At 67.9% G+C, this 56,210-nt stretch carries 53 protein-coding genes and 1 tRNA gene (2 of these 54 cut by a window edge); 16 read left to right on the top strand and 38 right to left on the bottom strand.

Annotation, left to right across the window (positions count from 1 at the left end; all coding sequences use genetic code 11):
• From I9P22_RS00810 to I9P22_RS00725, 18 genes are all read right to left on the bottom strand, one after another.
• Window position 1: a 1-nt sliver of an ABC transporter ATP-binding protein gene (locus I9P22_RS00810; protein WP_199257523.1), read on the bottom strand. Its footprint begins 1,001 nt before the window's first position; only 1 of the gene's 1,002 nt is visible here; its start codon straddles the left edge of the window (only 1 of its three bases is visible, at window position 1); its stop codon lies off the left edge, out of view.
• A 3-nt stretch (window positions 2-4) separates the two neighbouring features.
• A complete protein-coding gene (locus tag I9P22_RS00805) occupies window positions 5-838 on the bottom strand; it encodes a carbohydrate ABC transporter permease (protein ID WP_199257522.1) in 834 nt (277 codons plus the stop codon).
• A complete protein-coding gene (locus tag I9P22_RS00800) occupies window positions 835-1,797 on the bottom strand; it encodes a carbohydrate ABC transporter permease (RefSeq protein WP_199257521.1) in 963 nt (320 codons plus the stop codon). The genes I9P22_RS00805 and I9P22_RS00800 overlap by 4 nt, the downstream gene beginning before the upstream one ends.
• Before the next feature lie 85 nt (window positions 1,798-1,882).
• Window positions 1,883-3,160 (bottom strand): ABC transporter substrate-binding protein, encoded by a 1,278-nt coding sequence (locus I9P22_RS00795; protein ID WP_199257520.1) that lies wholly within the window; start codon window positions 3,158-3,160, stop codon window positions 1,883-1,885.
• Window positions 3,161-3,603: 443 nt separating this feature from the next.
• On the bottom strand, window positions 3,604-4,224 hold the full coding sequence (locus I9P22_RS00790; RefSeq protein ID WP_199257519.1) for an SCO family protein: 621 nt from the start codon (window positions 4,222-4,224) through the stop codon (window positions 3,604-3,606).
• A complete protein-coding gene (locus I9P22_RS00785; protein WP_199257518.1) occupies window positions 4,211-5,197 on the bottom strand; it encodes a copper chaperone PCu(A)C in 987 nt (328 codons plus the stop codon). The genes I9P22_RS00790 and I9P22_RS00785 overlap by 14 nt, the downstream gene beginning before the upstream one ends.
• Before the next feature lie 66 nt (window positions 5,198-5,263).
• Window positions 5,264-5,671 (bottom strand): DUF2946 family protein, encoded by a 408-nt coding sequence (locus tag I9P22_RS00780; RefSeq protein WP_199257517.1) that lies wholly within the window; start codon window positions 5,669-5,671, stop codon window positions 5,264-5,266.
• 99 nt (window positions 5,672-5,770) lie between these two features.
• Complete coding sequence (locus I9P22_RS00775; RefSeq protein ID WP_199257516.1) at window positions 5,771-7,063, bottom strand: ABC transporter permease; 1,293 nt, start codon at window positions 7,061-7,063, stop codon at window positions 5,771-5,773.
• Entirely contained in the window at window positions 7,060-7,716 is a 657-nt protein-coding gene (locus tag I9P22_RS00770; RefSeq protein ID WP_199257515.1) for an ABC transporter ATP-binding protein, read from the bottom strand. The genes I9P22_RS00775 and I9P22_RS00770 overlap by 4 nt, the downstream gene beginning before the upstream one ends.
• Window positions 7,716-8,141: a hypothetical protein gene (locus I9P22_RS00765; protein ID WP_199257514.1), complete on the bottom strand. Its 426-nt coding sequence runs from the start codon at window positions 8,139-8,141 to the stop codon at window positions 7,716-7,718. Before I9P22_RS00765 ends, I9P22_RS00770 begins: the two co-directional genes overlap by 1 nt.
• Window positions 8,142-8,195: 54 nt before the next feature.
• The gene (locus I9P22_RS00760) at window positions 8,196-9,707 is read right to left on the bottom strand and encodes an alkaline phosphatase (RefSeq protein WP_199257513.1); all 1,512 of its coding nucleotides are present in this window, start codon (window positions 9,705-9,707) and stop codon (window positions 8,196-8,198) included.
• A 105-nt stretch (window positions 9,708-9,812) separates the two neighbouring features.
• Window positions 9,813-12,416 (bottom strand): nitrate reductase, encoded by a 2,604-nt coding sequence (locus I9P22_RS00755; protein WP_199257512.1) that lies wholly within the window; start codon window positions 12,414-12,416, stop codon window positions 9,813-9,815.
• Window positions 12,417-12,424: 8 nt separating this feature from the next.
• On the bottom strand, window positions 12,425-13,267 hold the full coding sequence (locus tag I9P22_RS00750) for a formate/nitrite transporter family protein (protein ID WP_199257511.1): 843 nt from the start codon (window positions 13,265-13,267) through the stop codon (window positions 12,425-12,427).
• A 12-nt stretch (window positions 13,268-13,279) separates the two neighbouring features.
• Window positions 13,280-13,615 carry a nitrite reductase small subunit NirD gene (nirD, locus tag I9P22_RS00745; RefSeq protein ID WP_199257510.1) on the bottom strand — a complete coding sequence of 112 codons (336 nt, stop codon included), beginning with the start codon at window positions 13,613-13,615 and terminating at the stop codon, window positions 13,280-13,282.
• A complete protein-coding gene (gene nirB / locus I9P22_RS00740) occupies window positions 13,612-16,044 on the bottom strand; it encodes a nitrite reductase large subunit NirB (RefSeq protein ID WP_199257509.1) in 2,433 nt (810 codons plus the stop codon). Before nirB ends, nirD begins: the two co-directional genes overlap by 4 nt.
• A gap of 15 nt (window positions 16,045-16,059) precedes the next feature.
• Window positions 16,060-17,268: an MFS transporter gene (locus I9P22_RS00735; RefSeq protein ID WP_199257508.1), complete on the bottom strand. Its 1,209-nt coding sequence runs from the start codon at window positions 17,266-17,268 to the stop codon at window positions 16,060-16,062.
• Window positions 17,269-17,550: 282 nt separating this feature from the next.
• Window positions 17,551-18,723, bottom strand: a complete 1,173-nt coding sequence (locus I9P22_RS00730; protein WP_199257507.1) for a CmpA/NrtA family ABC transporter substrate-binding protein — start codon at window positions 18,721-18,723, stop codon at window positions 17,551-17,553.
• On the bottom strand, window positions 18,714-19,304 hold the full coding sequence (locus I9P22_RS00725) for an ANTAR domain-containing response regulator (RefSeq protein ID WP_028713869.1): 591 nt from the start codon (window positions 19,302-19,304) through the stop codon (window positions 18,714-18,716). The genes I9P22_RS00730 and I9P22_RS00725 overlap by 10 nt, the downstream gene beginning before the upstream one ends.
• 228 nt (window positions 19,305-19,532) lie before the next feature.
• On the opposite strand from I9P22_RS00725, the gene I9P22_RS00720 reads away from it, so the two are divergent.
• Both I9P22_RS00720 and pdxY read left to right on the top strand, forming a co-directional pair.
• The gene (locus I9P22_RS00720) at window positions 19,533-20,285 is read left to right on the top strand and encodes an MOSC domain-containing protein (protein WP_199257506.1); all 753 of its coding nucleotides are present in this window, start codon (window positions 19,533-19,535) and stop codon (window positions 20,283-20,285) included.
• Window positions 20,282-21,118 (top strand): pyridoxal kinase, encoded by an 837-nt coding sequence (gene pdxY / locus I9P22_RS00715; protein ID WP_199257505.1) that lies wholly within the window; start codon window positions 20,282-20,284, stop codon window positions 21,116-21,118. The genes I9P22_RS00720 and pdxY overlap by 4 nt, the downstream gene beginning before the upstream one ends.
• Window positions 21,119-21,341: 223 nt before the next feature.
• Here pdxY and I9P22_RS24430 read toward each other — a convergent pair whose 3' ends face one another.
• Window positions 21,342-22,145: an AraC family transcriptional regulator gene (locus I9P22_RS24430; RefSeq protein ID WP_233253109.1), complete on the bottom strand. Its 804-nt coding sequence runs from the start codon at window positions 22,143-22,145 to the stop codon at window positions 21,342-21,344.
• 107 nt (window positions 22,146-22,252) lie between these two features.
• Between I9P22_RS24430 and I9P22_RS00705 the strand changes: the two genes are divergently transcribed.
• From I9P22_RS00705 to I9P22_RS25000, 3 genes are all read left to right on the top strand, one after another.
• The gene (locus I9P22_RS00705; RefSeq protein WP_199257504.1) at window positions 22,253-23,464 is read left to right on the top strand and encodes an MFS transporter; all 1,212 of its coding nucleotides are present in this window, start codon (window positions 22,253-22,255) and stop codon (window positions 23,462-23,464) included.
• Window positions 23,465-23,852: 388 nt separating this feature from the next.
• Window positions 23,853-24,239: a helix-turn-helix domain-containing protein gene (locus I9P22_RS25005; RefSeq protein WP_408635135.1), complete on the top strand. Its 387-nt coding sequence runs from the start codon at window positions 23,853-23,855 to the stop codon at window positions 24,237-24,239.
• Window positions 24,209-24,811: an IS630 family transposase gene (locus tag I9P22_RS25000; RefSeq protein WP_408635138.1), complete on the top strand. Its 603-nt coding sequence runs from the start codon at window positions 24,209-24,211 to the stop codon at window positions 24,809-24,811. The genes I9P22_RS25005 and I9P22_RS25000 overlap by 31 nt, the downstream gene beginning before the upstream one ends.
• Before the next feature lie 12 nt (window positions 24,812-24,823).
• On the opposite strand, the gene ureG is transcribed toward I9P22_RS25000, so the two are convergent.
• Genes ureG through I9P22_RS00660 form a run of 8 tightly spaced genes read right to left on the bottom strand, consistent with a single transcriptional unit; the run spans window position 24,824 to window position 30,257 of the window.
• On the bottom strand, window positions 24,824-25,450 hold the full coding sequence (ureG, locus tag I9P22_RS00695; RefSeq protein ID WP_199257502.1) for an urease accessory protein UreG: 627 nt from the start codon (window positions 25,448-25,450) through the stop codon (window positions 24,824-24,826).
• Entirely contained in the window at window positions 25,447-26,073 is a 627-nt protein-coding gene (locus tag I9P22_RS00690) for an urease accessory protein UreF (RefSeq protein WP_199257570.1), read from the bottom strand. The genes ureG and I9P22_RS00690 overlap by 4 nt, the downstream gene beginning before the upstream one ends.
• On the bottom strand, window positions 26,066-26,575 hold the full coding sequence (locus tag I9P22_RS00685) for an urease accessory protein UreE (RefSeq protein WP_199257501.1): 510 nt from the start codon (window positions 26,573-26,575) through the stop codon (window positions 26,066-26,068). Before I9P22_RS00685 ends, I9P22_RS00690 begins: the two co-directional genes overlap by 8 nt.
• 2 nt (window positions 26,576-26,577) lie before the next feature.
• On the bottom strand, window positions 26,578-28,269 hold the full coding sequence (ureC, locus tag I9P22_RS00680; protein ID WP_199257500.1) for an urease subunit alpha: 1,692 nt from the start codon (window positions 28,267-28,269) through the stop codon (window positions 26,578-26,580).
• Window positions 28,269-28,574 (bottom strand): urease subunit beta, encoded by a 306-nt coding sequence (locus I9P22_RS00675; protein ID WP_199257499.1) that lies wholly within the window; start codon window positions 28,572-28,574, stop codon window positions 28,269-28,271. The genes ureC and I9P22_RS00675 overlap by 1 nt, the downstream gene beginning before the upstream one ends.
• 1 nt (window position 28,575) lies before the next feature.
• Window positions 28,576-29,142, bottom strand: a complete 567-nt coding sequence (locus I9P22_RS00670; RefSeq protein ID WP_199257498.1) for a HupE/UreJ family protein — start codon at window positions 29,140-29,142, stop codon at window positions 28,576-28,578.
• Window positions 29,143-29,152: 10 nt separating this feature from the next.
• Window positions 29,153-29,455, bottom strand: coding sequence for an urease subunit gamma (locus tag I9P22_RS00665; RefSeq protein ID WP_199257497.1), 303 nt, complete (start codon window positions 29,453-29,455; stop codon window positions 29,153-29,155).
• Between the two features lie 7 nt (window positions 29,456-29,462).
• Window positions 29,463-30,257, bottom strand: coding sequence for an urease accessory protein UreD (locus I9P22_RS00660; protein WP_199257496.1), 795 nt, complete (start codon window positions 30,255-30,257; stop codon window positions 29,463-29,465).
• A gap of 583 nt (window positions 30,258-30,840) precedes the next feature.
• On the opposite strand from I9P22_RS00660, the gene I9P22_RS00655 reads away from it, so the two are divergent.
• From I9P22_RS00655 to gdhA, 3 genes are all read left to right on the top strand, one after another.
• A complete protein-coding gene (locus tag I9P22_RS00655) occupies window positions 30,841-32,061 on the top strand; it encodes a Hint domain-containing protein (protein WP_233253108.1) in 1,221 nt (406 codons plus the stop codon).
• A gap of 690 nt (window positions 32,062-32,751) precedes the next feature.
• A complete protein-coding gene (gene ccrA, locus I9P22_RS00650) occupies window positions 32,752-34,041 on the top strand; it encodes a crotonyl-CoA carboxylase/reductase (RefSeq protein ID WP_199257495.1) in 1,290 nt (429 codons plus the stop codon).
• Window positions 34,042-34,305: 264 nt separating this feature from the next.
• Window positions 34,306-35,667: an NADP-specific glutamate dehydrogenase gene (gene gdhA / locus I9P22_RS00645; protein ID WP_199257494.1), complete on the top strand. Its 1,362-nt coding sequence runs from the start codon at window positions 34,306-34,308 to the stop codon at window positions 35,665-35,667.
• A gap of 118 nt (window positions 35,668-35,785) precedes the next feature.
• On the opposite strand, the gene I9P22_RS00640 is transcribed toward gdhA, so the two are convergent.
• On the bottom strand, window positions 35,786-36,238 hold the full coding sequence (locus I9P22_RS00640) for a type II toxin-antitoxin system RatA family toxin (RefSeq protein ID WP_199257493.1): 453 nt from the start codon (window positions 36,236-36,238) through the stop codon (window positions 35,786-35,788).
• Window positions 36,239-36,290: 52 nt separating this feature from the next.
• On the opposite strand from I9P22_RS00640, the gene I9P22_RS00635 reads away from it, so the two are divergent.
• Window positions 36,291-36,479 (top strand): hypothetical protein, encoded by a 189-nt coding sequence (locus I9P22_RS00635; protein ID WP_199257492.1) that lies wholly within the window; start codon window positions 36,291-36,293, stop codon window positions 36,477-36,479.
• A gap of 102 nt (window positions 36,480-36,581) precedes the next feature.
• On the opposite strand, the gene ypfJ is transcribed toward I9P22_RS00635, so the two are convergent.
• A complete protein-coding gene (gene ypfJ / locus I9P22_RS00630; protein ID WP_199257491.1) occupies window positions 36,582-37,433 on the bottom strand; it encodes a KPN_02809 family neutral zinc metallopeptidase in 852 nt (283 codons plus the stop codon).
• Window positions 37,434-37,574: 141 nt separating this feature from the next.
• Between ypfJ and I9P22_RS00625 the strand changes: the two genes are divergently transcribed.
• The 4 genes from I9P22_RS00625 to I9P22_RS00610 all read left to right on the top strand — a co-directional run bounded on the left by I9P22_RS00625 (window position 37,575) and on the right by I9P22_RS00610 (window position 42,725).
• Complete coding sequence (locus I9P22_RS00625; protein WP_199257490.1) at window positions 37,575-38,171, top strand: DedA family protein; 597 nt, start codon at window positions 37,575-37,577, stop codon at window positions 38,169-38,171.
• A gap of 53 nt (window positions 38,172-38,224) precedes the next feature.
• Window positions 38,225-38,719, top strand: coding sequence for a disulfide bond formation protein B (locus tag I9P22_RS00620; RefSeq protein WP_199257489.1), 495 nt, complete (start codon window positions 38,225-38,227; stop codon window positions 38,717-38,719).
• A 94-nt stretch (window positions 38,720-38,813) separates the two neighbouring features.
• Complete coding sequence (gene gyrA / locus I9P22_RS00615) at window positions 38,814-41,558, top strand: DNA gyrase subunit A (protein ID WP_199257488.1); 2,745 nt, start codon at window positions 38,814-38,816, stop codon at window positions 41,556-41,558.
• Window positions 41,559-41,654: 96 nt separating this feature from the next.
• Complete coding sequence (locus tag I9P22_RS00610; RefSeq protein ID WP_199257487.1) at window positions 41,655-42,725, top strand: AI-2E family transporter; 1,071 nt, start codon at window positions 41,655-41,657, stop codon at window positions 42,723-42,725.
• Between the two features lie 34 nt (window positions 42,726-42,759).
• Here the strand turns inward: I9P22_RS00610 and I9P22_RS00605 are convergent, their stop codons facing one another.
• Genes I9P22_RS00605 through I9P22_RS00595 form a run of 3 tightly spaced genes read right to left on the bottom strand, consistent with a single transcriptional unit; the run spans window position 42,760 to window position 47,411 of the window.
• Window positions 42,760-45,231, bottom strand: a complete 2,472-nt coding sequence (locus tag I9P22_RS00605) for a DUF3772 domain-containing protein (RefSeq protein WP_233253107.1) — start codon at window positions 45,229-45,231, stop codon at window positions 42,760-42,762.
• Between the two features lie 8 nt (window positions 45,232-45,239).
• The gene (locus tag I9P22_RS00600) at window positions 45,240-46,271 is read right to left on the bottom strand and encodes a cysteine synthase A (protein WP_199257486.1); all 1,032 of its coding nucleotides are present in this window, start codon (window positions 46,269-46,271) and stop codon (window positions 45,240-45,242) included.
• A 33-nt stretch (window positions 46,272-46,304) separates the two neighbouring features.
• Complete coding sequence (locus tag I9P22_RS00595; protein ID WP_199257485.1) at window positions 46,305-47,411, bottom strand: NUDIX domain-containing protein; 1,107 nt, start codon at window positions 47,409-47,411, stop codon at window positions 46,305-46,307.
• Window positions 47,412-47,548: 137 nt separating this feature from the next.
• Between I9P22_RS00595 and I9P22_RS00590 the strand changes: the two genes are divergently transcribed.
• The 3 genes from I9P22_RS00590 to I9P22_RS00580 all read left to right on the top strand — a co-directional run bounded on the left by I9P22_RS00590 (window position 47,549) and on the right by I9P22_RS00580 (window position 49,717).
• A tRNA-Ser gene (locus tag I9P22_RS00590) sits at window positions 47,549-47,638 on the top strand.
• 381 nt (window positions 47,639-48,019) lie between these two features.
• Window positions 48,020-48,778 (top strand): DUF5131 family protein, encoded by a 759-nt coding sequence (locus tag I9P22_RS00585; RefSeq protein ID WP_037206238.1) that lies wholly within the window; start codon window positions 48,020-48,022, stop codon window positions 48,776-48,778.
• 27 nt (window positions 48,779-48,805) lie between these two features.
• Window positions 48,806-49,717 (top strand): three-Cys-motif partner protein TcmP, encoded by a 912-nt coding sequence (locus I9P22_RS00580; RefSeq protein WP_177208255.1) that lies wholly within the window; start codon window positions 48,806-48,808, stop codon window positions 49,715-49,717.
• A gap of 20 nt (window positions 49,718-49,737) precedes the next feature.
• Here the strand turns inward: I9P22_RS00580 and I9P22_RS00575 are convergent, their stop codons facing one another.
• From I9P22_RS00575 to I9P22_RS00550, 6 genes are all read right to left on the bottom strand, one after another.
• Window positions 49,738-50,313: a hypothetical protein gene (locus I9P22_RS00575; RefSeq protein WP_199257484.1), complete on the bottom strand. Its 576-nt coding sequence runs from the start codon at window positions 50,311-50,313 to the stop codon at window positions 49,738-49,740.
• A gap of 2 nt (window positions 50,314-50,315) precedes the next feature.
• Window positions 50,316-51,473 (bottom strand): restriction endonuclease subunit S, encoded by a 1,158-nt coding sequence (locus I9P22_RS00570; protein ID WP_199257483.1) that lies wholly within the window; start codon window positions 51,471-51,473, stop codon window positions 50,316-50,318.
• Window positions 51,473-53,038: a class I SAM-dependent DNA methyltransferase gene (locus I9P22_RS00565; protein WP_199257482.1), complete on the bottom strand. Its 1,566-nt coding sequence runs from the start codon at window positions 53,036-53,038 to the stop codon at window positions 51,473-51,475. Before I9P22_RS00565 ends, I9P22_RS00570 begins: the two co-directional genes overlap by 1 nt.
• 17 nt (window positions 53,039-53,055) lie before the next feature.
• A complete protein-coding gene (gene hsdR / locus I9P22_RS00560) occupies window positions 53,056-55,434 on the bottom strand; it encodes an EcoAI/FtnUII family type I restriction enzme subunit R (protein WP_199257481.1) in 2,379 nt (792 codons plus the stop codon).
• Window positions 55,435-55,591: 157 nt separating this feature from the next.
• Entirely contained in the window at window positions 55,592-55,987 is a 396-nt protein-coding gene (locus I9P22_RS00555; RefSeq protein WP_199257480.1) for a hypothetical protein, read from the bottom strand.
• Window positions 55,984-56,210: the end of a recombinase family protein gene (locus tag I9P22_RS00550; protein WP_199257479.1), read on the bottom strand. It continues 1,099 nt past the right edge of the window; the window shows 227 of its 1,326 coding nt (coding positions 1,100-1,326); the start codon falls outside the window, past its right edge; it ends in the stop codon at window positions 55,984-55,986. Before I9P22_RS00550 ends, I9P22_RS00555 begins: the two co-directional genes overlap by 4 nt.

Raw genomic sequence — 56,210 nt, 5'->3', positions numbered from 1 at the left:
TGGTTCAACCTTTCACGCCGCCGGCGGTCAGGCCCGCCACGATCTTGCGCTGGAAAATGAGGACGAGGACGATCAGCGGCACCGTCACGATGACCGAGGCGGCCATGATCGGGCCCCAGGGGATCTCCTGCTCGGAGGCGCCCGACAGCAGGCCGATGGCCACCGGCACGGTGCGCATGCTTTCGGTGCTGGTGAAGGTCAGCGCGAACAGGAACTCGTTCCAGGCGCCGATGAAGGCCAGAAGCCCGGTGGTCACCATCGCCGGCCACAGAAGCGGCAGAAAGACCCGGGTGATGATGATCCAGGGGCTGGCGCCGTCGACGATGGCCGCCTCCTCGATCTCGACCGGCAGGTCGCGCATGAAGGTGGTCAGCACCCAGACGGTGAAGGGCAGCGTGAAGATCGTATAGGACAGGATCATCGCCCAATGGGTGTTGAAGATGCCCAGGAAGCGCACCAGCTCGAACAGCCCGGCCAGCACCGCGATCTGCGGGAACATCGACACGGCCAGGATGGTCATCAGCAACAGCCCCCGCCCCCGGAACCGCACCCGCGCCAGCGCATATGAGGCGGTGACGCCCAGGAACAGCGACAGCCCCACCGTGGCCGTGGCGATGAGCAGCGAGTTGCCGATGGAATAGAGGAAGTTCTTCGACCCCAGCACCGCCTGGTAATTGCGCAGATCGAAGCCCGCGGGCAGGTAGTTCACCCGGAACAGCGCCGTCCCCGAGGCGAAGCTGGTCACGACGGCATAGTAGAAGGGAAAGACCGAAAAGACGACGATCACCGCGACCAGCGCATAAAAGGCGATCCGCTTCAGCAGCTTGTGACGGGTCATTTCGAGCCCTCCCCGCCCAGGTCCACGCGGCCGAGCCAGATATAGGCGCTGACGAAGACGGCAATGATCGCGAAGAGCAGCGTCGATTGCGCCGCGCCATAGGCGAACTTGTCGAAGTCGATCATGTTCTCGCGGCTGATGACCGACATGGTCTTGGTCGCGGCGGAATTCGGCGTCAGCACATAGATCAGGTCGAAGATGCGCAGCGCGTCCAGCATGCGGAAGATCACCGCCACCATCAGCGCCGGCTTGATCAGCGGCAGGGTGACGCGGAAGAACACCCTGACCGGATGGACGCCGTCGATCCGCGCCGCCTCGTAGATGTCGCGCGGCACCATCTGCAAGCCGGCCAGGATCAGCAGCGCCATAAAGGGCGTGGTCTTCCAGATATCGACGATCAGCACGGCGGTCATCGCGGTCTCGGTGCTGGCGGTCCAGGCGATCTTCTCGCCGATCAGCCCCAGCCGCAGCAGGATGTCGTTCAGGATCCCGAACTGGTCGTTCAGCATCCAGGCCCACATCTTGGCCGAGACGATGGTCGGGATCGCCCAGGGGATCAGGATGGCGGCGCGCACCAGGGCGCGGCCCCTGAACTCGGCATTCAGCACCAGCGCGACGATCAGGCCCAGCACCGTCTCGAACCCGACCGAGATCAGCGAGAAGCGGACGGTGTTCCAGACCGCGTTCCACCAGGCCGGATCGACCAATGTGCCGCGCCAGACCACCCGGCCCGAGGACAGCGTGCGCATCGACAGGTAATTGTCGAAGCCGATCCACTCGCCGCCATAGAGGTTCGACAGCGTGGTGTTGGTCAGCGAGAACCAGATGGTGCGCGCCAGCGGCCAGGCGGCGACGCAGAGCAGCGCAAACAGCATTGGGGCCAGGAACCAGAAGGCCGCCCTTTGCCGACGCTGCCGCAGGCTCGGACCGCCGGCGCGGCCCGCGATGGGGTCAGTCATGGGGAAAACTCCTCGTCGGGCCGCGATGGCCGGTCGGGAAGGACCAGTCTGGGCCGGCGAAACCCGCCGGCCCGCGCAAGGCGGCCTACCAGCCCGAGCCTTGCAGATCGGTCAGGTCCAGTTCCAGAAGCTCCAGGTTCTCGGCCGCGGTGCCGTTGCCCGACAGCGTGTCATGCACGGCCGACCAGAATTTCGACGAAACCTCGTTATACTTGCTCCTGGTCGGCCCCGAAGGGCGCGGCACGGCATTGGCGAAGACCTCTTTCCAGCGCGGGATCAGCGGCACCGCCTCGGCGATCTCGGGGTCGTCGTAAAGCGCCACCACGGTCGGCAGGTTGCCGTCCAGCAGCGCCCGGCGCTTCTGCGCCTCGGCCGAGGCGAGATAGAGCGCCAGGTCGATCGCCGCCTCCTGCTTGGTCGAGAATTTCGACACCGCGACGTTCCAGCCGCCCAGGGTGGCGGCCGAGCCGACCTCGGCGGTGCCGGCGGGCAGCGGCGCCACGTCGAACTTGCCCTTGACGGCGCTGTCCTCGCCGGCGCTCAGCGCGAAGGCATAGGGCCAGTTGCGCATGAAGACGGCATTGCCGGTCTGCCAGACGCCGCGTGCTTCCTCCTCCTTGTGGGCCAGCACACCGCGCGGGCTGATGGTGCCGATCCAGCTGGCCGCCAGCTCCAGCGCCGCCACCGCCTGCGGGTTGTTGATCGAAACGGTGCCGTCCGGCTCGACGATCTGGCCGCCGCCAAAGGATTTCACCCATTCCAGCGCGTTGCAGGTCAGGCCTTCATAGGCATTGCCCTGCCAGACGAAGCCCCACAGGTCGCCCTGCCCGGCGGTCCGCTCGCCCTCCTGGATCAGCTTCGCGGTCTCGGTCAGCTCGGCCCAGGTCTTCGGCACGTCCCTGCCGTATTTCTCCAGCAGGTCCTTGCGGTAGTAAAGCGCCGGCGCGTCGGTATAAAGCGGCAGCGCCACCAGCTTGCCCTCGGTGGTCTGGCTTTCGATGACCGAGGGGAAATGCTCGCCAACGATGTCCTTGGCCGCCTGGGACAGGTCGACGAAATATTCCGAAAGCTGCGGCGCCCAGATCACGTCGGTCTGATACAGGTCCACGTCCTCGGTCCCCGCCGCCAGCCACAGCCGGTATTGCGCGAACTGGTCCGAGCTGGATTGCGGCATCGGCACCAGGGTCACGGTATGGCCGGTGCGCTCCTCCCAGGGCTTCACCAGCTCCTTGAAATGCTCGGCCTGCTTGCCGACCCCGCCCGCGACATAGAAAAGCTCGTCGGCCATGGCGGGCAAGGCGACGGCGCCCAGAAGCGCGGCCAATGCCACCGGACGCAGCGCGTCCCGACTGAAAATCCCCATCAAATCCTCCCCCTTCTCAAGGCGCCTCCCAGCGCCGCTTGCGGTCCCGGCGCCTTTCCGGCGCTTGCCGAAGTCGATCCGAAACCTTTCGGGAAGTCCTAGCGCATTCGCCGATTCCGGTCAAGAATTCCGGTGGATGGCGGCATCGGGCGGGCGGCGGCCTGCCGGGAGCGGCAGAAAACCATGCGTTTCCCAAGGGAAGGCGCGCAGCAGAGCCGAAGCGGGTCGCCCCATGCCCGGCCTCGCCGATGTCATGCGCTAACATTCATGCGCCCGCTTGGTGGCAAAGCCGGAGCGCGCGGCGCGAATCATCCGGCGCCGCCGGGAATCGGCCGGCGCCGGAGGATTCCAAAACATTTCGGATGGCCGATTCCGGGCATGCCCCCTAACCCCGGCCCGAAACGGAAACGGCGCCGGCCGGGCCCGGCCGGCGCCGCCGGGGTTCAGCTTGCCAGCAGCCGCCGCAGGCTGGCCATGGCGCGCTCGGGGTCTTCCTGGTAGCCGATCAGCCCAGCATACTCGCCATTGCTGTCGAACAGCAACATGGTCGAGGAATGGTCCATGCTGTATTCGCCACCCTCTTGCGGCACCTTGCGGGCATAGATGCGGAAGGCCTTCACCGCCTTGGCGACCTCTTCGGGCGTGCCCGAGACGCCGACCACCCCCGGCACCCACGAGACATAGTCGCGCAGCGCATCGACCGTGTCGCGCTCGGGGTCGACGGTGACGAAGAACACCCGCAGCTTGCCGGCATCCGCGCCCAGATCCTCCTGCCAGCCGGCGATGTCGCCCAGCGTGGTCGGGCAGACATCGGGGCAATGGGTGAAGCCGAAGAACACCGCCGAGGGCTGGCCCTTCAGCGTCGCTTCGGTGAACTCGGTGCCGTCGGTGGCGACCAGCCGGTAATCGCCGCGGCCCAGCGAGGCGGTGCCGGCATCGGCGACCTCGGCCAGGCGCGGGGCGCCGAACTTCATCCAGCCGACCGCCGCCAGCGCGACCACGACCAACGCCCAGAGCGCATAGCGCAGGGGGCGCAGCGGCGAGCCCTGCTTAATGTCCGCCATGTCCACCATCCTTTCCACCATGCCTGCCGGCATTCATCGGCCCGATCGCCATCGGCACCTCGACTTCACCCGCCTTCTCGAATTGCAGCGTGACGCTGACGGTCTCGCCCTCGACCAGCGGCTGCTTCAGATCCATGAACATCAGGTGATAGCCCCCGGGCTTCAGTTCAACCGTCGCCCCGGCCGGGATCGGCAGCCCGTCGGGCAGCTGGCGCATCTTCATGACATCGCCCTCCATCGCCATCTCGTGGATCTCGGCCCGACCGGCGAAATCGACGCTGGCCGAGACCAGCCGGTCATCCGCACCGGCATTGGCGATGGTCAGGAAGCCGCCCGCCACCGGCGCGCCGGGCGGCGTGGCGCGGGTGAAGGCCCCGCCGAGCGTCAGATCGCCCAGCGTGACCGGCGCGGCCTTGCCGGCCGGGGCGGCGGCGCCATGGCCGTGGCCGTGGCCATGCTCGGCCTTGCCCGCGACGACGGTCACGCCCGGGGCGGGGTTCGGCGTCTCCTTGTTGCCGGTGACGTCGATCCATTTCTCCTTGCTCTCCGCGCATTCCTGCACGGTCGAGAAATACAGCACCGTGCCCGGCGTCACATCGGCGCCGATCGTGCCGCGGATGACGAATTCGTCATACCAGTCGTCCTGCAGATCGCCGCCGGACCAGATCACCTCGCGCGTGCCCTCGGTCATCGGGGTGCCGTGATTGTCGAAGGGCTGGGCATAGGGGCCCTTCACCGTTTCCAGCGTCCAGCCGGCCTTGGGCATGGGCTTGGCATTGTAGAAACCCTCGGGCAGCTGCACGCGCAGAGTGTTGGTCGCCTGGCCGTCGCAGCCATGGCCGATGCGGATCACCGCGCGATAGGCGGCGCCGGCGGGCGCTTCGGACTGTTCCAGCGTGGCATGGGCAAGGGCAGGCGCGGCGGCCAGGGCCAGCGCCGAGGCGCAAAGCGCGCCAAAGACAGGATTCTTCATGATCGTTCTCGTCTGAATAGGGACGTGAACCGCCGGCCCGTGGCCGCGCGGATCGGAAAGCTCGGATCAGGCGAGTGGCGGCGGTCCCCGCGCCGAGGGCGCCAGCATCTCGGCGCGATGCAGATGGCCGGGCAGGTCCAGCACCCGCGCCAGGCCTAGCGCCTGCAGCAGCGGTGCCGGCGCCGCGGCGATGTCGGTGCCGAGAAGCGGCTGGCCGTGCGGCGCCCAGTCGCAGGGGCGATGGTCGCCATGCGGGGCCTTGCCAACCGGGGACAGGCTGCCATCGGCGGCCATGATCATCTCGACCACGCCGTCGCCGGCGCAGAGCACCACGGTCACGCCGCCCTGGGCATCCCGCGCCAGCATGGTGCCCGGCACGATCAGTGACAGCAGCAGGAAGGGCAGCACGGCCAGCCAGCCGATCAGCCGGCGGCCGCTTCCCCTTGCCTGCTGTCGTCCGGCCAGCGCGCCCATGCCTTCATCCGCGAGATTGCGGCCGCAGGGGTGGCAGAAATCCGCGCGCAGGGAAAGGGACAATGTGCCGCAGCCCGGCATTCGGCCGGGCCTTTGCGTTCAGCGCAGCCCCTCGACCACCGGCTGGCGATAGACCCGCCAGGCCGGCAACAGCGCCAGCAGGAAGCCGGCCAGGACCAGCAGGCCGGCCATGGCCAGCTCGGACCAGCCCAGCGTGGCGGCGAAGGCCACGCCCGTCTCGCGCGAGATCAGGGCCGAGACCAGCTGCGAGGCCGCCCAGCCCAGCGGCAGGCCGGCCAGCGCCCCGCCCAGCACCATGACCGCGACATAAAGCCAGACCGACAGGAAGACATAGCGCCGCGGCGCCCCCAGCGCCCGCAGCACGGCGAAGCTGCGCCGCTGCAGGTCCAGCACCGCCAGGATGCCGGCCAGGATCGCGGCCACGATCAGCACCTGCGCGGCCAGGGTCAGGCCCAGCATGACCCGGGTGGCATCGCCCATCACCGCGTAAAGCTCGATCAGCGTCTCGGCCGGGAAGAAGGCGGTCGAGGCCTCGGTCCGGTAGCGCGCCCGCAACCCGTAGGCGTCGGCGACGCTGGCGGGCTTCATCACGATGGCCGGCAGGCCCGGCATCAGCTCGGCCTGCCAGGGCGGGCCGATGCGCTCGTCGCCCGGCGGATGGCCGGTACCCATGACATGCGCCGACCAGATATATTCCACCGGCACCACCACGGCGCGATCCCAGGGCGTGCCGGTCGGCCGCATCCGGCCGGTGATCACCACATCCTCGTGGTGATGGCCGTCTTCGTGATGGCCGTCTTCGGCCGCATGGTCGTGGCCGTGGTCGTGGTGGTGCTCGTGCTCATGCGCCTCGGCCGCGTGGTCGGCATCGAGCCCGGCCGCCACGTCGTCGGCATGGCCGTGGCGGATCGCAAGGGCCGCGCCGATCTCGCCCTCGACCAGCGCGCCGACCACGGCCTCGTCGATGCGCGCGAAGCCGCGGCCCTCGGCCAGGCCGCCGCTCAGATGGGCGACGAAATCCGCGGTGGTGCCGATCACCGGGCTGTCGCCATGGCTGTCGCCAAAGGCCAGCGGCGCGGCGAATTCCGCGTCCCGGTCGCTCAGCACCCGATGCGCCAGCGGACCGGGCAGCAGCTCGACCTGGGTCGGGCGCAGGAACACGGCGGACATCAGCAGGTCGGTCTGGCTGCCCGGCGCCGCCACGATCAGGTCGAAGCGGTCGGCGGCGCGGGCCGAGCCCTGGCGCAGCGCCCGCTCCTGCGCGCTGACGGCGATGCCCAGGGCGGCGGCCAGCGCCACCAGCGCCGCGAACAGCCGGATGGTGCGCGGGTTGCGGGCCAGCAACGCCCGGACGAAGGGGACGGGGTTCATGCGAAGACCTCGATCCGGCCATGTTCCAGATGCAGGCGGCGCCCGGCCAGCGCGATCAGGTCGGGATCGTGGCTGGCGGCGATGACGCAGCGCCCCTCGGCCGCCAGCGCCTGCAGCGCCTCGGCCACCCCCCGCCCGGCCGCGGCGTCCAGGCTGGCCGTCGGCTCGTCGGCAAAGACCACCGCCGGGTCCAGCAGCAGGGCGCGGGCCAGCGCGGTGCGCTGCCGTTCGCCCCGCGACAGCAGGGCGACGCGGCGGCGGTCGGGCACGCCGAAACGCCGCAACAGCTCGGCCCCCCGCCCGGCATGGCGCCGGGCCGAGAAGGCGGCGAAGCGCGCCGGCATCAGCACGTTCTGCAGGGGCGAAAGCTCGGGCAGCAGGTGGAAATCCTGAAAGACGAAGCCGGCATTGCCGCGCCGCCAGCGGTCGCGGGCGCGCTCGGGCAGCCGCGCCAGGTCCACCCCGTCCCAGACCACCGCCCCCGCCTGCGGCCGGATCAGCCCCGAGAGCAGGTAGAGCAGCGTGGTCTTGCCCGAGCCGGAGGGGCCGGTCAGAACCGTCAACCGGCCCGGCTCCAGCTCCAGCGCCTCCAGCGCCACCACCGGCCCGGCAGCGAAGGCATGGCGCAGGCCGCGCACCGAAAGCCGCGCCATCACAGCTTCTCGTAGCGGGTGCCGCGCAGGCGCAGGAAGCTGATGAAGCCGGTCTCGGGATCGGTCTGAAAGCCGGTCTCGAAGATGCCCGTCGCCCGGATCAGGTCGGTATAGCGCACCGGGCGCACCGGATGGTCGGTCAGCGCCAGCACGATGTCGTCGGGCCATTGCGCCTCGGTCTCGCAGAACGGGCAGGTGGACATGGGCAGCTTGGTCAGCACGAAGAAGTCGATCTCGGGCTTCAGCGGCGGCGCCATGTAGCCGATCATCGTCACCTCCTGCCCGGCCAGCGCGGCAGCGCGCGGCGTCAGCTGGCGGCCGCGGACGTAAAGGTCGCGGAACTTCAGCGCCTCGGGCGCGGCCAGCGCGCCGCGGGGCAGAAGCGGCATCAGCAGCGAGGCGGTCAGCAGGGCGCGGCGGTTCATGGCATCATCCGTCGGAAGGGATGCGCCGCCGGCTGACCCGGCGGCGCCCGTGGATCACTTCGCCGCCTGGCTGGTGGCCAGCGCGGCCCGGCTGGCCAGGCCGGTCGCATGTTCCATGACGTGATAGATCAGGTTCTGCTCGACCACGCCGTGGAACAGATGCGCCCAGGGGCCTTGCGCGAAGATCGCCACATCGTCGCCGGCATGGGTCTCGCTTTCGCCCAGCGGCACCAGCGCCTGCTGCAGGAAGTCGAGATCGGTGGTGTCGACGCCGGTCAGGTCGGCGCGCGGCTCGTCCAGGCGGGCGCCGGGGCCGTTCATGTAGCCCAGCGTCGTATAGGGCTTGCCGTCGTCGCCCTGCCCCGCGATGCCCAGGATCGGGTTGTTGCGCGCCGGATAGCCGGCGATCGAGAAGACATGGCTGTGGTCGGCGGTCAGGATGATCAGCGTCTCGGCCGGGTCGACCTTGCCGTAGACCGCCTTCACCGCCTCGGCCACCGCGACCGTGTCGGTCAGCGCGCGGGCGGCATTGCCGGCGTGATGGGCGTGGTCGACGCGACCACCCTCGATCATCAGCACATAGCCGTTCTCGTTCTTCGAGAGCATGTCGATGGCCTTGACCGACATCTCGGCCAGCGAGGGCTCGCCGCCGGCATCCTTCTCGCGATCCGCCTCGTACTGCATGTGGCTCGCGTTGAAGAGGCCCAGGAGCTTGCCGGTGCCGGCCGGATCGACCGCGTCGAATTCCTGCTTGTTCCAGACATAGGCGCCGTCGTTGTGGCGCGCCTTCCACTCGGCGATCAGGTCGCGGTCCTTGCGCGCGCCGGTCCTGGTCTCATCCTCGGGGTCCTGCTGGCTTTCCAGCATGAAATTGCCGCGGCCGCCGCCCAGGACGACCTCGAACCCGTCGCCCGCCGGCCAATCCACCAGCTGCGCGGCGATGTCCTTGCAGCCGTTCCGCACCGCTTCCTCGGGCAGGTCCTTGTCGGCCTCCCAGTCGCGGCCCGCGACCTTGGCATAGGTGGCGGCGGGCGTCGCATGGGTGATGCGCGCAGTTGAGATGATGCCGGTCGAAAGGCCCGCGGTCTCGGCCAGCTCGAACAGCGTCGTGACCTCGGCGCCCTTCTGGCTGGCGCAATCCTCGACCTTGACCTGCTGCGTCACGCCGATGGTGCCGTTCAGGGACTTCACGCCCGAGACGATGGCCGTCGCGGTCGGCGCCGAATCGGCCACCTGGCTGTCATGGGTATAGGTCTTGGACAGCGCCGTGTAGGGCAGCAGTTCCTCGAAGGAAAGCACGTTCGATTCCCCGTCCACGCCGCGGCTCTGGCCCTCGTAGATACGCGCGGCGGTGATGGTCGGCACCGACAGCCCGTCCACCACGAACAGCACGACGTTCTTGGCCCGGCCGACATTCGGCTGGTCGGCGATCTTCCGGGCCAGCTCGGCCTTGGCGGCGGTGAAATAGGAATCCTCGGCCTGCAGCACATTGTCCTGCGCGACGGCGGCCGTGGCCAGCACCAGAAGCGATGCGCCTGCCATCAGCGAGCGGAGTTGGAATTTCATGGGTCCCCCGGGGGTTTCTCGGTCCTTGCGCCGGGCGGCGCGACGCCCCGCCTAAACCCCCCGGGTAACGCTTTCGTGGCAGAGCCGTGATATCTTCGTGACAGTCTACTCGGCCGCAGCCCGGCAGGCGGTGCCGGCATCCAGCAGCGCCCGGATCTCGGGGCGGCACGAGCCGCAATTCGTGCCCGCCCGCAGCGCCTGCCCCACCGCCTCGACCGAGGTCAGGCGCCGGCTGGCGATGGCCTGCACGATGCTGTTCACGCCGATGCCGAAACAGGCGCAGACCAGCGCGCCCTCGTCCGGGCGGTCGGCGCCGGGACGGCCGGCCAGCGCGCCCGCGCCCTCCTCTCCCAGCAGCGCCGCGACATGGCTGCGCGACAGGCCCACCGGCCCGGGCGCCACGAACAGCGCCGCCTGCAGCCGGCCCTCGCGCAGGAAGGCCAGCCGAACCTGTCCGCGGGCGCGGTCGAGCAGCGCCAGCGGCTCGCCTGACAGGCCGAACAGCGCGCGGGCATGGGCGGTCCAGTCCTGCGGCACCTCCAGCCCGGCCAGTTCGGCCTGCTCTCCCCTTGGCAGCGTGGCCCGCGCCCAATAGGCGCAATCCGGCCTGATCCGGCCGGCCGAGACGGCAAAGCCGAACCAGCGCGCGGCAAAGGGCCGGATCGCCACCGCCGCCGATTTCAGCGCCGGCTGGCCCGAGACCGGATCGACAGCACCCGGAACCAGCGCATCGACCCGACCCGAGGGCGCGGTCTCGCCCGTCCAGTGCATCGGCGCGAAGGGATGGCCCGGCGCCACCCGGTCGCTGACCAGCACCCGCAGCACCGCGCGGCCATGCGGGCTTTCGACCTCGGCCAGGCTGGCGGGGGCCAGGCCCAGCCGGGCCGCGTCGCTTGGGTGCAGCTCCAGGAAGGGCTCGGCCAGGTGGCGGGACAGGCGCGGCGACAGGCCGGTGCGGGTCATGCTGTGCCAATGGTCGCGCACCCGGCCGGTGTTCAGCCGGAACGGATGATCCCCGCCGACCGGCTGCGGCGCGCGCGGCGTGACCGCGACCATCCGCCCCCGGCCCGAGGGCGTATGAAACCGCCCGTCGCCAAAGAACCGCCCGCCCTGCCTGGCCGCCGAATGCGGCCACAGGAAGGGTTGCAGCGCGTCATATTCCGCCGCGGTGATGCCGGCATGGGCCGAGATGTCGAAATCGCTGCCCAGACCGCCTGCGACGCCGGACAGCGCCGCGTGTTCGGCAAAGACCTCGGCCGGGCTGGTCCAGCCGAAAGCCTGGGCCCAGCCCATGCGGCGCCCGACCTCGGCCAGGATGCGCCAGTCGTCGCGCGCCTGCCCGGCGGGGGCCAGCGTCCGGCGCTGGCGGCTGATGCGGCGCTCGGAATTCGTCACCGTGCCGTCCTTTTCGCCCCAGCCGGTCGCCGGCAGGGCCACATGCGCCAGCCGCGTGGTGTCGGTCCGTGCCATGATGTCCGAGACCACGACGAAATCGCAGCCGGCGATGGCGCGGGCGACGCGATCGGCCTCAGGCATGGTGACGGCGGGGTTGGTGCAGATGATCCACAGCGCCTTGATCCGGCCGTCCTCGACGGCGCGGAACATGTCCACGGCCTTCAGCCCCGGCCGCTCGGCCATGCGCGGCGCGTTCCAGAAGGCGCGCACTGCCGCGCGATGCGCGGGGTTCTCGATCTCCAGGTGGCAGGCCAGCATGTTGGCCAGCCCGCCGACCTCGCGCCCGCCCATGGCGTTGGGCTGGCCGGTGACGCTGAACGGGCCCATGCCGGGCCGGCCGATGCGGCCGCTGGCCAGGTGGCAGTTCAGGATCGCATTCACCTTGTCTGTGCCGCTGTCGGACTGGTTCACGCCCTGCGACCAGACCGTCACCACCTTGTCGCTGTGCAGCCAGTGGTCGAGGAACTGCCTGATCTGGCTGTGCGCCAGCCCGGTGGCCGAGGGCAGCGTCTGGCGCGCAGCAGCCATGGCATCCTCGATTCCTTCCAGGTTATCGGCGCAATTCTCTGATCTCCTCCCGATTTCCGCCAGAAGCAGGTTGAACAGCGCCGCATCCGAACCCGGCGCCAGCGGCAGGTGCAGGTCGGCGATGTCGCAGCTTGCGGTGCGGCGCGGATCGACCACCACGACCCGCGTGCCCCGCGCCTCGCGCGCCGCGGCCAGCCGCTGGTAAAGCACCGGATGGCACCAGGCCAGGTTCGAGCCGACCAGCACCACGGTATCGGCCAGCTCCAGATCCTCGTAGAGCCCCGGTACCGTGTCGGTGCCGAAGGCCCGCCGGTGCCCCGCCACCGCCGAAGCCATGCAGAGCCGCGAATTGGTGTCGATGTTGCCCGAACCGATGAAGCCCTTCATCAGCTTGTTGGCGACATAGTAATCCTCGGTCAGCAGCTGCCCCGAGACATAGAAGCCGACCGAATCCGGCCCGTGCTCGGCGATGGTTTCGGAAAACCGGCGCGCGACCAGGTCCAGCGCCTCGTCCCAGCCGGCCTCGCGGCCATGGATGCGCGGGGCAAGCAGCCGGCCGGCATGGGCGACCGTCTCGCCAAGCGCCGCGCCCTTGACGCAAAGCCGGCCCCGGTTTGCCGGATGATCGGGGTCGCCCGCGATGCCCAGCCCGCCCCTGCCGTCGGGCGTCGCCAGCACGCCGCAACCCACGCCGCAATAGGGACAGGTGGTGCGGATGGTCTGCATGGCGACGCTCATTCGGCGGCGACCGGGACGGGCTCGGCGGCCTCGGGCTCGCGCCGGGGCGAGGTCTTGTGATGCGTGGCATAGATCATCGCGCCGACAAAGGTCAGGCCGCCGACCAGGTTGCCCAGCACGGTCGGGATCTCGTTCCAGAGCAGGTAATCGGCGATGGTGAACTGGCCGCCCAGCAAAAGGCCCGCCGGGAACAGGAACATGTTCACGATGGAATGCTCGAACCCCATGTAGAAGAACACCAGGATCGGCATCCACATGGCGATGACCTTGCCCGAGACGCTGGTGGACATCATCGCCGCCACCACCCCGGTCGAGACCATCCAGTTGCACATGACCGCGCGGATGAACAGCGTCAGCATCCCCGCCGCGCCATGCGCGGCATAGCCAAGCGTCCGTCCCTCGCCGATATGGCCGATCTTTTCGCCGACGGCGTTCGGGGCCTCGGAAAAGCCGAAGGTGACGATGATCGCCATGAAGACCGCGACGGTGAAGGCGCCGGCGAAATTGCCGGCAAACACCAGGCCCCAGTTGCGCAGCATGCCCTGGACCGTCACCCCCGGGCGCCGGTCGATCAACGCCAGCGGCACCAGCGTGAACACGCCCGTCAGCAGGTCGAAGCCCAGCAGGTAGAGCATGCAGAAGCCGACCGGGAACAGCAGCGCGCCGAGCAGCGGCTCGCCGGTGTTCACGGTGACGGTGACGGCAAAGGCGGCGGCCAGCGCCAGGATCGCCCCGGCCATATAGGCGCGGATCAGCGTGTCCTTGGTGGACATGAAGACCTTGGCCTCGCCGGCATCGATCATCTTCTTCGCGAAATCGGCAGGATTGACATAGGACATGATGCAGCTCCTTCAGGCAGCGTTCGAGCGGGAGACGAGTTCGGCGCCGATCAGGATCCGGCCCCGGTCGACGCGCACGGGCCAGGTGCGGACCTGGCCCTGGTCGGCGCCCTGCGCGGACCCCGAATTCATGTCGAAGACCCAGTTGTGCAGCGGGCAGGTGACGCGATCGCCATGCACGATGCCCTCGGACAGCGGGCCGCCCTTGTGCGGGCAGCGGTCGTCCAGGGCAAAGACCCGGTCGTCCAGGGTGCGGAACACCGCGACGCAGCCCTGCGCGGTGCGGATCACCCGCGCGCCCTGGCGGGGGATGTCCTCGAGGGCTCCGATATCGACAAAGATGGTCATTCCGCGGCCTCCAGGGTCAGATCGGCAAGGGGCGCCCAGCGGGGCGTTTCGGTGGTGGTGGAATGTTCGGCCCAGGGATCCTTGCGATAGACCGACTGGCTGATCTCGAAGCGTTCGACCAGCGCCCGACGGGTGGGCAGGTCGCCGATCTGCGCCTTGACCCAGTCGAGCCCGACCTTGGCCACCCATTTGTAGGGCCGGTCCAGATAGCGCGCGTTCTCGCGGTAAAGCTGGACGAAGGCGGTGATGATCTCGACCGCCTCGTCCTCGGACGGGGTCGAGGCCAGGGGTTCTGTCTCCTTCACCTCCATCCCGGCGGCGCCGGCGACGCTGATCTGGTAGCCGCTGTCGACGCAGATCACGCCCACGTCCTTGCAGGTCGCCTCGGCGCAGTTCCTGGGGCAGCCCGAGACGCCCAGCTTGACCTTGTGCGGTGTCCACGACCCCCAGAGCAGCTTTTCCAGCCGGATGCCGAGGCCCGTGGAATCCTGGGTGCCGAAGCGGCAGAACTCGCTGCCGACGCAGGTCTTCACCGTGCGCAGCCCCTTGGAATAGGCATGGCCCGAGACCAGCCCGGCGGCGTTCAGGTCGGCCCACATATGCGGCAGATCCTCTTTCTTCACGCCCAGCAGGTCGATGCGCTGGCCGCCTGTGACCTTGACCATGGGCACGGCGTATTTCTCGGCCGCGTCGGCGATGGCGCGCAGCTCGGCCGGCGTGGTGACGCCGCCCCACATGCGCGGCACCACCGAATAGGTGCCGTCCTTCTGGATGTTGGCGTGGTTCCTTTCGTTCACGAAACGCGACTGGCGGTCGTCCTGGTATTCCAGCGGGTATTCGGCCAGCAGGTAATAGTTCAGCGCCGGACGGCAGGAATGGCAGCCGCCGACGCTCTTCCAGCCCAGCTCCTGCATGACCGCCGGGATCGACTTCAGCCCCATCGACTTGATGAGCCGCCGCACGTCCTCGTGGCTGTGGTCGGTGCATTTGCACATGCCGGCGGGCGCGGGCGCGACGAAACCGTCGCCCAGGGTCAGCTTCATCACCTGCTCGACCAGCCCGGTGCAGGTGCCGCAGGATCCCGAGGCCTTGGTGCAGGCGCGCACCGCGTCGAGCGTGGTTGCGCCATTCAGCACCGCCTCGGTGATGGTGCCCTTGCAGACGCCGTTGCAGCCGCAGATCTCCGCTTCAGGCGGCAAGGCTGCAACGGCCGCCATAGGGTCCAGCGCGGCCCCCCCCTGGAAGGCCGGGCCGAAGATCAGCGTGTCGCGCATCTCGCTGATGTCGGTTTCGTCCTTCATCAGCCCGTAGAACCAGTTGCCATCGGCGGTGTCGCCATACATGACCACGCCGACGATGCGGTCGTTTTCCAGCACCAGCCGCTTGTAGATGCCGCGACCCGGATCGCGGAACACGATGTCCTCGCGCCCCTCGCCTTCGGCGAAATCGCCGGCGCTGAACAGGTCGCAGCCGGTCACCTTCAGCTTGGTGGCGGTCTGGACCGGGCGGAATTCGGCCTCCTCGCCCAGCAGCGTCCGGGCCAGCACCTTGGCCTGGTCGTAAAGCGGCGCGACAAGGCCGAAGACCTGGCCGCGATGCTCGACGCATTCGCCAAGCGCGAAGATATGCGGGTCCGAGGTGCGCAGGGCGTCGTCGACGACGATGCCGCGCTCGACCTCCAGATGCGCGTCATTGGCCAGCCGCACCTCGGGGCGGATGCCGACGGCCATGCAGACCAGGTCGGCGGGATGGACGGTCCCGTCCTCCAGTAGCACCGCCTCGGCGCGGTCATGGCCCAGGATCGCCTTGGTCGCGCCCTTGCAATGCACCTTGATGCCGCGCCGCTCAAGGTCGCGCTGCAGCAGGTAGCCGGCGGCGGGGTCCAGCTGCCGCTCCATCAGGTGGCCCATCAGATGGACGACGGTGACGCGGGCGCCGCGCGCCGCCATGCCGGCCGCGGCCTCGAGGCCCAGAAGCCCGCCGCCGATCACCACCGCGTCCTTGCCGGCGATCCCGGCCTCGATCATGGCGTTGGTGTCCTCGAGGTCGCGATAGGTCACCACGCCCGGCAGGTCGCTGCCCGGCACCGGGATGATGAAGGGCGCCGAGCCGGTGGCAATGACCAGCGCGTCATAGGGCGCGCCTCCCGAATTGGAATAGACGGCACGGTTGGCGCGGTCGATCCGCACCACCGGCTCGCCGAAGCGGCAATCGACGCCATGCGCGGCATACCAGTCCGCGTCATGGGTGACGATCTGCTCATAGGTCTTTTCGCCCGACAGGACCGGCGACAGCATCAGCCGGTTGTAGTTGCCGCGCGGCTCGGCGTTGAACAGGGTGACATGCCATGCGCCGGGCGCGGCCTCGAACAGCTGCTCCAGCAGGCGGCCCGAGGCCATGCCGGCGCCGATGACGACGAGTTTCTTCATCGCGGGACTCCTTTCTCAGGCGGCTTGCAGGGGGGCGCGGCCCATCTGGCGGATCGAGGCGTGCATCCAGAGCGCGCAGGCCCCGACCAGCAGGAACAGCGCCATGAAGCAGCTGGACCACAGTCCGGTCTGGTCGCGCAGCCAGCCGAAGAGCAGCGGCAGCACGAAGCCGCCCAGGCCGCCGATCATGCCGACCAGCCCGCCGACGGCGCCGACATGGCCGGGGTAATAGCTGGGGATGTGCTTGTAGACGGCGGCCTTGCCCAGGCTCATGACGAAGCCCAGGACGAAGATCACCGCCAGGAAGACCGGCACCGGCACGCCCGAGGGGATCGACAGGATCGCCGTCGCGACCAGCGAGACGAGGAAGGTCGCATACATCACCGCCCGCGCGCCGATCCGGTCCGACAGCACCCCGCCCCAGGCGCGGAAGATCGAGCCGGGGATGGAATAGGCGGCGCCGATCATGCCGGCGGTGGCGATGCCGAAGCCGTAGACCTCGGTCAGGTAATGCGGCAGCCACAGCGCCAGGGCGACGAAGCCGCCGAAGCTGAAGAAATAATAGGCCGAGAAGCGCCAGACCCGCATCTGGCCCAGCGGCGCGAGCTCGGCGCGCAGCGACGTCTTGCGGCCTTGCCCGGCTGCGGTGACTGGATCCTCCTTGCTGAAGACCCAGAACAGCACCGCGGTCAGCGCCAGCGCGCCGGCCCAGATCTGCGCCGTCGCCTGCCAGCCCAGGGCCAGCATGACGAAGGGCGCGGCAAACTTGGTCACGGCGGCACCCACATTGCCGGTGCCGAAGATGCCCAGCGCCGTGCCCTGCCGCCCCTCGGCATAGAAGCGCGAGACATAGGCGACACCCACGGCAAAGGAGCCGCCGGCCAGCCCGACGCCCAGCGCCGCCAGCAGCATCTGCGGCCAGGTGCTGGCCCAGGACAACAGGAAGGTCGCGCCGGCGGCGGCCAGCATGGTCAGCGTATAGACGCGCCGCCCGCCCAGCCGGTCGGTCAGCACGCCCAAGGCGATGCGCACCAGCGAGCCGGTCAGGATCGGCAGGCCGATCAGCAGGCCGAACTGGGTCTCGGTCAGGGAAAGCTGTTCGCGGATCTGCAGGCCGATGATCGAGAAGATGGTCCAGACCGCGAAGCAGATGGTGAAGGCGAAGGTCGAGAGGCCCAGAGCGCGGCTGGCCTCAGAGGGCGGAACGGGGGAAACGGCGGGCATGGTGGCTCCGATGCGTTGCTGATGGCGAAGGCTGTCGGAAAGCGCGGCCGGGCGGCGGAAGGCCGCAGCGGATTTGCGCTTTCGGGGAAGGATCGCCGCGCCCTTGCGGGAATCCGTGCCGCATCATTGCGAGCGGGCCGGTGGCGCGCCGTTGCGCCGGGCCATGGGATCAGACTGGGTCAGGACACGGGCCGGAGCAAGCCTTGATGCGGCATCGCAGCATCCGCGGCCGCCTGCGCCCGAAAGCCGGGCAGCCCCGCGCCCGGCCTGCCCGCAAAACGCTCAGCCGGCGAAGGGCGGCTCGAAGACGGTGCCGTCGAAGAAGGCATCGGCGCGCAGAATCATCTGGCCCTTTTCCGCCGCGACCTCGCGGTCCTCGGCCAGCGCGCCTTCCAGCCGCGCCGAGGCGCCGGGCAAGGCCGCCCCCGCCTCGCGCAGGTGCTGGCGGTAAAGATCGGTGCGGAAATGCGCCATCGCCTTTTGCATCGCCGGCGCCGGGTCCAGCCCGTGGCGCAGGGCGATGCGCTGCGCAAAGAAGGCGGCAAGGCTTTTCCAGGGGAAATTCGCCGCCCCGGCATGGAAGGCGATGAAGCCCGGCACATGGCGGATCTCGCCCGAGGGCGTGACCTGCAGCCGCCCGGTCAGCCCACGCTCGGCCAGTTCGGCCGGCAGGTCCAGATATTCGCGCCGCGACAGGATCTCGGCGGCGGTGTCGCGGTTCTCGGGCTCGTCGAGCCAGCGCCCGGCGCGCCAGATGGCCCGCATCAGCGCGCCGGTCAGCTGCGGCTCGGCTTCGGTGAGGTCGCGGCGCAGCACCAGCCCCTTTTCCGGCGGCGAGGCCCAGATCGCCGTGCCGGGCAAGAGCAGCGCGGCAAGGCCGCGATCCACCGCGCTCGACGCCCAGGGCTCGCCGACGCAGAAGGCATCAACCTCGCCCGCGGCCATGGATTCGGCCATCAGCGGCGGCGGCACGGTGACGACCTCCAGAACCGGGTCGAAGCCGCAGGCGCCCAGCCAGTGGCGGATCAGTTCCAGTTGGGTCGAGAAATGGAAGGGCACGCCCACCCGCAACCGGCCGGGCGCGGCGCGTTGCAGCGCACGGGCGGCCTTGCGGGCATCGCGGAAATCGAAATCATGGCCCTGCTCGCGCATGCTGGCGGCAAGGGCAGCGCTGACCGCGACCGCCTGCCCGCCCTGCGACAGGAACATCACCAGGTCCAGCTCCGGCAGCGCCGGCCCCAGCCCCAGCGCCTGCGCGACCGGCATCGGCACCAGCATATGCGCCGCCTCGATCAGCCCGGCCCCCAGCATGTCGCGGGCCTGTGCCCAGGCGCCCAGGCGCAGCAGCCGGAACTCCAGCCCCTCCTCGGCGGCAAAGCCCAGCTCGCGCGCCACGATCAGCGGTGCTGCGTCGATCAGCGGCACATAGCCCAGGCGCAGGGGCGTCAGCGGCATGACAGCAACCCCGCGGCAAGGACCAACTGCTGCGCGATCTCGGCCACGCGCTTGCCCTGGTCCATCGCCGTCTTGCGCAGCAGCGCATAGGCGGCCTCCTCGTCGATGCCGCGCGCCTTCATCAGCACGGCCTTGGCGCGGTCGATCACCTTGCGCTCCTCCAGCGCCGCGCGGGTGGCGGCCAGTTCGGCGCGCATGCGCTGGAACATGTGAAAGCGCGCGACGGCCGCGTCCAGCACCGGCTTGATGCGGTCCGGCCGCAGCCCGTCCACGACATAGGCCGAGATCCCTGCCTCGACCGCCGCCCGGGTCAGGTGCTCGTCCGAGCGGTCCACGAACATCGCCACCGGCCGCTCGGTGGGGCCCGAGGCCAGCGCCAGCTCCTCGAGCACGTCGCGCGAGGGGTTGGCCAGGTCGATCAGCACGATGTCGGGCCGGCACTCGGCGATATGGCGCGCAAGGCCGGTTTCCTCGGAGATGATGCGGATGTCGTGGTCGCCGATCTCGCGCAGCCCGTCCACGATCGGGGCGGCGCGTTCCGGGTCGGGTTCGATGACGACGATCGAAAGGCGCTTGTCCATCTGCTTCCTGCTCTCTCCCCTTCCAGCAGGTGCCAGCGGGGTCGGGTGCCGGCAACGCATCCCGCGCCTGCCGCGCCGCACAGCCGCGATCTGCACAACGCGCGGGCAGATGCGCGGCGCGGCGCGCGGGAAACGGGCAGAGCATCGATGCGGCCAGGTGAGCCTTGGCCCCTTGAGCCTGCCGGTTCCCCGGCTAATCTGTCCGCATCCAGGCAAGCCGGGGGAACCATGGCCCAGATCATCCTGCTGACGGGCAAGGCGGCACCGCTGCCGGGCAGCGACCAGAAAAGCGGCATCGACAAGCGCCCGGCGGACCGGCCGCTGGCGCTTGGGCCCGAGGGGTTCGAGGGCGACGAACAGGCCGACCGCCGCGTGCATGGCGGGCCGGAAAAGGCCGTGCATCATTATCCCTTCGATCATTACCCGGCCTGGCGCGCGGAACTTGGGCGGCCGCGCCCGGCCGAAGCACCGGGGGTTTCACACCCCCGGCCCCCCGTGGAGTATTTGAGGAACGAAGAAATCGAGGCGCTTCTGGAGACGCCCGGCGCCTTTGGCGAGAACATCTCGACCGATGGGCTGACCGAGGCGGATGTGGCGGTTGGCGACATCTTCCGGCTCGGCTCGGCCCTGGTGCAGGTCTCGCAGGGCCGGCAGCCCTGCTGGAAGCTGAACCGCCGCTTCGGCGTCGGGGACATGGCACGGCGCGTGCAGCAAAGCGGCCGCACCGGCTGGTATTACCGCGTCCTGCAGCCCGGCATCGTCGCCCCCGGCGACCGGCTGGAGCGGATCGACCGCGTGGCGCCCGACTGGACATTGCGCCGGCTCTGGCATGCGCTCTACGTGGACCGGCTGAACCTGGGCGAGCTGCAGGGCATCGCCGCGCTGGACGTGCTGGCCGAGGGCTGGCGGCGCTATGCCGTGCGCCGGCTGGAGAGCGGCCGGGTCGAGGACTGGTCCAGGCGGCTGGAGGGCGGTGCATGACCCGCCCGCTGGTGATCTCGATCCAGAGCCAGGTGGTCATGGGCCATGTCGGCAATTCGGCGGCGGTGTTCCCGATTCTGGCGGCGGGGCTGGAGGTGGCGCCGGTCCCGACGGTGATCTTTTCCAACACCCCGGATTATCCCAGCCTGCGCGGCCGGCCACTGCCCGGCGATTTCTTCGCCGACCTGTTGCAGGGCCTCTGGGACCGCGGCCTGCCCGAGCGCGCGGATTTCCTGCTGACCGGCTATATCGGCTCGGTCGAGGTGGCGCGGCTGACCGCCGATTTCGTCGCCCGCGCCAAGGCGGCAAACCCGCGCCTGCGCTATTATTGCGATCCGGTGCTGGGCGACGAGCAGCCGGGCCTCTACGTGCCCCGTGAGATCGCCAACACCTTCCGCGACCGGCTGCTGCCCATGGCCGACATCGCCTCGCCCAACCCGTTCGAGGTCGCCTGGCTGACCGGCCAGCCCATCGCCGAGCTGGCCGACATCCACCGCGCCGCGCGAGGGCTGCGCATGGCGCCCGAGGCCCAGCTGATCGTCACCGGCTGCCGGCTGCGCGAGACCGCGCCCGGCTTGCTGGAAAGCGTGATCCTGGGGCCGCAGGGGCTGACGCGCCATCCGACGCCGCATCTGCCGGTGGCGCTGGCCGGGACCGGAGACCTGCTCGCCGGGCTGATCACCGCGGCGCTGGGGCAAGGCCGCAGCCTGGCGCAGGCGGTCGAATTCGCGCAGATCCAGACCTCGCGGGCGCTGTCGCGCGCGGCGGAGCTGGGAACGAAAGAGGTGGTGCTGTCCGACCCCGCGTTCCGCGCCGCCCTGCTGGACTGCTGACCGCGCCGGCTTCTTCATTGCCCCAATACCCGAGGGGGCAGGTTCGACAGCGCCTTGGGCATGCGGCCGAGGGGCATGGGCTGCCCGTCGCGGCCCGATCCGGGCGATCTGGGCGATCCGGGCGATCCGGAAGCGAGCCGATCCAGGGGCGGCGCAGGACGGGCCCGGCAATCCGGCGCAGATACTTGCGCGTCACCTAGGGACATGCGCTCCTGCCCGGCGATCATGGCTCGGCGGCCTGCATCAGCTCGGCGAAATAGCGCGCCGGCGGCTTTCCGAATGCCTTCTTGAACATGGTGATGAATGCAGTGACCGAGTCATAACCCAGCTGCTCGGCGACATGCTGCACCGTCTGCCCGGAAGACAGCGCGCGCATGGCCACGATCAGGTGCAGCTGCTGGCGCCAGCGCCCGAAGGTCAGGCCGGTTTCCCGCAGGACCAACCGGGCCAGCGAGCGCTCGCTCATCGCGACCAGCCTGGCCCAGTCGGCAAGCGTCCTTCGGTCCGCGGGATCGTCCGAGAGCAGCGCCGCGATCTTGCGCAACCGCGGCTCGTCCGATGTCGGCAGGCACATCTGCGCGACCGGCATTTCGGCAAGCTCCTCCAGAAGCACCGCAGCCTTGCGTGCCGCCGGGCTGTCCGGCGGGTATTCGGACGGCTGGTCGGCCATGTGCAGCACCAGTTCCCGCAGCAATGGCGTGATCGAAAGCGTGCAGCACCGCTCGGGAAGGCGCGCGGCCTCCGGCTGGACAAAGAGATAGCAGATGCGCGCATTCGCGGTGGCGCGGACGCTGTGCGGCATTTGCCCCGGGATCCACACGGCGCATCGCGGCGGGACCATCCAGAGCGCCTTGGGCACCTCGCAGGTCACGCCACCCCGAAGCGCCAGGACCAGCTGCCCCTGGCGATGCCGATGGACCGGAACCTCGCTTCTGTGCGCGGCGATATCCACGCGCATGCCGACCACCGGGCCGCGGATCCTGGTCTCGTCGAAATTCTTCAGCGCCGGTTCCAGCGACATGGCCATGGCATGCATTTTGGCAGGATTCAGAGATAAATTGTCATTTTATCTGAATTCAGCCGGAGGCCCAAGCGGTAACCTGCCGCCTGTCTGCTTTTCCCTTGGAGGTATGAATGACCAATCGCGATGCAGCCGTGACGGTTGCCCGGCCGGCCTTGCTGATGGCGGGGCTTCTGTCGATCGCCGCCAACCTGCGCGCGCCGATCACCGGCGTTGCCCCGGTTCTGGAAACATTGCAGTCGGCGCTGGCGCTTTCGCCGGCCCAGGCGGGCCTCCTGACCACGCTGCCGCTGCTGGCATTCGGGATCATCTCGCCGTTCGCCGCGCTCTTCGCGAGGGAATACGGCCTGGAGCGTTCGCTGTTCGGGGCGCTGCTGCTGATCGGCGCCGCGGTGGTCCTGCGCTCTGCCGGCCCGGCATGGGCCCTGTATCTGGGCACGGGCTTCATCGGTGCCGGCATCGCGGTGGGCAATGTGCTGCTTCCCAGCCTGGTCAAGCGCGACTTCCCGGCCAGGGTGCCCGCGATCATGGGCGTCTGCGCGATCGCCATGGGCGGCGCGGCCGCGCTGGCCTCGGCGAGCGCCGTGCCGCTGGGCCATGCGCTGGGATGGCGATGGGCACTTGGTGCCACGCTGGTCTTTCCCCTGCTCGCCGCGCTGGTCTGGAGCAGCCAGCTGGGCGGCCATACCGGACCGGCCAGGGACACCGCGGCGCCGCCACATGGCGGCCGGGTGTGGCGGTCCGCCCTGGCATGGCAGGTGACCCTGTTCATGGGCATCAATTCGCTGGTCTATTATGTGCTGGTCGCCTGGCTGCCATCCATCCTGACCTCCGCCGGGATTTCCCCGGCGCTTGCCGGTTCGCTTCACGGGATCATGCAGTTCGCCTCGGCGGTGCCCGGGCTGTTGCTCGGTCCCGTCGTCGGCCGGATGCGGGACCAGAGGCTGGTCGCGGCCACCATGGGCGGGCTGATGGCCGTGGCGCTGTTCGGCTTCGCCATGGCCCCGGGCGCGGCCTCTCTCTGGGCGTTCTGCTTTGGCCTGGGCTCGGGCGGCGGCGTGTTGCTGGCGCTGATGTTCATGGGCCTGCGCGCGAGCAGCGCCCACCAGGCCGCGGCGCTGTCCGGCATGGCCCAATGTGTCGGCTATTGCCTGGCAGCCTGCGGCCCGACGCTCGCGGGAAAGCTGCACGACCTTGCCGGCAGCTGGATCCCGGTGCTGCATGTCGGCATGGTCCTCTCGATTGTGATGATGGTCCTCGGCGTGCTGGCCGGTCGCGCGCGAACGATCGGGACCGATCAGCCGCCAGCGCAGAGGCTGCCATGAGGCGATCGCCTGGCAATTCGGGCCAGGCCAGCCATTTCAGGCCGTTGCAGACCTTGTGGCATCCAGGAAGGAATCGCGGCATCTGCGCAGGGCGTCTTTGCCCCCGAGTCCTTCCCCGCAATCCTGTTGAGCCCGCCCTGCAGAGTGAAGCCGAGGCTTGGACCGAGCCATGCGCGTCGGCACGATCATGGTCTGGTCGCGCAAGCCCGTGGCAGCGCCTGGCTGCTCAGCCCCGGCAGCTGGCGGATCGGATCCACGATAAATCTGCCTGGCTTTCCGGCGCCGCAACCGCCGCCGCCCGCCCTCCTAAAGCGGTGCGCCCGAAACTTGAATCGGGGGATTCCTGTCGGCGGTTTTTCGTGATTCCATTCCTTTGGGAGGATGGATCATGTCAGCACCATTGCCATCGGCGCTTCGGGTTCGGTTTCAACGCTACATTGAGGAGGGTCTGAGCGGACGAGCGGCAGCGGCGCGCCTGAAGCTGTCGCCGGCGACGGGCGCGCGATGGGCGCGTTTGGTTCGGACCATCGGCGATGCGGGCGCGGCACCACAAGGTCGCCCCAGGGGCCATGGAAAGCTGGCGCCGCATCGCGGCTTTTTCGAGGAGCTGCTGAAACAGGATGCCGACATGACCCTGCTCGAATTGGGGCGGGCGCTTGAGGATGCGACCGGCATCTGTGCCCATTCGGCCTCGATCGGGCGCTTTCTGCGCAAGCTGGGCTATCGCTACAAGAAAAATCATTGGTGGCCTCCGAGCGGTGTTGCGCGCGCGTAAAGCAACTGCGTTCGGACTGGTTCCGGCAGCGCATGCCCGCGATGCGCGAGCACCCTGAGCGGATTGTGTTCATTGACGAAACCTCGGTTAAGACCAATCTCACCCGCTTGCGAGGGCGGGCGCTGCACGGGCAACGATTGATCACCGACGCGCCGTTTGGAAGCTGGAGCACCCAGACGTTCATCGCGGGCCTGACGGCTGATGCACTGATCGCGCCTTGGATCATCAAAGGGGCGATGGATGGAAACGCTTTCGCTGCCTATATCCGTGAGGTGCTGGCCCCGGAACAGTCGCCACGCACCGTCGTCATCCTGGACAATCTCGCCACCCATCGCAATGCCGAGGCGACACGGGCAATCCGACAGGCAGGTTGTTGGTTTCTCTACCTGCCGCCATATTCGCCTGACCTGAACCCGATAGAAATGGCATTTGCAAAGCTCAAGGCGCATCTCAGAAGCATCGGAGCGCGCAGCTTTATCCAAGTCTTCGACGCCATCGGAAGGGTCTGCGACATGTTCGACCCAACCGAATGCTGGAACTACTTCAAGGCTGCCGGATATGTCGCAGGTTAAAAGCTCAAAGCTTTAGCGGGGCGGCGCGCCCAACCCGCCCAGCCTGCGGATCTCGGCCACCACCTCGGCCACGCCTTCGCCGGTCCGCAGCGAGCAGAAGCGCACCGGGCGCTCGCCCCTCTGCCGGGCCGCGTCGCGGGCCATGCGGGCGCGGTCGCAGCCGACGGCATCGGCAATGTCGATCTTGTTGACGACCAGAAGGTCCGAGCGCGTGACCCCCGGCCCGCCCTTGCGCGGAATGTCGTCGCCCATGCCGCAGTCGATCTGATAGACCGTCAGGTCCGCCAGCTCCGGCGAGAAGGTGGCCGAAAGGTTGTCGCCCCCCGATTCGATCAGGATCACGTCGAGATCGGGAAAGGCCGCGGTCAGTTCCTCGACCGCCGCAAGGTTGATCGAGCAATCCTCGCGGATGGCGGTATGCGGGCAGCCGCCGGTCTCGACGCCGCGGATGCGCCCAAGCGGCAGGGCCTGCACGCGCATCAGGTATTCGGCATCCTCGCGCGTATAGATGTCGTTGGTGATCGCCGCGACGGAAAGGTCTTGCGACAATGCCCGGCACAGGGCCTCGGTCAGGCGGGTCTTGCCCGCGCCGACCGGGCCGCCGATGCCGATGCGAAGCGGGCCGTTCGGGCTGGTCATGTGCGATAGATCCTCGGCTGCAGGGTTTCGTGGCGGATCGCCGCCAGGTCGCTGCGAAAGGCGCAGCCGCCCAGGTCGTCCAGCGTGGCGGCCTGGGCCTCGGCCGCGACCTCGCGGATCAGCGGCATCAGCGCCGCCAGGATGCACTGGCCCCGGGTCGGGCCGATGGGGATGGATTTCACGCAGGCGGTGACCAGGTTCGAGGCGAAGGCCTGCAGGAACAGCACCAGCACCTCTGCCAGCGGCAGGCCCGCGCGGGCGGCGGCCATGCCGATGGCGACGGGATAGGGGACGGCGGGCAGCGCTTCCTCGACGGCCGAGGCGGTGCGGGCGAAGCTCGCCCCCTGCTCGGCGGTCTCGCGGCGGCGCTCGGCACAGCCCGACAGCGCCAGCGCCAGCTCGGCCACATCCTCGCCCCGCCAGGCATGGGCCAGCAGGATGGCGTCGTTGCGGCCGGCGCCGTGGCGCAGGATTTCGGCAATCCAGCCCTGCACCTCGTCGGGCCCGGTCAGCCAGCCCTCGGCGATGGCCTGCTCGATCCCGTGCGAATAGGCGAAGCCACCCACCGGCCATGCGGGCGAGAGCCAGGCGAAGAGCCGCTGCAGCCCGGCAAGGTCAGCCATGGGAATGCCCGTGCCCATGGTCGTGCGGATGCCCATGCTGATGGTCGTGCCGATGACCGTGCCGATGACCGTGCGCGTGGCCCATGACCTGCGCCGGGCCATAGGCGCCGCCTTCGGGGATGAAGGGCCGCCGCGCCTCGGTCACGGTGGCGCCCAGGCCCTCCAGCATGGCGCGCAACACGTGATCGGCGCGGATCACCAGGTGGAAGGGCGCGATCTGGCAGGGCGTGTGGCGGTTGCCGATATGCCAGGCCAGGCGCGGCAGGTCGCCGGTGACGATCAGCACCGGCTCCTCGGCGGCGGCGACCTCGACCGGGCCGGCCTCGGTTTCCAGCGCGTCGCCATGATTCAGCACGGTGGCTTTGGGCAGGTCCACCAGCAGATCGGCGCCAAGGGCCGTGCGCAGCAATTTGCGGCGCAGGAAGCGCGCGTCGTAATCCAGTTCGACCCGGTCGATGGAGGCGCTCGCAAGCGGGGGGTGAAGGACGGATGTGGCTTTCATCATCAGAACAGGAAATAGCGTTGCGCCATCGGCAGGCTCTCGGCGGGCTGGCAGGTCAGCAATTCGCCATCGGCGCGCACCTCGTAGGTCTCGGGGTCGACATGGATGTCGGGGGTGGCGTCGTTCAGCACCATGTCCGCCTTGCCGATGCCGCGCGTGCCGCGCACGGCGACCATGTCCCGGGCCAGCCCCAGATGCCCGGTTTCGGCATCGCGGCTGACGAAGGTCACGGCGCTGCGGGTAAGCGAGCGGCCGAAAGCCCCGAACATGGGGCGCGAATGCACCGGCTGCGGCGTCGGGATCGAGGCATTGGGATCGCCCATCTGCGCCATGGCGACGCTGCCGCCCAAGAGCACCATCTCGGGCTTGACGCCGAAGAAGGCGGGGTTCCACAGCACCAGGTCGGCGCGCTTGCCTTCCTCGACCGAGCCGATCTCGTGCGACAGGCCATGCGCGATGGCCGGGTTGATGGTGTATTTCGCGATATAGCGGCGGACGCGGAAATTGTCGGCCGGGCCCTCGCCCAGGGGTCCGCGCTGCAGCCGCATCTTGTGGGCGGTCTGCCAGGTGCGGATCAGCACCTCGCCCACCCGGCCCATGGCCTGGCTGTCCGAGGAGATGATCGACATCGCCCCCATGTCGTGCAGGATGTCCTCGGCCGCGATGGTCTCGCGCCGGATGCGGCTTTCGGCGAAGGCAATGTCTTCCGGCACCCGGCGGTCGAGGTGATGGCAGACCATCAGCATGTCCAGGTGCTCCTCCATCGTGTTGACGGTGAAGGGCCGCGTCGGGTTGGTCGAGGAAGGGATGACGTTCGCCAGCCCCGCCACGCGGATGATGTCCGGCGCATGGCCGCCGCCCGCCCCCTCGGTATGGAAGGCGTGGATGGTGCGGCCGGCAATGGCGGCGATGGTATCCTCGACGAAGCCGCTTTCGTTCAGCGTGTCGGTATGGATCATCACCTGCACGTCCATGCGGTCCGCGACCGAAAGGCAGCAGTCGATGGCGGCCGGGGTGGTGCCCCAGTCCTCGTGCAGCTTCAGCGCACAGGCGCCGGCGCGGACCTGCTCCTCCAGCGCCGCGGGCAGCGAGGCATTGCCCTTGCCGGCAAAGGCCAGGTTCATGGGAAAGGCCTCGGCGGCCTGCAGCATGCGGCCGATATGCCAGGGGCCGGGGGTGCAGGTGGTGGCCAGGCTGCCATGCGCCGGGCCGGTGCCGCCGCCCAGCATGGTGGTCACGCCCGAATGCAGCGCCTCGTCGATCTGCTGGGGACAGATGAAATGGATATGCGCATCCACGGCGCCGGCGGTCAGGATGCGCCCCTCGCCGGCGATGATCTCGGTCCCCGGGCCGATCAGCACGGTGACGGCGGGCTGGATGTCGGGGTTGCCCGCCTTGCCGATCGCCGCGATGCGCCCGTCGCGCAGGCCCACATCGGCCTTGTAGATGCCGGTCGCGTCCACGATCAGGGCATTGGTGATGACGGTGTCCATCGCCCCCTCGGCGCGGGATTTCTGCGACTGGCCCATGCCGTCGCGGATGACCTTGCCGCCGCCGAACTTCACTTCCTCGCCATAGCTGGTCAGGTCGCGCTCGACCTCGATGAACAGCTCGGTATCGGCCAGTCGGACGCGGTCGCCGGTGGTCGGGCCGTAGATCGCCGCGTAATCGGCGCGGGACAGCGTGGCAGGCATCACAGGTTCCCCATGACGGCGGCGCGGAAGCCGAAGACGCGCCGCGCGCCCGCGAAGGGGACCAGGCCCACGTCGCGGGTCTGGCCCGGCTCGAAGCGGATCGCGGTGCCGGCGGCGATGTCGAGGCGCATCCCCCGCGCCGCCCGGCGGTCGAAATCCAGCGCCGGATTGGTTTCGGCGAAATGGTAATGGCTGCCGACCTGGATCGGGCGGTCGCCGGTATTGGCGACGGTCAGGACCAGGCGCGGGCGGCCGGCGTTCAGGGTGATCTCGCCCTCGGCGGGGATGATTTCGCCGGGGATCATCTCAGGCCACCGCCAGCGCAAGGCCGGCCGCCGCCGTCACGGCGCCCAGCCAGCGCACCATCGGCAAGCGGCCAAGCGCGATGCCGGACAGGTGCAGCAGCGCCGTGGCGATGACGAAGCCCGCACCATAGGCCAGCAGTCCCTGCCCCGGCCCCTCGGCGCCATGGGCATGGCCGTGCACCAGGCCGAAGACCGCCACCACCGGCAGCACCACCGCCAGCCCGGCGCGCAGGGCCAGCGCGATCGCCGCGCCGATGACCACGGATGAGGCAAGGATCGCCGGCTCGACCAGCGGCAGCGCCACCCCGGCCGCCCCCAGCGCCCCGCCCGCGACCATCGCCAAGACGAAGCACAGCGGCAGCGCCCAGGCCGCCCGCCCGCCCAGGCTGGCCGCCCAGAGCCCGACCGCGACCATCGCCAGCAGGTGGTCCGCCCCGGCAAGCGGATGCGACAGGCCGGCCAGGAAAGGCCCGGCCTCGGCATGGCCGTGCCCGGGATGGGCCAGGGCCGCTGCCGGTATCAGCGCCGGGGCGGCGGCGGAGACGGCGGCGGCAAGGGGGTACTTCATGGCAGGCTCCTCAGCGTATCGGGTGATGGACGGTGACCAGCTTGGTGCCGTCGGGAAAGGTGGCTTCGACCTGGATCTCGGGGATCATCTCGGGCACGCCCTGCATGCAGTCCTCGGCGCGCAGGATCTCGGCGCCCCAGGACATCAGGTCGGCCACCGTGCGACCGTCGCGGGCGCCCTCGACCACGGCATCGGTGATGATGGCGACCGCCTCGGGATGGTTCAGCCGCACGCCGCGCGCCAGCCGGTTGCGGGCGACGATGGCGGCCAGGGCGACCAGCAGCTTGTCCCTTTCGCGCGGGGTCAGGTTCATTCCGTCCTCACAATTGCCACAGGCGCGGCGGCGGGCCCGCGCGGAAATGCCGGATCAGCGGAACCAGCGCCGCCCGCAGGGCTTGCGACGAGGGGGCCAGGAAGCGCGCCACCAGCAGCCCCGGCAAGGCGCTGACCCCGGCCTCGGCGCCTTCGGGAAGCGCTGCCCGCGCGGCGTCGAGCCCCTGCTCGGCCCCCGGCGCCGCCAGGATCATCGTCGCCGCGGCGGTTGCGCCCGCCAGGGTGGCGGGGCTGGTCGGCATCCTTTCCAGCCGCAGCGCCTCGGCATGGACCAGGCGGCCGCCGCGACGGATGCGCCAGTGGTCGCGCAGCTGCAGCTGCCGCAGCGTCTCGCCATGCGCGATGCGGCCGAAGACCAGGCTCTCCACGGCCAGCAAGGTGGCATCCGCGGCCATCTCGACCGACAGGCGGCGATCGAGGGCCGAGCCCTCGAACAGGATCGTCTCCTGCGGCAGCCAGTCGATGCGGGCGCCCTGCCCCAGCGTCAGGACGGTCGAGACCTGCGCCGCCCCGCCGGCGCTGCGATAGACGCGCTCGGCGGCCTGGGTGGTCAGGGTCAGCGCCTCGCCCGCCCCGGCATGGATGTTCAGCGCCAGCTTGTCGCCGCCGGTCATGCCCCCGGCGGTGTTGACCACCACCGCCTCGGTCCCGCCATGCGGGATCAGGATCTTCAGGCAGCCCTGCTGATGCAGCCGGCACAGCCGCCCCCAGTCGCGCGACAGCTCGGCCGATCCGGCGCTGCGCGGCACCGCCCGGGATGCGTTGGTAAGGTCTAGCGCCATGAGCGGGCCCCATTCATCTGCCCCGACCCGGACATGAAAGCGCGGCGGGATCAACGGCAGCGCCGTGCCCGGCCCGCGACATCGGTGGTCTTCCGGGCGATCTGTCCGATATTCCGGCATCGAGCCCGTTTTCCGGGCAGATGCGGATCCGACCACCGCGGCACCGGCGCGCGCGGGCTGGGGACGCGACCGACTGCCGTTTCACGCGCAGGACAGGAACAGGCGGCGGCGCGGAAGGCGGCATTGCGTGACCGTCGCGCACCAGGGGCGGGAAGCCTCGGCCCCGATCATGCGACAGCCACCGCAAGAGCCATCGCGCCGGTCATCGGCAACCGAAAGCCGGGCGGGCGAAACCCGGCTTGCGGGCGCTTACGGCATCAGGCGGCCTGGCAGAGGCGGGACTCTGCACAAGAAAAGCGCACACGGACCCGTGATTTTGTTTGATCGTCGGCAGGGAATCGCTCATAAGTAGAGTACTGCACACAGATTTAAGCGTGCGGTTTATCTTGCTCGGTTCCCGGTTTTTTTTCAACTCAACCTATCGACCAGCCAGCTTGGCCCGGTCTGACAAAAGGTGGCGTTCATGCCCTATATTACCGAGATCCCCTCAAGCCTCATCACCGTCGGCCTCGATGGCGTCGTCGCCTTCGTGCCGGACACGTCGCTGCTCAACGCCTTCGAAACCTCCCAGGAATTCGCGCAATACGACGTCGATTCCAACGGCGCGACCACCCTGAACTATGGCGACAACATGACGCCGGTGGCTGCCGACGGCACCCCTCTCACGCCTGCCGGCACCTATCTCGGCTCGACCACGGTCGCGAACGCTGCCACTTCCATCGGCCTGCCGGGTTTGGCGGATATCAGTCTGCAGGTGAACCCGATCAGCGGCCACCTGATGGAAGCCGGCGGCACCTATTATTTCGTAAGCGAGGAACCGCTCGACGACGACCACCTGGCGGTGACGGCCACGGTCGAAGTCCTCGGCACTCCCATTTCCGTCACCGGCCCGATCTCCGAAATCACCGAAACCCTGGCCGCGGCCGTTGAAGCTGTTCCGTTGGCGGGCCCGGTGGCCGCCGCGACCATCCGCGCTTCCGCCGATCTCATCCAGTCGACGGCCAACACCGCCATCGTCACCATGGACCATGACGTCGCCGGCAGCCTGGACCTGACCGATGACGAGGTCGTCTGCTTCGTGGCCGGCACCCTGATCGAGACCGAAAGGGGTTTCGTGGCGGTCGAGGACCTCCGGGTGGGCGATCTGGTCGCCACGCGGGACAATGGCTATCAGCCCATCCGCTGGATCGGTTCCGTGAAGCTTGGCGCCGCGGCGCTGAAGGCCAGGCCGAAGCTGCTGCCGATCCGCATCAAGGCCGGCGCACTCGGCAGGGAAACCCCGTCCTCGGACCTGCTCGTGTCGCCGCAGCACCGGGTGCTCGTCCGCTCGAAGGTGGCGCTGAAGATGTTCGGGGCCATGGAGGTGCTGGTTGCGGCCAAGCAGCTGCTTCAGGTCGAGGGCGTGGACATCGCCACGGATGTCGAGAGCGTGGAATATTTCCATTTCCTCTTCGACCGGCACGAGGTGGTGAACTCGAACGGCGCCGCGACCGAGTCGCTCTATACCGGCGCCCAGGCGCTCAGGACCGTGGGACCGGCGGCGCGCGAGGAGATCTTCACCCTGTTCCCCGAGCTGCGCGAGAAGGAATTCGTGCCGGCGCCGGCCCGGCCGCTGCCCTCCGGCCGCAAGGCGCGCAAGCTGGCCGTGCGCCACGTCCAGCATCACCGCGCCATGGTCTGCTGACTCGCAGGCTCCAGCCCATCCTCCCATGCGGGCCACGGAGAGATCCGTGGCCCTTTCCCGTCATCGCCACCGACCGGCTGTCCGGCCGCGGGTGGCGGGGCCATCGACGCCGGGATTGCGTCGCCGCCTTCCGGCCGATTACCAGGACATCGCGGGATCGCGTCCCCATCACCGGGCCGGCGGCTGATGGCGCGCGCCTGGACGCGGGCACCCATTGCGCATCGCCCGGCGCGACGACGCTTCCACCCATGGCCTTTGCCGATCCCTCGTCCAGCGCCGCCTTGGCCGCGGCCAGCATCTCGGCTTGGCGCGAGCACAGCGGCCCCGGCGCCGAACGGATCCGGGGGCCAGACCGCTCATCACCGCCAACGCCCGTTCGGCATGGCCGAGAAAGCCCCGGTCCTCGCGCGCGACACGGGACAGGGCGTTCTGCCCGTCATCACCCGGTCGAGCACCCGTCGGATCAGGATGCATATGGCTGGGTCTTGGCATTTCGCGGGCGGGGCGGCCCATCGCGATCCCCGCCGCATCGCGGCAAGGCAGAAACAGAAACGACAGAAAATTACAATTTCATTACTAACCATGTTGCATTGTTGCGCGCGGATTCGTAAAACCAGCCAGGCAACCCGCGCTGATTCTGCGCCGCGGCGGAAGCCCCGGCACAAGGAAGCGGCAAGAAAGGACTCTGAGATGGCCCTGGACCAACCGACCCCGATCGCGCCCTATGACGCCCCGGAAAAGGACCTTTACGAGATCGGCGAGATGCCGCCCCTGGGTTACGTGCCCAAGCAGATGTATGCTTGGGCCATCCGCCGCGAACGCCATGGCGAGCCCGACAAGGCCATGCAGGTCGAGGTGGTCGAGACGCCGCCGATCGACAGCAACGAGGTGCTGGTCCTGGTGATGGCGGCGGGCGTCAACTACAATGGCATCTGGGCCGGCCTCGGCGTGCCGATCAGCCCTTTCGACGGCCATGGCGCGCCCTATCACATCGCCGGTTCCGACGCCTCGGGCATCGTCTGGGCGGTGGGCGACAAGGTCAAGAACTGGAAGGTCGGCGACGAGGTCGTCATCCATTGCAACCAGGACGACGGCAATGACGAGGAATGCAACGGCGGCGACCCGATGTATTCGCCCAGCCAGCGCATCTGGGGCTATGAGACGCCGGACGGGTCCTTCGCGCAATTCACCCGCGTCCAGGCCCAGCAGCTGATGCGCCGCCCGCAGCACCTGACCTGGGAGGAATCGGCCTGCTACACGCTGACGCTGGCCACCGCCTATCGCATGCTGTTCGGCCATGAACCGCATGAGCTGAAGCCGGGCATGAACGTGCTGGTCTGGGGCGCCTCGGGCGGGCTGGGGTCGTTCGCGATCCAGCTGATCAACGCGGCCGGCGCCAATGCCATCGGCGTGATCTCGGACGAGGACAAGCGCGAATTCGTCATGTCGCTGGGCGCCAAGGGCGTCATCAACCGCAAGGACTTCAAGTGCTGGGGGCAGCTGCCCAAGGTGAACACCCCCGAATACAAGGAGTGGTTCGCCGAGGCGCGCAAGTTCGGCAAGGCGATCTGGGACATCACCGGCAAGGGCAACAACGTCGACATCGTCTTCGAGCATCCCGGCGAGGCGACCTTCCCGGTCTCGACCCTGGTCTGCAAGAAGGGCGGCATGGTGGTGATCTGCGCCGGCACCTCGGGCTTCAACTGCACCTTCGACGTGCGCTACATGTGGATGCACCAGAAGCGTCTGCAGGGCAGCCATTTCGCGCATCTGAAACAGGCCAGTGCCGCCAACAAGCTGATGCTGGAACGCCGCATCGACCCCTGCATGTCCGAAGTCTTCCCCTGGGCCGAGATCCCGCAGGCGCATCTGAAGATGCTGCGCAACCAGCACAAGCCCGGCAACATGGCGGTGCTGGTGCAGTCGCCGGTCACCGGCCTGCGCACCTTCGAGGACGCGCTGGAGGCGGGGCGCCGCTGACCCGGGCCGAAACGCAGAGGCCCGCCCGGCGCGAGAAGGCGCCGGGCGGGCCTTTCCTTCGCGGAAGCGCGCGAAAACCTGCTGCTCTATCAACAGGCAGAATAAAATCTTCTTTCTGATTGATATTGCTGCATTTCTTTCGGAACTGCGGCGGCTATCCGCCGAAAACTTCGGCATTATGCCCGAAAATCGCGCGCGCGCCATTCAAACTGCCTGAATCCTGGGCTAAGGAGCCTTCCGACCCCAAGGGAAGGATTCCGCGACATGCCGCAGATCGACGACAAGCTGGCCCCCATCTACGAGGAGGTGGTGCGCCGCAACGCCGGCGAGCCCGAGTTCCACCAGGCCGTGCGCGAAGTGCTTGAAAGCCTGGGCCGGGTGGTCGCCAAGCGCCCGGACTATCTGGAGGACGCGCTGATCGAGCGCATCTGCGAGCCCGAGCGCCAGATCATCTTCCGCGTGCCCTGGACCGACGACAAGGGCCGGGTGCAGATCAACCGCGGCTTCCGGGTGCAGTTCAGCTCGGCCATGGGCCCCTACAAGGGCGGGCTGCGCTTCCATCCCTCGGTGAATGTCGGGATCATCAAGTTCCTGGGCTTCGAGCAGATCTTCAAGAACGCGCTGACCGGCCTGCCCATCGGCGGCGGCAAGGGCGGCTCGGACTTCGATCCCAAGGGCCGCTCGGACGGCGAGATCATGCGCTTCTGCCAAAGCTTCATGACCGAGCTTTACCGCCACCTCGGCGAATATACCGACGTGCCGGCCGGTGATATCGGCGTCGGCGCGCGCGAGATAGGCTACATGTTCGGCCAATACAAGCGCCTGACCAACCGCTACGAGGCGGGCGTGCTGACCGGCAAGGGGCTGTTCTATGGCGGCTCGCTGGCCCGCAAGGAAGCAACCGGCTACGGCAATACCTATTTCACCCAGGCCATGCTGAAGACCGGCGGCACCGATTTCGACGGCAAGCGCGTCGTCGTCTCGGGCTCGGGCAATGTCGCCATCTACACCATCGAGAAGGTGCAGGAATTCGGCGGCAAGGTGCTGGCCTGCTCGGACAGCTCGGGCTACATCGTGGACGAAGCCGGGATCGACCTCGATCTTCTCAAGGAGGTCAAGGAAGTGCGCCGCGGCCGCATTTCGCAATATGTCCGCATGAAGGGCGAAGGCAACGGCGCCTATTTCGTGAAATCCGGCGAGGGCTCGATCTGGGACGTGGCCTGCGACGTGGCCATGCCCTCGGCCACCCAGAACGAACTGACCGGCAAGGACGCGGCCAAGCTGGTCAAGAACGGCGTCACGGCGGTCGGCGAGGGCGCCAACATGCCCTGCACGCCCGAGGCGATCCGCGCCTTCCAGCAGGCCGGCGTCAAGTTCGGCCCCGGCAAGGCGGCGAATGCCGGCGGCGTCGCCACCTCGGCGCTGGAGATGCAGCAGAACGCCTCGCGCGACCGCTGGAGCTTCGAGAAGACCGAGGCGAAGCTGGCCGAGATCATGCGCGACATCCACGACAGCTGCTACAGCACCGCCGAGGAATTCGGCGCGCCGGGCGATTACGTCATCGGCGCCAATATCGCCGGCTTCATCCGCGTCGCCGAGCCGATGCGCGCCTTCGGCGTGATCTGAGCTCCGCGCGGGCCGGCGCTCCCGGCCCGCCTTGCCGGCCCTGGACCGGACCGCCGCCCCCGCCCGGGCACGCGACGCCGGCACCGGACCATGATGCGATCCGGCGGGCGGCGGCGCGTCAGGCCCCGTAAAGCGCCTTGGCCCGATCCTCGAAGGCGCGGACGATGCGCGACATGGCTTCGCCGAAGACCACGCCGATCACCTTGCCCAGGATGGCGTTGCGGAACTCGAAATCCACGAAGAACTCGACCTTGCAGCCGCCTTCCGGCAGATCCGCGAAGCTCCAGCCGCTGCGCAGATACTTGAACGGCCCATCCAGGTATTCGGTGTCGATGCGCCTGGTCTCGGGCCACAGCGTCACGCGCGAGCCGAAACGCTCGCGGAAGACCTTGAAGCTGATGACCAGGTCCGCCTCGACCACCTCGCTGCCCGAGGCGCCGGCCCGGCGCGAACGGATGCGGGCGGCGGTGTTCCAGGGCAGGAACTCGGGATAGCTTTCAATATCCGCCACCAGGGCATACATCTGGTCGGCGGTATAGGGCAGGATGCGGCTGTCGCTGTGCTGGGGCAAGGAATCGTCCGGGGCCGTTCGTTTCGGGCAGCACTAGCAAAGGAAAGGGGCGATGAACAACCTCATCTGGCTGATCCGGGCCTCGCGCTGGGCCCGCAACCCGCCGAAGGCCCGCACCGTCAAGCTGGTGCTGGCGGTGATAGCGCTTGGCCTGCTGCTGGCGGGGCTCGAACATTTCGGACTCTGGCCGGACTGGGCCAGCATGGACCGGCCGCGCGGCCTGCACCTGCCACGACCGTAAGACTGTCCCTTCACCGTTTCCCAATCCTCCCGCAGCCGCGCCCCGGCTTCTTCGTTCCCCAAATACTCATGCGGCCGCGCCACCGGCACCGCCGCTTCCGGCCTACATCCCCGCCGCCTGGAACGTGTCGCATTGCGCCATCTGCCCCGAGGCGAAGCCGCGCTTGAACCATTCCTGCCGCTCGGCGGCCGAGCCATGGGTGAAAGCGTCGGGCATCGGCGCGCGGCCGGCCTTTTCCATCAGCGTGTCGTCGCCCACGGCGGCGGCGGCATTGATCGCCTCGTCGATGTCGCCCTCGTCGATACTGTTGAACTGCTGGCTGGCATGGTTGGCCCAGACCCCGGCGAAGCAATCGGCCTGCAGCTCGGTCAGGACCGAGATGCGGTTCGCCGTCACCTGGTCGCTTTGCTGGCGGGCCTGCATGGTCTGGCCCAGGATCCCCAGCAGGTTCTGGACATGGTGCCCGACCTCATGCGCGATGACATAGGCAAAGGCGAAATCGCCGCCCGCGCCCATCTTGCCGCTCATGGTGCGGAAGAAGTCGGTGTCCAGGTAGACGGTGCGGTCGTTCGGGCAATAGAACGGCCCCATGGCCGATTGCGCCGTGCCGCAGGCCGAGCTGTCGATGCCCGAGAACATCACCAGCGTCGGATCGGCGTAATCGACCCCAGCCTGCTCGGGCAGCACGCCTGCCCAGACCTCCTCGGTATCGGCCAGCACCACCGAGACGAACTGGCCGATCTCCCGCTCCTCGGCGGTCAGCTCGCGCGGCTGGCTCTGCTGCTGGCCGCCATCGTCGATGGCCCCGATCAGGGGCGAGATGTCGATGCCGAAGAAATAGCCCACCGCCAGCACCACCAGCACGCCGACGATGCCCATGCCGCCCGCACCTGCCCGGCCCATGCCGCGCCGGTCCTGGACGTTCCTGCTGCCGCGCCTGCCCCGCCATTCCATCGCCACCTCCCCCGCCGGCAAACGCGCCGGCCCTGTCGCTTGACGCCAGTGTTATCCGAAGCCCGGTCCGGCGCAACACCGACGCGGGGTTGACAGTTCCGGCCCCAGCCCGCAGCACGTCCCCAAACGACGGGGGCAGGCATGTTCGACTGGGTGGTTTCGACGATCGAAAGCTGGGGCTATCTCGGCGTGCTGATGCTGATGGTGGCCGAGAACCTGTTCCCGCCCATCCCGTCCGAGGTGATCATGCCGCTGGCCGGTTTCCTGGCAGGCAGCGGCCGCCTGTCGCTGACCCTGACCATCCTGGTGGGCACGCTGGGCTCGGTGCTGGGCACGCTGATGTGGTATTATATCGGCCTCTGGTTCGGCGAGGAGCGGCTGAAGCGCTTCGCCGCCCGCCACGGCCGGCTGCTGACCCTCTCGCCCTCGGATGTCGACGCCGCGCATGACTGGTTTCGGCGCCACGGCGCCATGGCGGTGTTCTTCGGCCGCATGATCCCGGCGATCCGCACCCTGATCTCGGTCCCCGCGGGGCTGGCGCGCATGCCGATGTGGAAATTCCTGCTTTATACCGTGATCGGCAGCGCGCTCTGGACCGGGGTGCTGACATTCGCCGGGCTGATGCTGCATGAAAACTACGCGCTGGTCGCGGATTGGGTCGATCCACTGTCCAAGCTGGTGGTGATCGCCGTTGTGGCGATCTATCTTTACCGCGTCGTCACCTGGAAGCCGCATTGAGATCACGCGATTGGCACTTGCCGGCCGCCGCGCGCGGTCCTAACCGAAAGTCCATGAACGGATTTTCGAGCAAGCATATCGCCGTCATCGCCGGCGCCGGTTCCGCCGCGCTGCTGGCCGCGGCGCTGACCTTCCAGAGCCTCGGCTATGCGCCCTGCGAGCTCTGCATCCTGCAACGCTGGCCGCACCTGGCCGCCGCGATCATCGGCGGGCTGATCTGGTGGCTGGGCTGGCGGCGCTGGCTGGCGGCGCTGGGGCTGATCGCCGCGCTTTGCGCCACCGGCCTCGCCATCTACCACGCCGGGGTCGAGCTGCAGATCTGGCAGGGGCCGCAGCATTGCTCGGGCGGCGTGTCGGGCCTGGCCACCATGTCCACGCAGGACCTGATGGCGGCGCTGGAACAGGCCCCGGTGGTGCGCTGCGACGAGGTGGCCTGGAGCCTGTTCGGCATCTCGATGGCCGGCTGGAACGCCATCCTGTCGGCCGGGCTGTCGGCGTTGTGGCTCGCCTCGCTCCGCGGCCGCCGGCGCGAGACCGGGCTGGCCTGAGCGCGGATTTCCCGCCCGGCGCAGGCCCGTCAAGATTGCACCCAAGGCGGGTATGGGATAGACCCATGCCCAACAAGATCTTGAGGTTTCCCCCGTGGCTGACATCCCTGAAAACGACGACGATACCCCCGAGAACGGCGGATCGGAGCGCGCCGTGATGCATCACGACGGCCCGGTGATCGACATCTCGCACGAGATGCGTTCCTCCTATCTCGACTATGCCATGTCGGTGATCGTCAGCCGGGCGATTCCCGACCTGCGCGACGGGCTGAAGCCGGTGCATCGCCGGGTGCTCTTCGCCATGCACGAGACCGGCAACACCCATGACAAGCCTTATCGCAAGTCGGCCCGCCCGGTCGGCGACACCATGGGTAAGTATCACCCGCATGGCGACGCCTCGATCTATGACGCGCTGGTGCGGATGGCGCAGCCCTTCTCGATGTCGCTGCCGCTGCTGGACGGCCAGGGCAACTTCGGCAGCATGGACGGCGACAACCCGGCGGCCATGCGCTATACCGAGGTGCGGATGGACAAGCCCTCGGCCTATCTGCTGATGGATATCGACAAGGACACCGTCGATTTCCAGGACAATTACGACGGCAAGGACCGCGAGCCGACCGTCCTGCCGGCCCGCTTCCCGAACATGCTGGTCAACGGCGCCGGCGGCATCGCCGTCGGCATGGCGACCAACATCCCGCCGCACAACCTGGGCGAGGTGGTGGACGCCACCCTGGCGCTGATCGAGAATCCCGACCTGCCGACCGAGCGGCTGCTGGAGATCGTGCCCGGCCCGGACTTCCCCACCGGCGGCATCATCCTGGGCCGCTCGGGCGCGCGCAAGGCCTATCTGGAGGGGCGCGGCAGCATCGTCGTGCGCGCCAGGACCCGGATCGAGGAGACCCGCGCCGGCCGCCAGGCCATCATCCTGGACGAAATCCCCTATCAGGTGAACAAGGCCAGCCTGATCGAGAAGATCGCCGAACTGGCCAAGGAAAAGCGCATCGAGGGCATCGCCCATGTGCAGGACGAATCCGACCGGGTCGGCGTGCGGGTGGTGATCGAACTGAAGCGCGACGCCACCGCCGAGGTGGTGCTGAACCAGCTGTTCCGCTTTACCCCCATGCAGACCAGCTTTGGCGCCAACATGCTGGCGCTGAACGGCGGCCGGCCCGAGCAGCTGACGCTGCGCGACTTCCTGACCCATTTCATCGCCTTCCGCGAGGAGGTCGTCGCCCGCCGCACCGCCTATGAATTGCGCAAGGCGCGCGAGCGAGCGCATGTGCTCTGTGGCCTGGCCGTGGCGGTCTCAAACGTGGACGAGGTGGTGGCGACGATCCGCAGCTCGGCCGACGCCGCCGAGGCGCGGGCGCGGCTGATGGAGCGGCGCTGGCCCGCGCATGAGATCGTGGAGTATCTCAAGCTGATCGACGACCCGCTGCATCCGGTGAACGAGGACGGCACCTACAACCTGTCCGAGACCCAGGCCCGCGCCATCCTGGAACTGCGCCTGCAGCGCCTGACCCAGCTGGGCGTGCAGGAAGTCACCGACGAGCTGAAATCGCTGGCCGATTCGATCCGGGAATTCCTGGCGATCCTCGCCTCGCGCGAGCGGATCATGGGCATCATCTCGAACGAGCTGACCGAGGTGAAGGCCCTGTTCGCGGTGCCGCGCCGGACCGAGATCACCGACTGGGCCGGCGATCTGGACGACGAGGACCTGATCGAGCGCGAGGACATGGTCGTCACCATCACCTCGGGCGGCTATATCAAGCGCACGGCCCTGGCCGAGTTCCGCAGCCAGCGCCGCGGCGGCAAGGGCCTGTCCGGCATGGCCACGAAAGAGGACGACGTGGTCACGACCCTGTTCGTCGCCAACACCCATACCGAGCTTCTGTTCTTCACCACCGACGGCATGGTCTATCGGATGAAGACCTGGCGGCTGCCGCTGGGCGGGCGGACCGCCAAGGGCAAGGCCATCGTCAACATCCTGCCGATCCAGCCCGGCGTCTCCATCGCCGCGCTGATGCCGGTCGATGCGCCGCAAAGCGAATGGGACGATTATCAGGTGGTCTTCGCCACCTCGGAAGGCGACGTGCGCCGCAACGCGCTGTCGGATTTCGCCAATGTCATGCGCAACGGCAAGATCGCCATGAAACTGCCCGAGGGGGTCGAGCTGATCGGCGCCCGCATGGCGACCGAAAACGACGACGTGATGCTGGTCACCGCCGCCGGCCGGGCGATCCGCTTCCCGACCACCGATGTGCGGGTGTTCAAGGGCCGCGATTCGACCGGGGTGCGCGGCATCCGGCTGGTGAACGACGGCGACAAGGTGGTCAGCATGTCGGTGATCCGGCATTTCGAGGCCGGATCCGAGGAACGCGCCGCCTATCTGAAGATGCGCCGCGCCGTGGCCGGCGCGCTGGATGACGGCGCCGAGGATGACGAGGACGAGGACGCCGTGGCCGAGACCGCGATCTCGCAGGAACGCTATGCCGAGATGTCGGCGGCCGAGGAGCTGATCCTGACCATCACCGCCAAGGGCGCCGGCAAGATCAGTTCCAGCTTCGACTATCCGCTGCGCGGTCGCGGCGGCCAGGGCGTCATGGCCATGGATAAGGCGATGCGCGGCGGGCCGCTGGTGGCCAGCTTCCCGGTCGAGGGCGACGACCAGATCATGCTGGCGACCTCGACCGGCCAGTCGATCCGGGTGCCGGTGGAAGGCATCAGCTTCCGCTCGCGCTCGGCCGGCGGGGTGCGGGTCTTCAACACCGCCCCCGGCGAGGAGGTGGTTTCCGTTGCCCGCATCGCCGAGAACGGCGAGGATGAGGCCGAGGAATGAACGCCCGGGGGGCGGGCGCGCCAGCCTGCCCCGGTCCCACCTTGCCGGGCAGGCTGACAGCCGGCCCGGGGTACGGGCCAAGATGAGGGAACGACATTGGACGGGCATGACTCGCAGCTGAGCGAGCGTCTGCGGACCGGCTTCCTGGGCGTCATCGCCTTCGGCCTGATCCTGTTCCTGCTGGTCCAGGCCCGTTTCATTCTGATCTGCCTGGCTTTCGCCATCATCATCTTCTCGCTGACCAGCGACGCGATCTCGGCCTTTGCGCGGCTCAGGGTGCCGAACTGGCTGGCCACCGCCCTGGCACTGATCGCCATTGCCATCGGCCTGCTCTGGGCGGCGACGGCGGTTGTGGCGCAGGTGAACGAGGTGGTCTCGACCGCCATCGCCTATGCCGACCGAGCGCAGGCGGTGCTGTCCAACCTCAGCCAGCGCTGGGGGCCGCGCGCGCAAGAGGCGCTCAGCACCTTCATGGGCAGCATCGACGTCGCGGGCTGGCTGCGCTCGGCCGCGGCGCAGGCCTCGAACCTGATCTCGGGCTCGGTGCTGATCCTGACCTTCGTCGGCTTCATGTTCAGCGAGCGGCTGTGCTTCCCGCTGAAGGTCGAGCGGCTGACCGGCGATCCCGGCCGCGCCCGGCAGGCACTCGGCACGATACATGTCATCATGCGGCGGGTGAACCGCTACCTGGTAGTCAAAACCGGCATCAGCGCCGTCACCGCCGCGCTGATCTGGGCGATCTTCCGGCTGGCCGGGCTGGAACTGGCGGGCGCGGTCGCCATGCTGACCTTCATCCTGAACTTCATCCCGACCCTGGGCTCGATCGTCGCCACGGTCATCGCCGTCGCCATGGTGCTGGCGCAGACCGGCGATCCGACCGGAACGCTGATCGTCGGCGGCATGGCGACGGCGGTGCATTTCGTGATCGGCAATATCCTCGAGCCGATGCTGCTGGGCCAGACGCTGCGGCTGTCCTCGTTCGGCATCATCCTGTCGCTGGCCTTCTGGGGCGCGGTCTGGGGCATTGCAGGCACCTTCCTGGCGGTGCCGATCATGGTCGCCATGATGATCGTCTGCGCCCAGATACCCTGGCTGCGCCCGGTCGCGATCCTGCTGTCGCAGGAAGGCATCCCCGAGCAGGAGCCCTCCGGCCGGCTACGCCGCTAGCCGCGGCGGGGGGGGAGGGCGGCGCGGGCCTGGCTCAGGCCGGGTTCGGCGGCGGCGCGGGCGGGTCATCCCCGGGCGCGGTTTCCTCTGCGGGCTCGTCCTCGTCCTCGGACCGGTGCAGGAAGATGTCCTGGGCAGTGCGCACGCTGCCGGGCAGCACGATGCCCGCCGCCGCGAAGCGTTCCAGGATCTGGTGGTTGATCTCGGACACCACCGAGACGCCGCCATTGATGTCTGCCAGCATGGCACGCAGCTCGAAATTCTGGCCGGTCGGGGTGATGCTGCGCAGCAGCACCGCCGGGGGCGGGTTGACCAGCACCGTCGGCTGGTCCTCGGCGATCTCGCGCAGCAGGTCGCTGACCAGCCGGCTGTCGGTCGCCACCCCCACCGTGACCGGCACGATGATCCGCCCGGTCAGGCTGCCGCGGGTCCAGTTGGTCACCGGCTGGGTGATCAGGTTCGAGTTCGGGACGATCACCTGGGTGCGGTCGAAGGTCTCGATCTGGGTGGCGCGCACCGCCATCCGGCGAACGACGCCCTGCTGGCCGCCGACCTCGATCCAGTCGCCGACCGCGATCGGCCGCTCGACCAGCAGGATGATGCCCGAGACGAAGTTCGACACCACCTGCTGCATGCCGAAACCGATGCCGACCGACAGCGCCCCGGCGACGAAGGCCAGCGAGGTCAGGTCGATCCCCGCCGAGGTGACGGCAAAGACCGCCGCCAGCGCCACCCCGACATAGCCGATCATCGACGAGACGGCGTTCTGCCCGCCCGCGTCCAGCCGGGTTTTGGGCAGGATCGAGCTGCGGAAGGCGCCTTGCACGAAGCTGGTCAGCGAATAGCCGACCGCGAAGACGATCAGGAAAGTCAGGATCGCCATGGGCGACAGCCGCACGCCGCCGAAGGCGAAGCCTTGCTGCGCCTTGGTCCAGGCCTCGGCCAGGTCGCTGGCCCGCGCGCCCCAGATCAGCGCGAACAGCGGCAGCGACAGCAGGATCAGCGCGAATCCGACCAGCACCGGCATCAGCGCGTCCCGCGCCGACTGGTCGCCGCCCTTGGCCATGGCGTAGAAATCGGCGATGAAATCCTGCAGGATGATCAGCAGCCCGACCAGCGCCAGGGTCAGCACCGCGGCCCAAAGCAGCGCGTTGCCCGCCGTCACATAGCCCACCGCCACCAGCACCGGCGTCGCCAGCGCCAGCAGCCGGCCGGCCATCGCCAGGAAATTCACCACGCGGATGCGGTAATCCGGCGCCTCGGAATCCCCGCTCGGGTGCAGGCCGCGCAGGACGGTGCAAAGCCGGAACAGGCAGAAGGCGCCGAACAGGACCAGCAGGAAGTGCCAGACCCCGGCCGAGGCCTCGCTGAGCCGTTCCGGCACGGTGTCGCTGTCGTTCTGGCTGTTGAAGCCGGAGAGCGGCAGGATGGTGCGGGCGAAAAGCTGGTGCAGCGCCAGGGCCGCGGCCAGCAGCGCGGCGCGGACCTGCGCCTTGGCGCGGCGCTCCTCGCTCATCGGCAGGGGTGGCTGGACCCCAGTATCGGCGGCCGGGAACAGCCGCCGCGCCAGCCAGATGCCGCCGAAGAAGGACAGGCCCGCCGCCGGCACCGAGCGCAGCAGCGGCAGTCCCCAGTCGTCGAACAGGTCGGTGGCGCCCAGGGCCGCCGCGAACAGGATCACCCCGATCAGCGGAATGGCGATCTGGCCCAGAGAAACGCCGAAGATCAGCGCCGCCCGCGACCGCTCGCTGGCCCGCGCCGACAGCCGCGACGGCAGCGAGTCGATCCAGTGCCGGCCGCGCGACAGCAGCAACAGCGCCACCAGCAGGAAACCGGCGATGGCCGGCAGCCGCGCGGTGAAGCCGCCCATGCCGCCGGTGCTGTCCCAGCGGTCGCGCGCCTCGGCATAGACCTGGCCGGCGACCTGGGCCGCCTCGGCCATGGCCGGCGGCCAGTTCGCCGGGTTCAGCGGCGACGGCGTCTTGCGGATCAGCGCGAAGGTCTGGCGGGCGCGCAGAGTCTGGTCGATCTGCGTGACGATGCCGTCGGCGCGACCGTGCGATTCCACCGCCTGCAATCCCGGCGCCTGCAGGGTCGCAAGCTGCTCGTTCAGCTCCTTGCGGCGGGCGGCGATATCCTCGGATTCCGTCTGCCCCTCGGCCGGCGCCGGGCCAAGCGCGGCGATCTGGTCCTTGAGCGTGGCGATGCGGGTGGCGTTGACGCCCTGCGCCTCCTTGAAGCGCTCGCGCCATTTCACCACCTCGTCGCGGATGGTCTGCAGCCGCGCGTCATTGGCCGAGCCGGATTCCAGGATCTGCTCGGCCTGCTCGGCCAGCTTGTTCCAGGCGTCGTAATCCGGCGCCTGCGGCTCCTGCGCCAGGACCGGCCGCGCCAGTCCCAGCAGCAGCACGAAGGCCAGCATCGCGAAGCGGGACAGCAGGGCAGCATGGCAGGGCGTGCGGCGGGCTTGGGGCCGAAACGGGGGCCGGGACAGGGCAGAAGGCATGGGCCGGTTCAGTCCTCGTAGACTTCGGGCAGGGCGGCGGGCTTGCGGGCCATCCATTCCGGCACCGGCAGGCCCTTGGCCCGCAGGAATTCCGGGTTGAAAAGCTTGGTCTGGTAACGCGTGCCATAGTCGCAGAGCACCGTCACGATGGTGTGACCGGGGCCCATGTCCCTGGCCATGCGGATGGCGCCGGCGACGTTCACCCCCGACGAGCCGCCCAGGCAGAGCCCTTCCCGCTCGAGCAGGTCGAAGATCACCGGCAGCGCTTCGGCATCCGGGATGCGATAGGCGAAGTCCGGCTTGAAGCCTTCGAGGTTGGCAGTGATGCGGCCCTGGCCGATGCCCTCGGTGATCGACGAGCCGGGGCTTTCGAAAACGCCCTCGGTATAATAGCTGTAAAGCGCCGCGCCCTCCGGATCGGCCAAGCCGATCTTGACGCCCCTGGGCTGCAGCGCCATGGCGACCCCCGCCAGCGTCCCGCCCGAGCCGACCGCGCAGACGAAGCCGTCCACGCGCCCGCCGGTCTGCTCCCAGATCTCGGGGCCGGTGGTTTCCAGATGCGCCTGGCGGTTGGCGACATTGTCGAACTGGTTGGCCCAGATGGCGCCGTTCGGCTCGGTCCGCGCCAGTTCCTCGGCCAGGCGGCCGGAATAGCGCACATAGTTGTTGGGGTTCTTGTAGGGCTGCGCGGGCACCTCGACCAGCTCGGCGCCGGCCAGCCGCAGCATGTCCTTCTTTTCCTGGCTTTGCGTCTCGGGGATGACGATGACCGAACGGAAGCCCATCGAGGCGCCGACCAGCGCCAGGCCGATACCGGTATTGCCGGCGGTGCCCTCGACGATGGTGCCGCCGGGTTTCAGATCCCCCCGTTCCACCGCGTCCTTGATGATGTAGAGCGCGGCGCGGTCCTTGACCGACTGGCCCGGATTCATGAACTCGGCCTTGCCCAGGATCTCGCAGCCGGTCTCTTCCGAAGCCCGGCGCAGGCGGATCAGGGGGGTGTTTCCGATGGCAGAGGCAAGATCGGGGCAGATGCGCATGGCGTGGCCTTTCGCGGGATGTTCCCGCCCGGTTTACACGCCGCCGGTCGCTGGCGGCAACCCCACCGGGGCGGTCTCTGTCCCCTGCCCCAGTTCGCGGCGGATCTGGTCATGGCGCAGTTCCAGCCACAGCGCCAGGTTCAGCAGCGGGCCGTTGCGGATCTCGCCCGCCAGCGCCATCCGCGTCAGCTCGGCCCGCGGGATCAGGTGCGAGCGAATGTCCTCGTCCTCGGTCGCAAGCCCGCCCAGGCCCGCGCTGTCGTCGGGCAGATCGGCGATGCCGACATAGAGATAGAGGTATTCCGCCACCGCCCCGGGGCTGGGATAGTTGTGCGGTGCCGGGATCAGCCGCGTCAGGGCGATGCCGGTCTCCTCGATGGCCTCGCGCCGGGCGGCCTGTTCCGGGGTCTCGCCGGCATCGACGCGGCCGGCCACCGTCTCGTAAAGCCAGGGCTGGGCATCGCCGCGCGCCAAGGGCCCGGCGCGCAGCTGGTCGATCAGCATGACCCGGTCGCGCACCGGATCCCAGGGCAGCACCACCGTCGCATCGCCCGAGACGAAGACGGCGCGCAGCAGCGGCGGGGTCCAGCCGCCGTCGTTGCGGCGCTGGCTCAGCCGGATCTCCTCCATCGAGAAATATTCGGCATAGGGCTCCTCGACCGAATCGATGCGGGTGCGGGGCAGGCCGACCGGCCCGACATGCGGCAGGCCGGGATTCTCGCCGGCGGCGCGCCGGCGCGAGGCGACCCAGGTGGCGATCATCGGCAGGCGCCGGCGCAGATCCCCGGCGGGGCGCGAGGCAGGCAGGCGCAGTAGCCATTCCGCCATCGCCGCGGCCAGCGCCGGCTGCCATTCGGGCGCGTCCGCGACGGGCTCGCCCAGGCCCAGCAGCATCCGGCCGCCATGGTCCTGCAGCTGCAGGCCGAAGATCTCGGCATAGCGGCGCAGCGCCGGGGTCCAGTCGGTCCGCCAGGCCGGCAGCATCTGGTCGCCGGACAGCAGGCGCGGCCAGCCCTGCGGGGCGATGCCCGCCATCCCGCCGCCCTGCAGCGCGCCGGGGACCGGCTCGACCTCGACGGCCTGCGGGGCGAGTTGCGCACGCATCAGCGGATGCGCGATGGGTCCGATCAGCAGGGGCATGCCGGCGTCCCCTGCCCCGGGAATTGCGCGCTTGCTGCCATGATCCACCTCGCAGGAAAATTTTCGCGGTTTTCGCGCGAAGGCCCTTGCGCTTCAACCCCTGCCCGTCTAAATCCCCGCCACCACCCAGAAAGCGCGGAGAGGTGCCGGAGTGGTCGAACGGGGCGGTCTCGAAAACCGTTGAGCCTTCACGGGTTCCGTGGGTTCGAATCCCACCCTCTCCGCCACTTGCCCTCGCGAAAGCGTTCTCCCGATCCGGCTGCAGCCGGATTTTTCCGTTGTTTTCGGGGGTTATGCGGGTTGGGCTGTTAACCGGCCTACGCCCCGAAGGGCGCACACGCGTTCTCTCCGGGCCGATATTCTCCGGATCTGTTAACCGCCGCGCTTTCGGTGAACAGCTTTAAGTCATTGCTTTCAAGTGATCTTTCGAAGTCCGTGATGCACGCGATTTGGAAAATCCATCTGGATGGCGGATGGAACAGAGATCGAACGCCGCCCGTTGCGCGCTGGTTCGGCTGCGGCTAGGACCAATCTCACCCCAGCCGCTGTTCGTGCTTTGTGCTGAGTCAACCGCGTGTTACTGTTGTGAAAAAGTGTGAGGCGAGCAGTTGGCCCAGAAGTCAGACATCGAATGGACGGACGCGACGTGGAACCCGGTGACGGGCTGCACCAAGGTCGGTCCCGGTTGTGACAACTGCTACGCCGAGCGGTTCGCAGAGCGCTGGCGTGGAATCCCTGGACACCCCTACGAGCAGGGCTTTGACCTGACACTCTGGCCGTCGAGGCTGAAGCAGCCCGTGCTCTGGAAAAAGCCGCGGATGATCTTCGTGAACTCGATGAGCGACCTCTTCCACAAGGACATCGACCGTACATTCATCGACGCGGTGTTCGACGCCATGGAGCTGGCGGACTGGCACGTCTACCAGGTGCTGACCAAGCGCAGCTCGCTCATGCGCAACTACGTTCGGAAGCGGTATGATGGAGGGCCGGTCCCTCGGCACATCTGGCTCGGCGTTTCTGTCGAGGACGCCGCGCACGCGAGCCGGATCGAGCACCTGAAGCAGATCAATTCCGACGCGCGCTTCATCTCGTTCGAGCCGCTGCTCGGACCGGTCGGGGATGTCGATCTGCAGGGCGTCGCTTGGGCCATCGTCGGGGGGGAGAGCGGGCCCCGGGCTCGGCCCATGGACGAAAGCTGGGCCCGCCAGATCCGGGACATCTGCGAACGTGACGACGTCGCTTTCTTCTTCAAACAATGGGGTGGCGCCCGTCCGAAGTCGGGGGGGCGTCTGCTCGATGGTGAGGAATGGAACGGCTTTCCGTGGCAAATCGTCCCGAAGCCGATCCTCGATCAGATTTCAGCGTGAACCATTTCGCACGGAGTACCGCCATCATTGAAGAAATCGCATATTGAAAATACGGTTGGCCCATGGGCTCGGCAAAAGCTCGATGGCCTCGAGGCATATCTTCACGCTTACACCATTGCGCTGAAGAAACAGTCCTTCGAACTGGTCTACGTCGACGCATTCGCCGGCGCGGGACGGTCAAGAATCCGCGACGCCTGGGCCGGTGCTGATGACGAAGACCTTCAGCTTCTTGATGACGAGTTCGTTCGGTCCGAGGAGCAGTTCATCGAAGGCTCCCCGCACCGAGCCCTCGCTCTCGAACACCCTTTCACCCAATATCATTTCTTTGACGCAGATGCAGGGCGCGCGGCCCTTCTCGAGGGCTTGAGGGCCGAGTACCCGGCTCGAAAGATCAGCGTTCAGGTTGGCGACGCGAACGAATTGATCCAGAAGCTGGTCCCGCGGATTGCGGGGCGGAACATGAGGGGTGTTGCTTTCCTCGATCCTTATGGCCCCCACCTGGACTGGCGAACCGTCGCGGCTCTGGGATCAACCAAGAAGTTTGAGGTGATCATAAACTTCCCGCTTGGAATGGCCATCAACAGATTGATCACGCGCTCGGGTGACATTCCCGAAACTTGGCGCGCGGGGCTGAACGGCTGCTTCGGCGGTGCGGACTGGGAGAGCCTCGTCTACGCAGAGCGCACCGACCTCTTCGGGGATACGACCCGCCACAAGGTTGACGATGCAGCCAAGCGGCTTCTTGACCACTACGTCGGCCGCCTGAAGACCTTGTTCGGCCACGCCGCCACACCGAGTGTCGTCAGGAACACGCGAGGTGTCCCAATCTACTACATGCTGTGGGCGGGGCCCCATCCCCTCGGGCACAAGATCGCCGACTACATCTTGGCGAAGGGTGATCGGATCACGCCACCAAAAACTCGGTCCGTTCGACGATGACCAGCTGGTGGCCCCGATTGCTAGCCGAGCCGGAACGCAGGCCTTGAAAGCATCCGAACGGCGAGACCGATCGAAAAGATCGCGTCATGGCGCAGCAGGTCGTCCGCCGATCTGCTCTCATCGATGCTACGACGATCAAGACTGCTGCCGTCATCGACATGCCGGAAGTGCGACAACGGGTTTCGCAGCGCCATCATGCGGCGGAGGTCGGTGACGTCTTCATCAGAGACTACCTCGCGCTCTCGGCAGCGGCGGAGGGTGTCGGCGAACTGGATGCGATCCGGAATGTCATCAACCAGAAGCCCGGCGTGAAGATATGCCGCCAGCAGATGCTCCACGAGGCCCTGACACAGCAGGATCGTCGCCACATAGTTGCCGTGCACGAACGACGAACGCGCTTCGACCCAAGCGTGATAGGCCGCATGGCCGCCGAAAATCATCGTCCCGGATCGACCCATCTGGCCGCCCAGATCTGTCAGCATCCGGAAACGGCCGACTTTCCCTGGCAGGTCGTCATGAAGGTCGGCCAGCAGATGACGGACGAAGTCCAGATCCGAAAGGTCCGATAGCAGATCGGGCTGATCGTCCCGGCTCACAGTCACGCGGCCTTCGCCCCACCGTCGAAGATCTCGTGCAGCATGGCCGGAATCAGGGCCTCCACATCCTGCGCGGTGTTGGCGCGGATGGTGCGGGCTTCGTGCGCCTTCGTCTGAAGGCGGTCGAACCAGTGCTGTCGACCGATTGGTGGGACCGGCACTTGCAAGCTTTCGAGCTTCTTCAATCCCAGCGTCCGGTTCCGTCCCGCTCCGCCAGGAGATGCTTCACCCAGCTTCTGCAATCCCTCGGGCGCCGAGAAATAGAAGCGTAGGAACTCGACGGTTGCGGTTTCCGGCGCGGGAACGCAGGTCAGGAAACGATGTGAGCCGACCCGGCCATCGTCTTCTGGCTGAGCGACGGCGACAGCGCCTTCCCAGGCAAAGACGATGTTGAACACGAGGTCGCCCGCGCAGATGCGGAACAGCTTCTTGTTGCCGACCTCAACGCCGGGCAGTTCGGGTTTGTGGAACGTGCCCCGACCGAATGACCGGACGCCGAGTTCCGGATAGGCAGCGTCGAGATCGATCTCGACCGGTCTTCGCACCAGCGGCGCGACCTCGGCCATGGGGCGCAGGGGGGCGCCGTCGATGGCGCGCTGGAAGGCTTTCAGCAGCAACGCCTGCGTCTCGCGCTCGGCCGCCTCGATGGCGTTGCGGCGGTCGTCCACCAGCGCCGCGACCCGGTCGAGCTTTTCAATGATGCGGCGCTGGTCGCCAAGGGACGGAAGGTCGATCCGGTAGCTCAGCACCTTGTCGGGGTGCACACGTTGCCTGCGGTCGCCCATTCCCTTGGCGCCGACCGCGACCTGCCGCCACACGTCACGGCGTTGGAACAACCAGTACAGGTATCGAGGCAGCAGATGGTCCTGATCGACATCGAAGGTGGGATATTCGTTCGAGACGAAGACGCCATCCATTTCCTCGGGAACGATGGCGTAAGCTCCCTCAAATGCAAAAAGCCGACTGTAAATGAACTGGCCTTTCCGCACCCGGTAGAGCGTGTTGGCGCTCGTCTGGGCCCCGTCGATCGGTGGCTTGCCGAAGACGCCGCGGGCAAAGCTGTAGATCCCGAGGTTTGGGTAGCTGCCGCGTGGATCGACGCGGCATGGATCAGAAACCAGGGACAACAGGTCTGAGAGCGGAACTTTTGCGGTGACCATCACACCCGCTCCGCCAGCACGGCCTTTATCTCGTCCATGATGCCGAGGATCCGCTGTTCCTGTGCGATGATCGCGTCCACGATCTCGGCCGGCGCGCGATGATCGGCGATCGCGCCGGAATGCGGGTTCTTGATGTCCAGGTTACAGGCGACAACGCGATCCTGCTCGTCGCGCTGGATCAGATCAGTCGCGGAGACCTTCCAGGCGCGCTCGCTCGGCTCGCGCTTCTTCCACCAGGCGAGGCAGTCCGCAAACTCCTCATAGGCCATGGGCGCGGTCTTCGAGTACTTCTTGCGGCCCTCCGGCAGCGGCATCTCGTAGTACCAGATGTCCTTCGTCGGCCCGGTCGTGTCGAAGAAGATCAGGTTTGCCGGGATGTCCGTATAGGGCGCGAACACCCCTTCACGCAGCCGGACCACCGTATGCAGGTTGAACTTCTCGAGCAGGTCCGCCTTGATCCGCGCCGAGATGCCATCGCCGAACAGCGTGCCGTGCGGAACGACGACCGCGGCCCGCCCGCGCCCGGCGCGCTTCAGCCGCCGCATGATCAGTTGCAGGAACAGCAGTGCCGTCTCGGCCGTGCGCCGGTCCTCAGGGAAGTTGTTGAGGATGCCTGCCTCCTCCTCGCCGCCGAACGGCGGATTGGTCAGGATGACGTTGACCCGCTGATCCTCGCCGATCTCGGCCAAGCGGAAGCGAAGGGCATTGCCGGGGTCAATGCGCGGGGCATGCAGGCCGTGCAGCAGGAGGTTGAGCTGGGACAGCAGGAACGGCAGCGACTTGGCCTCGCCGCCGAAGAAACTGTCTTCCTGGAGGATGCGCCGCTTCTCGACCGTATCGGCCTGGCGCTCGAGATGCAGGAACGCCTCGGTCAGAAATCCCCCGGTGCCGCATGCCGGGTCCAGGATGGTTTCGCCTAGCTTGGGGTCGGTCACTTCGACCATGAACCGCACGACAGGCCGGGGCGTGTAGAACTCGCCCGAGTCTCCTGCAGCGTCCCGCATCTCGCGCAGCAGCGTCTCGTACAGGCGCCCGAGGGTGTGAACTTCTTCCGAAGAATCGAAATGGATGCCGTCGATCAGATTGACCACGTCGCGCAGCAGGTAGCCGCTTTCCATCCGGTTGGCGAAGCCCTGGAAGACGGTTGCGATCACGTCGCGCCGCTCGCGCCGCCCATTGTCGCCGCGCAAGCCTCGGAGATAGGCGAAGAGCCCCGGGCCGCGTGTGCCGTCCGGGCGCTCGGTCATTTCGGAAACGAGAAACGACAGGAGGTCGGGACCGGTGATGCCATCGGCGTCCGCCGCCCAATCGCGCCAGCGATAAGGGGCCTCGATGATCGAGCGATAATCCTTGCCAGCAAGTTCTGCGCGTCCCTCCTCGATCCGCTCCATGTCGTCGAGGAACTTCAGGAACATGATCCAGGTGAGCATCGGCAACCGATCAAGGTCGCCGTTCAGCCCCTTGTCCTTCCGCATGATCTTGCGGGCGGACTTGATGATGCTGTCGAGACGCTGGGCAGTGGTCAGTTGCTTCGGCGCAGCCTTCTTTCGGGCGGTTGTAGCCAAGATAGAGCTCCTTCAATTCAAGCGGTGTAGAGCAGACGCTGCAGCTCGGTGACGGCGCTGCGCAGCTCCTTGCCCCCGCCGAAGCGGGCGGCGATTTCTATGACGTTGCCCCACTCGTTGAACGGGGGCACTTCAAGGATGTCGGGCAGCTTGAACTGGGCACTGCCATGTTCGGCATACTTTTCAAGCACGGCATCCAGAACTTCGCGGGCATCCGGCCCGAAGCGGTCCAGAAACTCGTCCTGCTCCCTCACCAGACGGTCAGCGCGCTCGCGCCGGGTGCGCAGCGGCGCGTTATAGGCGAGATGGCAAAGGAGATCGAACGGGTCGGCCTCCGGCTTTCCGACTGCATCAGCCAGGGAATCGAGGTCGATGCCCTTTTCCTCGAGCCGCTCGACGATTTCCGCCCGGCGTTCGGGATCGAGCCAGTCCGTGCGCAGTTCCGACGCATTGGGGTAGAGTGTGCGGACCTTGTCGCCAGTGTAATCGGTGAGCTGGCGGCAGGCGAGTTGCCGGCCGTCAGAATCGAGTTCGTACACGAGGTGCCGGACGATCGCGACCTCGCCGCCGTCGACATAGAACTTGCGGGGCCCGTTCTCGCCCTCGTCCCCCAGCTCGACCGGTCCATCCGGGATATCGGGCCCTTCAGGAAAATCGTCCGGATCCGGCGCCACTTCTTCGATCTCGCGCTCTTCCACGATGTCGCCGTCCGCATTGATCACCGCTTCGTCCTCGCGGACGGGATCGCCGTCAAAGGCGGGATCGGCGAACATGCGCGTCGCGGTTCCGGTGTAGTCGATGATGTTGAAGGCGAGCTTGCCGTAGTCGGGCCGGAGACGGGTGCCCCGTCCGATGATCTGCTTGAACTCCGGCATGGAGCCGACGACCCGCGCGAGCACCACGTTCTTGCAGGTCGGGGCGTCCACGCCGGTCGTGAGAAGCTGCGACGTGGTGAGGATGACCGGCGTCTGGGTCTCGACATCCTGAAACTTCGCCCTGTGCGCGCTTCCCACATCGCCTTCGTCGGACGTCACACGGCAAACGTAGTCGGGATGGTCCTTCACGAGATCGGTGTTCAGGGCGGCGAGCGCCTGCCGCATTTCGAGCGCGTGTTCCTGGTCGACGCAGAAGACGATGGTCTTCGCGAAGCGGTCGGTCTCGGCCATGAAGCCCGCGAGATGTTTCGCAATGGCCTGAGTTCGAGCCCGCAGCGCCACGACCCGCTCGAAGTCCCGCGTCGAGTATTCGGCGTCGGGGATCTCGCGACCATAGCGATCAAGTTCACCCCGCGTTGGTCGCCAGCCTGCAGCGTCGTAGTCCGATATGACGCGATGGACGCGATACGGGGCCAGGAAGCCGTCAGCGATGCCCTGCGCCAGGCTGTATTCATAAAGCGGATCGCCGAAATAGTTGTAGGTGTCGACGTTATCCTCTCGCCGCGGCGTCGCTGTCATCCCGATCTGGGTCGCAGGCTCGAACCACTCGAGGATTTCTCGCCAATTGCTGTCGTCGCGCGCACTGCCACGATGGCATTCGTCAATTATGATGAGATCGAAGAAGTCGCGCGCATACTCTCGGTAGAGGCCGGGACGGTTCTCGTCACGCGCGATGGACTGGTAGATCGCGAAATACATGTCGCGGCTCTTGACCGCCACGCCGCCAGCTATCTTGTGACGGGCGTCGCCAAACGGGCTGAAGTCTTTTGCCATCGGATCGTCGACCAGGACGTTGCGATCAGCGAGAAACAGCATCTTCGGGTTTCGGTTGACCCCTTTGGAATTCCAGCGTGCTGACCATAGCTTCCAGCAGATCTGGAAGGCGACGGCAGTCTTGCCCGCTCCGGTGCACAGTGTGAGAAGGGCCCGCTTCCTGCCCTGAAGGGCCACTTGGACCGCGCGGTTCACCGCGATTTCCTGATAGTAGCGAAGGGGTTTGGCTCGGTCTGGAAAGGTGGGCGTCAGCAGCCGTTCGGCCACTTGGTCGTCGACAATGCCCTCGGCGCGGCGGAGCCGAGCCCAAAGGTCATCAGGCGCCGGGAAATCCGAGATCGTTCGCTCGATGCCGGTCGTGTAGTCGAACTCGACAATCTCGATCCCGTTGGTCGAATACGCGAACCGAAGTCCAAGGATTTCTGCATATTCCTTGGCTTGTTGGAGGCCCTCCGCGGCGTGCCGGTAGCGGGATTTGGCCTCAACGACGGCGATCGGGAAATCCGGATTATAGCGGAGAAGATAGTCTGAGCGCTTCTGCTTGCCACGGCGAGCTTTGCCGCCGACAAATACAACTCGGCCGTCAGTAAAAGTTCTCTGCTCGTTTATCGCGTGCGGGCGATCATCCCAGCCTGCTTCCTGCAGCTTCGGGACGACGAACTTCCTGCAGGTGTCGGCTTCGTTCATGCGCAATCTACTTCGCCCGGTTTCGACATGCCATCGCGCAGCAAACGGCTTGTCAAAGAACTCGGCTCAGATCAACGCGCAATTCTTTGGTTTGGCAGCTCTTTCGCCTGACAACGGCTCGGAGAAGCTACAGCGGGGCCGACTGATGCCGCAAGCCTTATTCCGTCCCTGGCAGCAAGGACTCGCGCTGCCTCGACCATTCATCGGGGATCTGCACTCGCAGCGACTGAAGCGTTAGGCCCGGGGGATGCCGTGCGTCGAGTATCGCCTCGACGAGATCGGGCGCAAGCTGCGTCAGCCGAAGCACACGCGTGAGGTAGGAGACAGCGATGCCTTCCTGTGCGGCGAGGTCGGCTACCGTGGCAAAGTCACCGTTGTCGAGCATCCTCTTCCAGCGGAACGCGCGCGCAAGCGCCTTGATGAGCGTATCGTCCGGCCTCCCGCGCGCTTGGGTACCTGATGGCCGCTGCATCTCTTTCCGCCCGCCGCGCTTCACGATGCGGAATGGCACGTGGATTGTAACCGTCTCGGGGACCGCCGTCGCGCGGGTCATGCCGCTGCTCCGATGCTGCCAGACAGCATCTCGCGCGCGAGCCCTCCGAGGCCGTCCATCCGGAGCCGGAAGTTGAGCCCGTTCGTGCCGATATCGACGCGCTCGACCAGCAGCGTGACAATGCGCGCCTGCTCGGCGGGGAAGAGTTCGTCCCACAGCGGGTCGAGCTGTTGCAAGGCCGCGCGTGCGTCGGCCTCGGAGATATCTTCGGCGTAGGCACGCG

This window comes from Paracoccus binzhouensis (assembly GCF_016446475.1).
Taxonomy (GTDB): Bacteria; Pseudomonadota; Alphaproteobacteria; order Rhodobacterales; family Rhodobacteraceae; genus Paracoccus; species Paracoccus binzhouensis.
Note: the sequence above shows the minus strand (reverse complement) of the source record. Positions and strands in the feature narration are given on the sequence as shown.

Bases quoted from the DNA above. Each gene is read 5' to 3' on its own strand.
- I9P22_RS00655 (WP_233253108.1), top strand. From the start codon at position 30,841: ATGCCCTATATTACCGAGATCCCCTCAAGCCTCATCACCGTCGGCCTC.
- I9P22_RS00690 (WP_199257570.1), bottom strand. From the start codon at position 26,073: ATGGCTGACCTTGCCGGGCTGCAGCGGCTCTTCGCCTGGCTCTCGCCC.
- I9P22_RS00570 (WP_199257483.1), bottom strand. From the start codon at position 51,473: ATGGTCACCGCAAAAGTTCCGCTCTCAGACCTGTTGTCCCTGGTTTCT.
- hsdR (WP_199257481.1), bottom strand. From the start codon at position 55,434: ATGAACGAAGCCGACACCTGCAGGAAGTTCGTCGTCCCGAAGCTGCAG.
- I9P22_RS00555 (WP_199257480.1), bottom strand. From the start codon at position 55,987: ATGACCCGCGCGACGGCGGTCCCCGAGACGGTTACAATCCACGTGCCA.
- I9P22_RS00620 (WP_199257489.1), top strand. From the start codon at position 38,225: ATGAACGGATTTTCGAGCAAGCATATCGCCGTCATCGCCGGCGCCGGT.
- I9P22_RS00785 (WP_199257518.1), bottom strand. From the start codon at position 5,197: ATGAAGAATCCTGTCTTTGGCGCGCTTTGCGCCTCGGCGCTGGCCCTG.
- I9P22_RS00795 (WP_199257520.1), bottom strand. From the start codon at position 3,160: ATGGGGATTTTCAGTCGGGACGCGCTGCGTCCGGTGGCATTGGCCGCG.
- I9P22_RS00755 (WP_199257512.1), bottom strand. From the start codon at position 12,416: ATGCAGACCATCCGCACCACCTGTCCCTATTGCGGCGTGGGTTGCGGC.
- ureG (WP_199257502.1), bottom strand. From the start codon at position 25,450: ATGACCAGCCCGAACGGCCCGCTTCGCATCGGCATCGGCGGCCCGGTC.
- ureC (WP_199257500.1), bottom strand. From the start codon at position 28,269: ATGCCTGCCACGCTGTCCCGCGCCGATTACGCGGCGATCTACGGCCCG.
- I9P22_RS00635 (WP_199257492.1), top strand. From the start codon at position 36,291: ATGAACAACCTCATCTGGCTGATCCGGGCCTCGCGCTGGGCCCGCAAC.
- I9P22_RS00720 (WP_199257506.1), top strand. From the start codon at position 19,533: ATGGCCCAGATCATCCTGCTGACGGGCAAGGCGGCACCGCTGCCGGGC.
- gdhA (WP_199257494.1), top strand. From the start codon at position 34,306: ATGCCGCAGATCGACGACAAGCTGGCCCCCATCTACGAGGAGGTGGTG.
- I9P22_RS00760 (WP_199257513.1), bottom strand. From the start codon at position 9,707: ATGAAATTCCAACTCCGCTCGCTGATGGCAGGCGCATCGCTTCTGGTG.
- I9P22_RS00770 (WP_199257515.1), bottom strand. From the start codon at position 7,716: ATGGCGCGGCTTTCGGTGCGCGGCCTGCGCCATGCCTTCGCTGCCGGG.
- I9P22_RS00805 (WP_199257522.1), bottom strand. From the start codon at position 838: ATGACCCGTCACAAGCTGCTGAAGCGGATCGCCTTTTATGCGCTGGTC.
- I9P22_RS00595 (WP_199257485.1), bottom strand. From the start codon at position 47,411: ATGCCCCTGCTGATCGGACCCATCGCGCATCCGCTGATGCGTGCGCAA.
- pdxY (WP_199257505.1), top strand. From the start codon at position 20,282: ATGACCCGCCCGCTGGTGATCTCGATCCAGAGCCAGGTGGTCATGGGC.
- I9P22_RS00750 (WP_199257511.1), bottom strand. From the start codon at position 13,267: ATGTCCTATGTCAATCCTGCCGATTTCGCGAAGAAGATGATCGATGCC.
- I9P22_RS00735 (WP_199257508.1), bottom strand. From the start codon at position 17,268: ATGCCCGCCGTTTCCCCCGTTCCGCCCTCTGAGGCCAGCCGCGCTCTG.
- I9P22_RS00665 (WP_199257497.1), bottom strand. From the start codon at position 29,455: ATGAACCTGACCCCGCGCGAAAGGGACAAGCTGCTGGTCGCCCTGGCC.
- I9P22_RS00725 (WP_028713869.1), bottom strand. From the start codon at position 19,304: ATGGACAAGCGCCTTTCGATCGTCGTCATCGAACCCGACCCGGAACGC.
- I9P22_RS00780 (WP_199257517.1), bottom strand. From the start codon at position 5,671: ATGGGCGCGCTGGCCGGACGACAGCAGGCAAGGGGAAGCGGCCGCCGG.
- I9P22_RS25005 (WP_408635135.1), top strand. From the start codon at position 23,853: ATGTCAGCACCATTGCCATCGGCGCTTCGGGTTCGGTTTCAACGCTAC.
- I9P22_RS00600 (WP_199257486.1), bottom strand. From the start codon at position 46,271: ATGCGCATCTGCCCCGATCTTGCCTCTGCCATCGGAAACACCCCCCTG.
- ccrA (WP_199257495.1), top strand. From the start codon at position 32,752: ATGGCCCTGGACCAACCGACCCCGATCGCGCCCTATGACGCCCCGGAA.
- I9P22_RS00625 (WP_199257490.1), top strand. From the start codon at position 37,575: ATGTTCGACTGGGTGGTTTCGACGATCGAAAGCTGGGGCTATCTCGGC.
- I9P22_RS00605 (WP_233253107.1), bottom strand. From the start codon at position 45,231: ATGCCTTCTGCCCTGTCCCGGCCCCCGTTTCGGCCCCAAGCCCGCCGC.
- nirD (WP_199257510.1), bottom strand. From the start codon at position 13,615: ATGACCATCTTTGTCGATATCGGAGCCCTCGAGGACATCCCCCGCCAG.
- ypfJ (WP_199257491.1), bottom strand. From the start codon at position 37,433: ATGGAATGGCGGGGCAGGCGCGGCAGCAGGAACGTCCAGGACCGGCGC.
- I9P22_RS24430 (WP_233253109.1), bottom strand. From the start codon at position 22,145: ATGGCCATGTCGCTGGAACCGGCGCTGAAGAATTTCGACGAGACCAGG.
- I9P22_RS00705 (WP_199257504.1), top strand. From the start codon at position 22,253: ATGACCAATCGCGATGCAGCCGTGACGGTTGCCCGGCCGGCCTTGCTG.
- I9P22_RS00790 (WP_199257519.1), bottom strand. From the start codon at position 4,224: ATGGCGGACATTAAGCAGGGCTCGCCGCTGCGCCCCCTGCGCTATGCG.
- nirB (WP_199257509.1), bottom strand. From the start codon at position 16,044: ATGAAGAAACTCGTCGTCATCGGCGCCGGCATGGCCTCGGGCCGCCTG.
- I9P22_RS00765 (WP_199257514.1), bottom strand. From the start codon at position 8,141: ATGAACCGCCGCGCCCTGCTGACCGCCTCGCTGCTGATGCCGCTTCTG.
- I9P22_RS00775 (WP_199257516.1), bottom strand. From the start codon at position 7,063: ATGAACCCCGTCCCCTTCGTCCGGGCGTTGCTGGCCCGCAACCCGCGC.
- I9P22_RS00685 (WP_199257501.1), bottom strand. From the start codon at position 26,575: ATGAAAGCCACATCCGTCCTTCACCCCCCGCTTGCGAGCGCCTCCATC.
- I9P22_RS00730 (WP_199257507.1), bottom strand. From the start codon at position 18,723: ATGCCGCTGACGCCCCTGCGCCTGGGCTATGTGCCGCTGATCGACGCA.
- I9P22_RS00670 (WP_199257498.1), bottom strand. From the start codon at position 29,142: ATGAAGTACCCCCTTGCCGCCGCCGTCTCCGCCGCCGCCCCGGCGCTG.
- I9P22_RS00660 (WP_199257496.1), bottom strand. From the start codon at position 30,257: ATGGCGCTAGACCTTACCAACGCATCCCGGGCGGTGCCGCGCAGCGCC.
- I9P22_RS00675 (WP_199257499.1), bottom strand. From the start codon at position 28,574: ATGATCCCCGGCGAAATCATCCCCGCCGAGGGCGAGATCACCCTGAAC.
- I9P22_RS00800 (WP_199257521.1), bottom strand. From the start codon at position 1,797: ATGACTGACCCCATCGCGGGCCGCGCCGGCGGTCCGAGCCTGCGGCAG.